General features: G+C 33.1%; 48 protein-coding genes (1 of these 48 running past the window's edge). 12 read left to right on the top strand and 36 right to left on the bottom strand.

From position 1 onward, the window contains the following. Together AAFP94_RS11815 and AAFP94_RS11810 are read left to right on the top strand one after the other, a co-directional pair. Positions 1–287, top strand: partial view of a DoxX family protein gene (locus AAFP94_RS11815; protein WP_316662944.1) — the 3' portion only. The gene continues 49 nt to the left of window position 1, outside the view; only the last 287 of its 336 coding nucleotides appear in the window; its start codon lies beyond the left edge, outside the window; its stop codon occupies positions 285–287. Between the two features lie 518 nt (positions 288–805). After that, positions 806–991 carry a hypothetical protein gene (locus AAFP94_RS11810; RefSeq protein WP_316662943.1) on the top strand — a complete coding sequence of 62 codons (186 nt, stop codon included), beginning with the start codon at positions 806–808 and terminating at the stop codon, positions 989–991. Positions 992–1301: 310 nt separating this feature from the next. Here AAFP94_RS11810 and AAFP94_RS11805 read toward each other — a convergent pair whose 3' ends face one another. From AAFP94_RS11805 to uvrA, 6 genes are all read right to left on the bottom strand, one after another. Next, positions 1302–1772, bottom strand: coding sequence for a hypothetical protein (locus AAFP94_RS11805; protein WP_316662942.1), 471 nt, complete (start codon positions 1770–1772; stop codon positions 1302–1304). Between the two features lie 25 nt (positions 1773–1797). Then, entirely contained in the window at positions 1798–4560 is a 2763-nt protein-coding gene (locus AAFP94_RS11800; protein WP_316662941.1) for a T9SS type B sorting domain-containing protein, read from the bottom strand. 86 nt (positions 4561–4646) lie between these two features. Beyond that, the gene (locus AAFP94_RS11795; protein WP_316662940.1) at positions 4647–7055 is read right to left on the bottom strand and encodes an alpha-ketoacid dehydrogenase subunit alpha/beta; all 2409 of its coding nucleotides are present in this window, start codon (positions 7053–7055) and stop codon (positions 4647–4649) included. A 166-nt stretch (positions 7056–7221) separates the two neighbouring features. After that, a complete protein-coding gene (locus AAFP94_RS11790) occupies positions 7222–10053 on the bottom strand; it encodes a gluzincin family metallopeptidase (protein ID WP_316662939.1) in 2832 nt (943 codons plus the stop codon). Positions 10054–10193: 140 nt separating this feature from the next. Further along, complete coding sequence (locus AAFP94_RS11785; RefSeq protein ID WP_316662938.1) at positions 10194–10883, bottom strand: LOG family protein; 690 nt, start codon at positions 10881–10883, stop codon at positions 10194–10196. A gap of 21 nt (positions 10884–10904) precedes the next feature. After that, positions 10905–13736 carry an excinuclease ABC subunit UvrA gene (gene uvrA, locus AAFP94_RS11780; protein ID WP_316662937.1) on the bottom strand — a complete coding sequence of 944 codons (2832 nt, stop codon included), beginning with the start codon at positions 13734–13736 and terminating at the stop codon, positions 10905–10907. Between the two features lie 113 nt (positions 13737–13849). Between uvrA and AAFP94_RS11775 the strand changes: the two genes are divergently transcribed. Further along, the gene (locus AAFP94_RS11775) at positions 13850–14374 is read left to right on the top strand and encodes a hypothetical protein (protein WP_316662936.1); all 525 of its coding nucleotides are present in this window, start codon (positions 13850–13852) and stop codon (positions 14372–14374) included. Positions 14375–14382: 8 nt separating this feature from the next. Here AAFP94_RS11775 and AAFP94_RS11770 read toward each other — a convergent pair whose 3' ends face one another. The 3 genes from AAFP94_RS11770 to AAFP94_RS11760 all read right to left on the bottom strand — a co-directional run bounded on the left by AAFP94_RS11770 (position 14383) and on the right by AAFP94_RS11760 (position 17505). Then, positions 14383–15099 carry a hypothetical protein gene (locus AAFP94_RS11770; RefSeq protein ID WP_316662935.1) on the bottom strand — a complete coding sequence of 239 codons (717 nt, stop codon included), beginning with the start codon at positions 15097–15099 and terminating at the stop codon, positions 14383–14385. 112 nt (positions 15100–15211) lie between these two features. Beyond that, positions 15212–16906: a gamma-glutamyltransferase gene (ggt, locus tag AAFP94_RS11765; protein WP_316662934.1), complete on the bottom strand. Its 1695-nt coding sequence runs from the start codon at positions 16904–16906 to the stop codon at positions 15212–15214. Continuing rightward, positions 16903–17505: an acyl carrier protein phosphodiesterase gene (locus AAFP94_RS11760; protein ID WP_316662933.1), complete on the bottom strand. Its 603-nt coding sequence runs from the start codon at positions 17503–17505 to the stop codon at positions 16903–16905. The genes ggt and AAFP94_RS11760 overlap by 4 nt, the downstream gene beginning before the upstream one ends. A gap of 40 nt (positions 17506–17545) precedes the next feature. On the opposite strand from AAFP94_RS11760, the gene AAFP94_RS11755 reads away from it, so the two are divergent. The 3 genes from AAFP94_RS11755 to AAFP94_RS11745 are packed head-to-tail and all read left to right on the top strand — an operon-like array spanning position 17546 to position 21519. Continuing rightward, positions 17546–18613, top strand: a complete 1068-nt coding sequence (locus tag AAFP94_RS11755; protein WP_316662932.1) for an acyltransferase family protein — start codon at positions 17546–17548, stop codon at positions 18611–18613. After that, entirely contained in the window at positions 18610–19998 is a 1389-nt protein-coding gene (gene glmM / locus AAFP94_RS11750) for a phosphoglucosamine mutase (protein WP_316662931.1), read from the top strand. The genes AAFP94_RS11755 and glmM overlap by 4 nt, the downstream gene beginning before the upstream one ends. An 18-nt stretch (positions 19999–20016) precedes the next feature. Beyond that, positions 20017–21519, top strand: a complete 1503-nt coding sequence (locus AAFP94_RS11745; protein WP_316662930.1) for an aminotransferase class V-fold PLP-dependent enzyme — start codon at positions 20017–20019, stop codon at positions 21517–21519. A gap of 10 nt (positions 21520–21529) precedes the next feature. Here the strand turns inward: AAFP94_RS11745 and AAFP94_RS11740 are convergent, their stop codons facing one another. Next, a complete protein-coding gene (locus AAFP94_RS11740) occupies positions 21530–22411 on the bottom strand; it encodes a lysophospholipid acyltransferase family protein (RefSeq protein ID WP_316663063.1) in 882 nt (293 codons plus the stop codon). A 62-nt stretch (positions 22412–22473) separates the two neighbouring features. Between AAFP94_RS11740 and AAFP94_RS11735 the strand changes: the two genes are divergently transcribed. Beyond that, positions 22474–23118: a rhomboid family intramembrane serine protease gene (locus tag AAFP94_RS11735; RefSeq protein ID WP_316662929.1), complete on the top strand. Its 645-nt coding sequence runs from the start codon at positions 22474–22476 to the stop codon at positions 23116–23118. Between the two features lie 35 nt (positions 23119–23153). Here AAFP94_RS11735 and AAFP94_RS11730 read toward each other — a convergent pair whose 3' ends face one another. Then, on the bottom strand, positions 23154–24272 hold the full coding sequence (locus AAFP94_RS11730) for a TlpA disulfide reductase family protein (protein ID WP_316662928.1): 1119 nt from the start codon (positions 24270–24272) through the stop codon (positions 23154–23156). A gap of 116 nt (positions 24273–24388) precedes the next feature. On the opposite strand from AAFP94_RS11730, the gene mnmE reads away from it, so the two are divergent. The 4 genes from mnmE (at position 24389) to AAFP94_RS11710 (ending at position 30649) form a co-directional block, all read left to right on the top strand. After that, positions 24389–25777, top strand: coding sequence for a tRNA uridine-5-carboxymethylaminomethyl(34) synthesis GTPase MnmE (gene mnmE / locus AAFP94_RS11725; protein WP_316662927.1), 1389 nt, complete (start codon positions 24389–24391; stop codon positions 25775–25777). Between the two features lie 205 nt (positions 25778–25982). Next, positions 25983–26837: a mechanosensitive ion channel family protein gene (locus AAFP94_RS11720; RefSeq protein WP_316662926.1), complete on the top strand. Its 855-nt coding sequence runs from the start codon at positions 25983–25985 to the stop codon at positions 26835–26837. Positions 26838–27357: 520 nt separating this feature from the next. Then, the gene (locus AAFP94_RS11715; protein ID WP_316662925.1) at positions 27358–28503 is read left to right on the top strand and encodes a N(5)-(carboxyethyl)ornithine synthase; all 1146 of its coding nucleotides are present in this window, start codon (positions 27358–27360) and stop codon (positions 28501–28503) included. Between the two features lie 355 nt (positions 28504–28858). Beyond that, on the top strand, positions 28859–30649 hold the full coding sequence (locus AAFP94_RS11710) for a coagulation factor 5/8 type domain-containing protein (RefSeq protein ID WP_316662924.1): 1791 nt from the start codon (positions 28859–28861) through the stop codon (positions 30647–30649). 329 nt (positions 30650–30978) lie between these two features. Here the strand turns inward: AAFP94_RS11710 and AAFP94_RS11705 are convergent, their stop codons facing one another. From AAFP94_RS11705 to AAFP94_RS11665, 9 genes are all read right to left on the bottom strand, one after another. Beyond that, on the bottom strand, positions 30979–31458 hold the full coding sequence (locus tag AAFP94_RS11705) for a cupin domain-containing protein (protein ID WP_316662923.1): 480 nt from the start codon (positions 31456–31458) through the stop codon (positions 30979–30981). Positions 31459–31678: 220 nt separating this feature from the next. Beyond that, positions 31679–32086: a putative quinol monooxygenase gene (locus AAFP94_RS11700; RefSeq protein WP_316662922.1), complete on the bottom strand. Its 408-nt coding sequence runs from the start codon at positions 32084–32086 to the stop codon at positions 31679–31681. 191 nt (positions 32087–32277) lie between these two features. Next, the gene (locus AAFP94_RS11695) at positions 32278–33186 is read right to left on the bottom strand and encodes a carbon-nitrogen hydrolase family protein (RefSeq protein ID WP_316662921.1); all 909 of its coding nucleotides are present in this window, start codon (positions 33184–33186) and stop codon (positions 32278–32280) included. Positions 33187–33360: 174 nt separating this feature from the next. Next, a complete protein-coding gene (locus AAFP94_RS11690) occupies positions 33361–34005 on the bottom strand; it encodes a right-handed parallel beta-helix repeat-containing protein (protein WP_316662920.1) in 645 nt (214 codons plus the stop codon). A 549-nt stretch (positions 34006–34554) separates the two neighbouring features. Next, entirely contained in the window at positions 34555–35448 is an 894-nt protein-coding gene (locus AAFP94_RS11685) for a creatininase family protein (protein ID WP_316662919.1), read from the bottom strand. A 538-nt stretch (positions 35449–35986) separates the two neighbouring features. Continuing rightward, positions 35987–36427, bottom strand: a complete 441-nt coding sequence (locus AAFP94_RS11680; RefSeq protein ID WP_316662918.1) for a VOC family protein — start codon at positions 36425–36427, stop codon at positions 35987–35989. A 174-nt stretch (positions 36428–36601) separates the two neighbouring features. Beyond that, complete coding sequence (locus AAFP94_RS11675) at positions 36602–37519, bottom strand: arginase family protein (protein ID WP_316662917.1); 918 nt, start codon at positions 37517–37519, stop codon at positions 36602–36604. Between the two features lie 481 nt (positions 37520–38000). Continuing rightward, entirely contained in the window at positions 38001–38498 is a 498-nt protein-coding gene (locus AAFP94_RS11670) for a hypothetical protein (protein WP_316662916.1), read from the bottom strand. Between the two features lie 170 nt (positions 38499–38668). Continuing rightward, positions 38669–39265 (bottom strand): TetR/AcrR family transcriptional regulator, encoded by a 597-nt coding sequence (locus AAFP94_RS11665; RefSeq protein WP_316662915.1) that lies wholly within the window; start codon positions 39263–39265, stop codon positions 38669–38671. Between the two features lie 72 nt (positions 39266–39337). On the opposite strand from AAFP94_RS11665, the gene AAFP94_RS11660 reads away from it, so the two are divergent. Further along, the gene (locus AAFP94_RS11660) at positions 39338–39772 is read left to right on the top strand and encodes a cupin domain-containing protein (protein WP_316662914.1); all 435 of its coding nucleotides are present in this window, start codon (positions 39338–39340) and stop codon (positions 39770–39772) included. Between the two features lie 220 nt (positions 39773–39992). Here AAFP94_RS11660 and AAFP94_RS11655 read toward each other — a convergent pair whose 3' ends face one another. The 16 genes from AAFP94_RS11655 to AAFP94_RS11580 all read right to left on the bottom strand — a co-directional run bounded on the left by AAFP94_RS11655 (position 39993) and on the right by AAFP94_RS11580 (position 57579). After that, positions 39993–40904, bottom strand: a complete 912-nt coding sequence (locus AAFP94_RS11655; RefSeq protein WP_316662913.1) for a hypothetical protein — start codon at positions 40902–40904, stop codon at positions 39993–39995. Positions 40905–40943: 39 nt separating this feature from the next. Then, a complete protein-coding gene (locus tag AAFP94_RS11650; RefSeq protein ID WP_316662912.1) occupies positions 40944–41936 on the bottom strand; it encodes a hypothetical protein in 993 nt (330 codons plus the stop codon). A 133-nt stretch (positions 41937–42069) separates the two neighbouring features. Next, entirely contained in the window at positions 42070–43125 is a 1056-nt protein-coding gene (locus AAFP94_RS11645) for a LuxR C-terminal-related transcriptional regulator (RefSeq protein WP_316662911.1), read from the bottom strand. Positions 43126–43477: 352 nt separating this feature from the next. Further along, positions 43478–44650: a DUF1624 domain-containing protein gene (locus tag AAFP94_RS11640; RefSeq protein WP_316662910.1), complete on the bottom strand. Its 1173-nt coding sequence runs from the start codon at positions 44648–44650 to the stop codon at positions 43478–43480. 156 nt (positions 44651–44806) lie between these two features. Next, positions 44807–45679, bottom strand: coding sequence for an amidohydrolase family protein (locus tag AAFP94_RS11635; protein ID WP_316662909.1), 873 nt, complete (start codon positions 45677–45679; stop codon positions 44807–44809). 453 nt (positions 45680–46132) lie between these two features. Beyond that, a complete protein-coding gene (locus AAFP94_RS11630; protein ID WP_316662908.1) occupies positions 46133–47026 on the bottom strand; it encodes an alpha/beta hydrolase in 894 nt (297 codons plus the stop codon). Between the two features lie 163 nt (positions 47027–47189). Then, positions 47190–48665, bottom strand: coding sequence for a serine hydrolase (locus AAFP94_RS11625; protein ID WP_316662907.1), 1476 nt, complete (start codon positions 48663–48665; stop codon positions 47190–47192). A gap of 217 nt (positions 48666–48882) precedes the next feature. After that, a complete protein-coding gene (locus AAFP94_RS11620) occupies positions 48883–50355 on the bottom strand; it encodes a DUF1254 domain-containing protein (RefSeq protein ID WP_316662906.1) in 1473 nt (490 codons plus the stop codon). 9 nt (positions 50356–50364) lie between these two features. Continuing rightward, positions 50365–51651, bottom strand: coding sequence for a DUF1254 domain-containing protein (locus AAFP94_RS11615; protein WP_316662905.1), 1287 nt, complete (start codon positions 51649–51651; stop codon positions 50365–50367). A gap of 36 nt (positions 51652–51687) precedes the next feature. Then, a complete protein-coding gene (locus tag AAFP94_RS11610) occupies positions 51688–52488 on the bottom strand; it encodes a hypothetical protein (RefSeq protein WP_316662904.1) in 801 nt (266 codons plus the stop codon). Between the two features lie 40 nt (positions 52489–52528). Then, on the bottom strand, positions 52529–53182 hold the full coding sequence (locus AAFP94_RS11605) for a hypothetical protein (protein ID WP_316662903.1): 654 nt from the start codon (positions 53180–53182) through the stop codon (positions 52529–52531). 104 nt (positions 53183–53286) lie between these two features. Further along, positions 53287–54039 carry a helix-turn-helix domain-containing protein gene (locus tag AAFP94_RS11600; protein WP_409628611.1) on the bottom strand — a complete coding sequence of 251 codons (753 nt, stop codon included), beginning with the start codon at positions 54037–54039 and terminating at the stop codon, positions 53287–53289. Between the two features lie 410 nt (positions 54040–54449). Next, positions 54450–54845, bottom strand: coding sequence for a RidA family protein (locus tag AAFP94_RS11595; RefSeq protein WP_316662901.1), 396 nt, complete (start codon positions 54843–54845; stop codon positions 54450–54452). A gap of 185 nt (positions 54846–55030) precedes the next feature. Then, positions 55031–55564, bottom strand: coding sequence for a hypothetical protein (locus tag AAFP94_RS11590; protein WP_316662900.1), 534 nt, complete (start codon positions 55562–55564; stop codon positions 55031–55033). A 42-nt stretch (positions 55565–55606) separates the two neighbouring features. Then, positions 55607–56026, bottom strand: coding sequence for a hypothetical protein (locus AAFP94_RS11585; RefSeq protein WP_316662899.1), 420 nt, complete (start codon positions 56024–56026; stop codon positions 55607–55609). 479 nt (positions 56027–56505) lie between these two features. Beyond that, positions 56506–57579, bottom strand: coding sequence for a hypothetical protein (locus AAFP94_RS11580; RefSeq protein WP_316662898.1), 1074 nt, complete (start codon positions 57577–57579; stop codon positions 56506–56508). Positions 57580–57671: the final 92 nt, after the last annotated feature.

Below are 57671 nucleotides of genomic sequence, written 5' to 3'. Positions count from 1 at the left end.
TATATGTTTGGACTTTTAGGTTTCATAATGTCTTAAAAGAATTCGAACAATTTGGACTAAGTGACTTAACACGAAATATTGTAGGAGCAACAAAAATATCTTTAGCGACATTGCTTGTTGTAGGTATTTGGTATCCCTCACTAGTTCTTATTCCATCTATTCTTATGGGTCTATTAATGATAGGTGCTCAATATTTTCATTTCAAAATAAGTAATCCATTTATTAAACATTTACCATCGCTAATTCTTCTGGTCCTAAGTAGTTTTATAGCATATTCATCATTTTAATAAATTAGCATGGTATTAATTACAATATACACTTTAATATCAAGTTTGTCCTTTTTGACTTATGCTTTTTCCTATTTTAATGCACCCAATATGAAAAACTAGTTTAAACGGTTTGGTTTAGAAAAAATAGTATTAACAACCGTTTTATTAGAAATTATTGGAGCTTTAGGTTTATTAGTAGGGCTTAAATTTAATCCAATTTTAACGATTTCATCTTTCGGTCTTGCATTACTTGTTATCTGGCCTTATAGTGAGAATAAATTAAAAGATAGCATTTGGATTTCTTTGCGGCTTTGTTTTATATGGGGCTAAATACTTATATCTTTTTGGCGTCAATAAATTAACCGACCATCAAGAGTTGCAGTTGGTAATACTTTCACAGCACGTGTTTAAAACCTAATTTGAGTTCCGTAATAAAACGATTAATTATAACGACACTAACAAGCAAAAAAAACTTGCATAACAATAAAAATGTGAAATGAAATGAGTATTTTATGCGAAAGTAAAAATAAAAAACCATGCTTAAAAAATTTACAACCACAGACAAACTGCTATTTATTGCTGCTATATTATCGTTGATATTTGCCGAAGTTCTCTATTTTCAAGGAGAAAAAGCAGACGGAACTTTTATTGGACTATGGGTTCCTTCAATATTAGCATTTGGAATTTATCTAAAACTAATTAATAATTCAAAAAATGATTGATCTAATACCATATTTCGCAGGGCTAATAACTCTTCTTTTTGGCTTAGGTTTTTACTTGGCCATTAGAGAGGCTAAAAAAATAAAATAGGTGGTATTATTTATCTTCTCGCAAGAGGATTTATAGGATGATTAGAAATAATTTGTTAACTAATTGTGCAACAAAACTACAGCTAACAAAGTGTATAGTTCATTGCGTCTGAATTTCCTCTCGGAAATTCCTTGCTACTGAACAATGTGTTTCATTCTTTTTGCTAACTTAGTGCTCAACGCAACGAAACCATACACCAAACGATAAGCGTAATACTAAATTTTATAAAGCTTCCAACTCTAAATGGTAATCGTACTGTAAATCTTCATGTAGTGTAGATACTATTTTTTGTATCAAAAGAATTTGTCTTTTGTAAATATTAGTAAGCGAAACATTATTATATATAGAAGGCGTAAAGCCTTTAAGTTTCTGGCAAAAATAGAGTAGTAGTTCTATTTCGGTTTCTTTTTTTAGCGAGTAACGCGCATACTTTTTTATATTCCTTAAAATTTTGCGTACACTCTTCTTAATATAGAAATAGCTGTTTGTATTAATAAGTTCGAATTGTTCATCAACTTCTTCTTTTACCAGTGCTATGTAGCCAGTTTCGTCGTGAGCTTCGAATAACAAATAGGTGAGAAGTTCTTTGTTTTCTTTTTTAAATTTTGATAATCGAAGACATAATGTAATAAGAACTTCTGAAGAAAGATGCTCTAACTCTTTTTTTATGGCTATAACAGATACAGCTTTCATTAAGGAGGATATATAAAGTGGTTAACTAAACTTTTAAAGAAAAATGCCCTCTATACTTTCTTCCATCTGGTAAAACGAGATAGTACCAATAGTCGTCTGGTGTAAGCAGTTTGCCATTATACTTTCCGTTCCAACCTTTAGAACGATACGGGTTAAAAGTTTTGAGCAACTTACCATAACGGTCAAAAATTTGAACGGTTACAGTTTGATATTGAAATTCTGAAGGATCCAACCCTAAAACATTCCAAGTATCGTGTGTGCCATCATCATTTGGAGTAAAGTATTTTGGAAATCCAAGTACATAGATTTCTTCAGAAATAATATTACAATTGTACACATCTTTTACAAAAACAGTATGAGTTCCTGCAGGCACATTGATAAACACATTGCTATCCTGATAAAATCCAAATTGGTCGTCAAGAGCATATTCAAACCCTTCGCTATTATCTGCTAGTTGTACGGTCACGTTGTAATCATTTATTGAAATATCCTGAACCACAGGAATATTATTCTGATTTACTGTAATTGAGACCGTATCTTCACAATTTAGTAGAGGATCTATAACTCTTACGTCATACTGACCAGCCTGACTAACAACAATTTGATCGTTGATCTCACCAGTATTCCATTCAAAATTATAATTGCTCGATTGACTAATACCTATACCTGATTCGATAGTTATGGGAAAATCAGAAAGACACACATCAATAACCTGATCTTGTAATTGAGGAAATGACCTTACATCTAAATTTAAGGTGCCAGTTCCGTAACATGCGTTATCACTTTCTGCTCGCACGTACAATACTCTATTATTGGAGCCATAAATATTAGGAAGTACATTTCTGCCAATTGCTGCATCATTTTCAGTTTCAAAAAATGAAATAGTGACATTTGATGGTAAATTAAGTGATGACGCTATTTCTAAACCTTTGGATTCTAAATCAAAATCTGCAAAACCATCTTCATCTGGATCACAAGCACCTAAAGTGGTAGCATTCAAATCAACAGCTTGGGTAGTATTGAGTCTGATGGTAGCCATACTATAACAAGCGGTATTGGCTTTGTAAATTTTGGCATGTAAAATTTCGCCTTGAGTCTGATTGGTATATACATTATTTATTGCATTGGTATTATCTATATCATTTTGGGCATCTGTTATGCTATGATAATAATAAACTTGAATAGCTTCGGATGTATTGAATGTTAAAGGAGCATTTGCCAATTGAAGATTGAAAGGAGCCCTTCCATCATTTGGGTCATTATCAATTTCATCACATTGTATAAGATCAAATGTAGTTTGCAAAACTTGAGGAGGTTCTGAAATAATAAGTTGTTTTAAGAAAGGACCACGTTCTATACCATTTAAATATAAGGTCATACTAACTGTATGTACTCCGGGTTGCGTGAAAACATGCGTTGGTTCTTCTAACGTAGAGGTCTGACCATCACCAAAATCCCAAAGAACGGTATCGTAAGGATCATCTGAAGTAATAATGAATCTCGTTTGGTCACCAAGACAAATATTTTCATAATCAAAAGTGTATAAGAATATTGATTGCACAAAAGGAGGTAAGCCTAAAGCAGCGGCCTGCCCAGCTAAATTAACACTGTTATGTGAGTAAGCACAGGAAGTTCCTAACTCATTTGGTTTATTAATCACGGATAGTTCCAGTCCAATAGATCCTGTTCTGTATCCAGCTCTGTATATTTTACCATTCATGGCTAATTGTAGAGCACCAGCAACATTATCTGAACTGCTAATATCAACTTGAGAGTTTTCAATATTGGAGCTTTCTAAATTATACTGAAATAAATGGCTGTGATTAAATGTATCGTCATCGTCAAAATAGTTTACTGTCGCATATAACAATTTAGAATTCGGTGAAAACTCTAAACCATAGGGATACCAGCCATCTAAAATTGATTGTTGATTACTCACAGCACCAGTAGAATTATTAAAATCATAAAGTAATATTTTACCTGACTTTTTGGTACCACTTCTAGGACTTCCCAATGAAGTTGAACTATGAGCTATTGCAATTTTTTTGCCATCGGGAGAAACTTTCAAATATCCTATGGCAGTTACATTTGCTCTATCTGCATTAAATAATGGTCTAACGGTTTGCTGTACTGTGGAAACAATTGGAGTTTCGTTAACTCCATTGGCATCAACCCTAAATGAATAAAACTTATTCATAAATTGCGTGATTACCCAAATAGAGCTACCATCATTTGAATTGACAGCAGTAATTTTTTCTGAACATTTATATTCACTTTGAAAAGAATCACTAGTATTATAAGTTATTAGATGTTTGTTTTTCATCGCACTTACAATATCGCCATAGCCAGAATTTAATGCCATATCAACTTCCGAATAATTAACGCCATCTACGGGTAAACCTTCCGTTAAATAATAACTTGGTTTGTCTACTGTAAAAATATAATATGAGGTAGTTGTACCTGGTTTTGGAATTATAATTGCAGATGCAGTACTGGAACTATGACCAAGTAAACCTGTGCCATTAGGCATAATATTATGTCGTCTATCCCAAACTGTTACTCCATCTGTATAAAATAACAAATTTCCGTTGGCATCAGAAATAGTGGCACAACCTTCATGTGTTTCCAGTCTACCATCAACATGTGGCACTGGAGTTCCAGAATTAAAGTCTAAACCAGCAAAACTACCAAAATACCAATTAGCAGATTCTTTTTGGGAGAATCCATAACAAAAAATAAACAGGAAAGCAATTAACAATGCTTTCTGATTGATGAATCTAAAGTCCAATACTTTAATGAATTAGTCTAAAAAATAAAATTAAGTATAAAAAAGAACCTAAAAAAGAAATATTGACGTATTAACAATTTAATCGATTAACGTAGTTTTGGAAAATTCATTGGATTTATTTCATGGAATATATCATAAATAGTTTCAAAAATATCTTCGGCAGATGGCTTTGAGAAATAATCTCCATCTGTTCCATAGGCTGGTCTATGTGCTTTGGCCGTTATAGTTTTTGGTTGACTATCTAAAAATTGATAGGCATTTTGGGTATTTAAAATTTCATTGAGCACAAATGCCGATGCTCCACCTGGAACATCTTCATCAATAATCAATAACCTATTTGTTTTTTCAATACTTTTTACGATGTCATGGTTAATATCGAAAGGTAAAAGAGATTGAACATCAATAACTTCTGCATCAATACCAACTTCTAAAAGTTCTTTTGCAACTTGCCGCACCAAACGAAGCGTGGACCCGTAAGATACTAAAGTGATATCGTTACCGGTTTTTAAAATTTCTACTTGTCCAATTGGTGTTTTAAATTCACCAAAATTGCTTGGTTTTTTTTCTTTTAGTCTATAACCATTAAGGCATTCTACAACAAGAGCTGGTTCGTCTCCTTCTAAAAGTGTATTATAAAATCCAGCAGCTTTGGTCATATTTCTCGGGACAAGGACATGGATTCCACGTACTAAATTTAAAATACCTCCTAGTTGTGATCCTGAATGCCATATGCCTTCTAATCGGTGCCCACGTGTTCTAATTATTAAAGGAGCTTTTTGTCTTCCTTTGGTTCTGTAATGAAGTGTAGCTAAATCATCGCTAATTGTAGGTAATGCGTAAAGAAGGTAATCTAAATATTGTATTTCTGCAATTGGTCTTAAACCGCGCATTGCCATACCAATGCCTTGACCTATTATAGTAGCTTCACGAATACCGGTATCTGCGACTCTCAATTCACCATATTTGTTTTGTAAACCTTCCAAACCTTGATTAACGTCACCAATATTTCCAGAATCTTCTCCAAAAACAAGAGCCTCAGGATATTTATTAAAAATATAATCGAAATTATCCCTAATTATGATTCGACCATCTACTAGTTCGTCTTTATCATAACTAGGCTTTACTTCTGAAATATTGATTGCAGAACTTTCGGACTCACTATATAAATGAGAACTAAATTTTGGTTGCATCTCTTTTGAATAAGAATTTATCCAATTAACTAGTTGCTCTTTTTCTACACAATCATCATTAATAACATAGCGAAGTACCTTTCGCGCGGCTGAAAGTACATCTTTGACTATTGGTTCATGAATAGCTGTTAGCTGATCCTGAATTTTTTTTATAAATGCCCCATTACTACTTTTTTGAGATAATTCATTTAATATAGAAACAACCTTTTTTTGCTCTTTTTTAATTGGTTTTAAAAACAATTCCCAAGATGCTTTTTTGCCATCTCTAACCTCTTTTTTTATTGTATTTTCCAGAGCGGATAATTCTTCGTTTGTTGCAATATTGTTTGCAATAATCCATTCTCGCATTTTGATATTGCAATCATGTTCTGATTCCCAGTTTAAACGTTCAACAGGTTTATATCTTTCATGTGATCCTGATGTAGAATGTCCTTGAGGTTGAGTTAATTCTTTTACATGAATTAATACAGGTACATGTTCAACTCTTGCAATTTGAGAAGCTCTTAAATAAGTATCTATTAATGCAGGATAATCCCATCCATTGACTGTGAATATCTCATATCCTTTTTCATTTTCGTTACGTTGGAAACCTTTTAAAATTTCAGATATATTCTCTTTGGTTGTTTGATGCTTCGCATGAACAGAAATTCCATATTCATCATCCCAAACACTAATTACCATTGGCACTTGAAGCACACCTGCAGCATTAAAAGTTTCAAAGAACAAACCTTCACTTGTACTAGCATTTCCAATAGTTCCCCAAGCCACCTCATTACCTTCAATAGAAAATTTAGTTGAATCAATACCTTTAACATTCCTATAAATTTTTGACGCTTGGGCCAACCCTAAAAGTCGCGGCATTTGACCAGCTGTTGGAGATATGTCTGAACTTGAATTTTTTATTATAGTTAGATCATTCCAATTCCCGTTTTCATCCAAACTATGAGTTGTAAAATGACCACCCATTTGTCTGCCTGCAGACATAGGCTCAATTTTTAAATCTGTATTGGCATACAATCCTGAAAAAAATTGCTCAATGGTAAATTCTCCAATAGCCATCATAAAGGTCTGATCTCTATAGTACCCTGAACGGAAGTCACCATTCTGAAACACTTTAGCCATTGCTAGTTGAGGTACTTCTTTGCCATCTCCAAAAATTCCAAACTTTGCTTTTCCTGTTAAGACCTCACGGCGACCAAGCAAGCTACATTCACGACTGGTAACAGCTATTCTATAATCATTTAGAATTTCTGCTTTAAAATCATCAAAAGAGATTTCTTTTTTGAGATCTGAAATAGTTTGCATATTTGTTACTTGGTCGATGCTGCAAATCTAATCAATCTTTGTGATTTTTGCAATTTATAAAGTGAATTAAATGTTATTGAATTCTCAAAAAATAAGACAAATAATGGACATTTGTTAAATTTAATTCAATAAAAATTATTTATATTATCAAATAATCAAAAATACATCAATACCAACGTCTTGTAAAGAGACCGTATAATGTTTTTGGTGAAAATGTAATTATGAATCGTATTTTCTCTTGATAATTTGGTTGGGCAATTTCCCAACCTAGATTTGAGTACACTGGAAAATATAACTCGAAATAATCTGCGACAAGGCTTATTCTTATTCCTGAATCATATACAAATTTTGGTGAGAAAGAATGGTTTTTCACAAATCCTAGATCTCCGTACATTTGGATGTATCTCCAAAGTGTTGTACTAGCATTTAGCGTTGTGATCCAATGGTTTGCATAAGGTGTCTCAAGTTTAGATTTAAATCCGCCTTCAGCGATGATTAATTGCTGACTAAAAACACCGCTATCTTCAGATCTCCCCAAATAATTGTAATCAAAAAGATAATCTGTTGGTCTGTCTAGGGCAAAGCTAAAATAATCAGATTCTTGGTAAGTTTTATTGTAAATAAAAGCACCTGCAAAAAAGCGTAAGTTTAATTGTCTGTTGCTTTCTGATAATCTTCTATACTCGTAGTTAAAAGATAATTTACCGAAATCTTTTGAAAATTGTACATCCGTAAACCAAGACGAAAAATTTATGAGATTTTCATTAGAATGCCCATAGTTTATATCAAGAACACTGTATTCGGGGTCGGTATTGACACCACTTATATTATTTTTATCAAACTCTTTATCAATTTTCAAGTAGCGAAGAGTCAAGTATTTTCTTTTATTGTTACGTAAATCATTATGGTCTCTAAAATTTAAACCAATAAATGGTGTTATTGTTGTATAAGATAAGTCTGGAGCATAATTGGCATAAGCACCATAGAGACCATATCTTACCAAATATAGATCTTGATTTTCTAATCTTTGATTATAGATTAATGATGCAGAGCCAACGAGTTGCTTACTTTTGAATGCGTAGGTTGGATTTAAGCTATATGTAAAAGATCTTGCTAAAATTGATTTGTTATACATCTTTAACCCAGCTGAAAACCCATCATAATAATTGTAACCAAATATTGGCATGAAAAACACCTGGTTGTAATATGGGTCTTCTATGTCCTTGAAAAATCTAAATTGGATTGGTTTATTGTTGAAGAAAAAACCTTTTAGTGATTCCCAATTGTCCCTAATATTGTATTCAGGAATGGTTTTGTCATAATTCAATACTAATTTATTGACATTATCATTTGGAATAGTTACTTCTTTTGATCCGTTTACATCACTTATCCAAGTTTTAGAAATAATAGAATCATCATTCATTGCAAATAATGAAATAGGCATGCTATTAGTTCTCTTATTTTTAATAGTTAAGGTAATTGAATCTTGAGTTACAAAGGTTTCCTTGATTTTAAAATCAATTTTCTTGTTTGTTGCAATATACTCATCGAAAAACCACTCTATGTCTTTTGTGGTTTTCGATTTTATAAGAGCTTCAAAATCTTTGGGTGAACTTGTTTTAAGCTTATTCTGTTCCAAATATTCTTTTACGGTTCGTTCAAATATTCCAGAATTTATGTAGTCATCTAAATATTTCAATCCAACACCTGCTTTATATTTATTGGCAATATTCTTGTTAAATTTTAATAAAGAATCTTTTTCCATATTCAATGGTTGATCTAGATTTGATCTTGCCATATGCATATATAGAAAATTATACTGGTCATTAAAATTGAGTTTAGCGGCATGCATAGAACGAATTCCCCAAGCATAGGACAGTTTTCCAAAAATCTTCATGTTTGGATAATACTCTTCTACGTATTTCATCATAAAATATGTCTGTAAACCTTCAGTTAACCATTGTTCTTTTCTTGGATTTGTAAAGAGTGTGTTTTCTAAATAATTATGAAGAGCTGTTTTTAGAATTTTTATTTCGTATTGAAAATTATCTTGAAATGGTTGAATAAAATCAGGTAAAAGATTTAAACCATATATAGGGTCTTTTCTATAATCAATTTGAGACAATAAGAGCTTTTCGTGCGGATATTCACCAAGATTTCTAATGATAAAGTGAATGATTCTATCGGTGATCATAGCTTTTTCAACTGGCACTAAACCTTTATCTTCAATATTGGAAACTACGGTTAGGAAATCAGTTTTAACAGATTGAAAATCTGGTATTTTGTGTAAAAAAAGTTTATTGTTGTTTCTGTGTTTACCTTCAAAACCAATATTTTTAATACCGTTGTTTTCGGTTCTATATACTTCATTTAGTTCTGTTGAGACAACATAATTATTTGGACAAACTAAATTGATTTTTACTTCGGATTCAGGAATATATAAATCGTCTAAATTTTTATTGCTATAATATTGCCATGAGCCATTGTAAACTGCTGGTGTTATGTACCAATATCTTAAATTGTATTCTCCAAAAGATGTTACACCATAACCTGTAAATTTGTCACTTGGAACTTGAACAATATAATTTAAATGTATTTTATAGGTTTCATTGGGCTGTAAGGTAGAATTCAATTCAACTTTTATAACATCTGGATGCTCCAGAAGGCCTTCAAATTTTAATTCTTGTTGGTCTTGTACAATAGATGTGATTACGGTAAAACCTCTGTCTTTGTTTTTAGCAAAGTGAAATTCAGTCTTATATTCTTCTGCAAAACGTTTGGCTAGAGGCGTGTTTTTTGTAGCATAAGCTTCGTTCCAGTTGTTTAAATAAATTGTTTTTAAAGTATCATTGGTTGTGTTTTGATACTCTATGGTTTGTGAAATTTTAAATTGTTTTTTTTCAGCATCAAGAGTTGCTTTAAGGTCAATTTTATTTTGCCCAAAAACCATAATATTCAGCAAACTGAATAGAAAATATGTAAATAGATTAAATTTCAATTTATCTTAACATAATTTTTTGGTTCAACATCCATGGTGGCGTTGCAATATAATAAATCCAACTGGGTTTATTATTTTAAAAATTACAAGGTGGTCTTTAGCTTTTTTTGAATAGAACGAAATAAATGGAATAGATAGTATTAAAAATTAGGACTAAATCCTGATTCTTTGTAGAAATTATCTAAAATCTCAATAACTTCTTCTTCTGAATCAACAAGATGAATTAAATCTAAATCTTTTGCGCTGATATTATGAAATCTTTCTAATAAAGTAGTCTTAATCCAATCCAGTATTCCAATCCAAAAATCTGTGCCAACCAAAATTATAGGAAACTTTTCAATTTTATTGGTTTGTATTAATGTTATAGCTTCAAATAATTCATCCAGCGTGCCAAAACCTCCAGGCATGACGACAAAACCTTGAGAATATTTTACAAACATGACTTTACGTACAAAGAAATAATCAAAATCTAAACTCTTATCTGAATCGATGTAAGGATTGTCATGTTGCTCAAAAGGAAGTTCAATATTAAGCCCAACAGAGGTTCCTCCTCCAAGGTGAGCTCCTTTATTACCTGCCTCCATGATACCAGGTCCACCACCAGTAATAACTCCGTAACCAGCTTCTACAATGCTTTTAGCAATTTTTTCTGCGAGCATATAATATTTATTTTCTGGTCTTGTGCGCGCTGACCCAAAAATAGAAACACAAGGTCCAATTTGACTCATTTTTTCAAAACCATTGACAAATTCACCCATTATTTTAAAAATGGCCCAAGAGTCATTAGTCTTTATTTCATTCCAACTTCTTGGATGTTGTTCTTTTCTCATACCTGTTAAATTTGTAACCAGCTAATTTAATTCTTTTTTAAGGAATTGAGCTGTATAACTTTTTTTATGTTTTATTACTTCTTCTGGAGTTCCTTCTACAATTATCTGTCCACCACCTTTTCCGCCTTCGTAACCAATATCAATTATATGGTCAACCATTTTAATGACATCCAGATTGTGCTCAATAATCAAAACAGTATTTCCTTTGTCTGCTAACTTGTTTAGAACCAACATTAAAACCCTAATATCTTCAAAATGCAAACCAGTTGTAGGCTCATCTAAAATATAAAATGTATTACCAGTGTCACGTTTGCTTAATTCGGTTGCTAATTTTATTCGTTGTGCTTCACCACCGGAAAGTGTGGTACTTTGTTGTCCAAGCGTAATATAACCTAGTCCAACATCTTTAATGGTTTTAAGTTTGTTATGAATTTTTGGTATATGCTCAAAAAAACTTACTGCTTCATTTATGGTCATATTTAAGACGTCACTTATACTCTTGCCCTTATAACGAATTTCTAGCGTTTCTCTATTAAATCGTTTTGCCTGACAGGTTTCGCATTCTACGTAAACATCTGGAAGAAAATTCATTTCTATAACACGTAAACCACCACCTTTACAGGTTTCACAACGTCCACCTGTAACATTAAAACTAAAACGGCCAGGCTTATAACCTCTTATCATGGCTTCTGGAATTTTAGCAAAAAGACTTCTAATCTCACTGAAGGTTCCTGTGTAAGTGGCTGGATTGCTTCGTGGTGTTCTCCCAATCGGCGATTGATTAATATCAATTACCTTATCTATATGCTTTAAACCTTCTATGCTTTTGTAAGGCATTGGCTTTTTTACGCCATTGAAAATGTAGGCATTTAAAATAGGGTAGAGTGTTTCGTTTATAAGAGTTGATTTTCCACTGCCAGAAACACCAGTAACTCCTATCATTTTTCCTAAAGGAAGTTTAACACTGACGTTTTTTAAATTATTCCCTGTACATCCTTTTAAAATAATGGATTTTCCATTTCCTTTTCTACGCTTGTCAGGAACTTCAATATGTTTGGTTCCATTTAAATAATCGGCAGTAAGTGTATGATGAGTTAATAATTCTTTTGGAGAGCCTTCACTAATGATTTCACCACCATGTTTTCCCGCCAAAGGGCCAATATCGATCACATGATCTGCATGTTGAATCATCTCTTTATCATGCTCTACAACAATCACCGAATTGCCAATGTCACGTAATGAAATCAAAGAATTAATTAACTTATTGTTGTCACGTTGGTGTAAACCGATACTTGGCTCATCCAAAATATACAACACTCCAACTAATTGCGAGCCAATTTGCGTGGCTAGCCTTATTCGCTGTGCTTCACCACCAGATAGCGATTTTGAGCTTCTGTTTAGCGACAGATAATTTAAACCAACATCCAACAGAAATTTCAATCTTGAGCTGATTTCTTTGATGACTTCTTCTGCGATTATAAATTGTTTTTCACTTAAATGATTTGGTAAGTCACTAAACCAACGTGCTAAATCGGCAATATCTAGATTTGCTAAATCAGCAATACTTTGATTATTTATTTTAAAATAGAGCGATTCTTTTTTTAATCTTGAACCATGGCATTCATTACAGACGACTTTATCCATGTACTCTTTTGCCCATCGTTTAAGAGATTTTGAATCTGCAGTCTTAAATTGATTTTCAATAAAATTGGCAACGCCTTCAAATTCTATTTTATAATCGCGAGTAACACCCAATGTTTTACTTTCTACTGAAAACTTTTCATTGCCACCATATAAAATGACATCTTTAGCTTCTTTAGGAATATTTTTATAAGGATCTGTCAACTCAAAATTAAAGCGTTGTGCGATTAATGCAAATTGCTTAAAAATCCAACTGTTCTTTTCTGGACCATGAGGTGCTAAAGCTCCGTTCTTTATTGAAATTGAATCATCAGGAATAATTTTCTTTTCATTAACTTGATATAATTGTCCTATTCCATTACATTTTGGGCAAGCACCTTTGGGCGAGTTAAAAGAGAAATTATTAGGCTCTGGATTAGGATACGAAATTCCAGATGTTGGACACATTAAACTTCGGCTAAAGTATCTGGCTTCATTGGTATCCTGTTCTATAACCATCAAGACATCATTACCATGATACATGGCTGTGTTTATGGTTTCAGTAAGGCGCTTATCATTGTCAATATTATCATCAATCTTCAAGCGATCAATAACAATTTCTATATCATGAGTTTTGTATCTGTCGAGTTTTAATCCTTTTACAAGATCTTTTACTTCACCATCAGCTCTCACTTTAACAAAACCTTGTTTTGCGATTTGCTCAAACAATTCTCTATAATGACCTTTACGCGATCTAACCACTGGAGCCAAAACATTTATACGTTTGCCTTTAAAAGATTCTATGATTAGTGATTTTATTTGCTCATCGCTGTAACTTACCATTTTTTCACCGGTATTGTAACTGTAAGCATCACCTGCTCTGGCAAATAATAAACGAAGAAAATCATAAATTTCTGTAATGGTGCCAACAGTAGAACGTGGTGACTTACTTGTTGTTTTTTGTTCTATGGCAATTACAGGAGAAAGACCATCAATTTTATCTACATCAGGACGTTCAAGACCACCAAGGAACTGTCTTGCGTACGCTGAAAATGTTTCGATATAACGACGTTGGCCTTCAGCATAAATAGTATCAAAAGCTAAAGACGATTTACCACTACCAGACAAACCAGTAATCACCACAAGTTTCTCTCTAGGTATAGTTACATCTATATTTTTCAGGTTATGTACTCGAGCACCTTTAACCTCAATATGTTCTTCAAAATTGGTCATAAAATGGCAAAGTTGCAAAGGTACGTTTTTTGCTTATAAAAAGGAAGCTTATATTTGTTAGTAATAGTTAAATTTGTTAACGTTATTAGAATATTTTTTTAAATGAATTTGATATGAAATTATTAGGTATTAGCTCCAGAATTAATCATCCGGAATATGGTAAAGGTGTTGTGACCAATGTGACTTCAAAACACTATTGGGTAACTTTTATAGAACATGGATTAGAAACCATTGATATTGATAGCGAATTTGAAGTTATTGAAGCCGCAGATGGAGATGTAGATGCTGTTAGTTTTATTGATATAGAGACTAGTCTGGTTGAAATTTTAAAACGTTGGAGTGACGTGAGCGAAATTATACCCATTGCTGATAAATGGAAAGGAGGTCAATTAATCTTGAAACCTCAAGACACAACTTTGCAAAATAAAGAAATTCCTATTGAAACATTTTTTCATAAGATCGTAATGGTTCGTGATAGATTAAGAGTTATGGAACAGAAGATTAATTCAAGCAATCTTGATGACCAGGATAAAGTAGATTTACAACAATATATTACCAGAATTTATGGAAGTTTAACCACCTTTAATGTGCTGTTTAAAGTTAAGGAGCATCAGTTTGTGGGTTCTAGAGGAAATTAGTTTATTTATTATTTAGTTCCTTTAACAAGTCCCATATCAAAACCCATAATCAAAATAGAGTGGAAGGTAGGCAGCTGCGCACCACTTTCTGTTATTATCCAATCATTCCAAGAGGCTTCCAAACCGTCTATTGGAAGAGCTGTTGTCCACATTTTAAGTTTCTTGGGTTTATTATTCTTATCAAGAATCCAAAGATAAGAATCTTGTGGATGAGAATTTTGAGTTTTATAGGTTACTAACAAAGCTTGGCCTCCATTATTTAAAGTCACTAATCTACGTTCAATATCTTTATTAAAAACATCATAAGGTGCAATAAGCCAAAAAACATCATTTTTAAAGTGCGTACTGGCTTCGTTAATTAAGGATTTTGCTTGGTTACCATCTACTTTGAAATTGTGAATGTATGCTTTATTTTGTGTAGTATCATTAAAGTTCAAATCTACTTTGTATTCTTTCCAATATACTAAACAAGTGTTTTTGTTTTTATACCATTTATAGTGTCTTTTTTTCTTAAATGTCCACTCAATATAATTTGTATTTACATAAGCATCATAGTCTAGCGCATCTAGCATTTTTTTTGCCAATACATCAGCTTTTTCACCTTGAATTCCAAACGGAATATCTTCGTTGTATTTAAAATAAACAAAACCCAAAAACAAGAAGCTTGGCAATGTAAAAAAGATCACAATGCCAGCTATTAGTTTTATGGATTTTTTATACCTCATAATAAAAAACCGTTAGTGTGTTATATGGATTTTGGGAATTTAAAGCTATTGCTTTTTTTGATAACAATGAGTCTAAATTATTAAATAGTATTGATTCTTAAAAGGAAAGTTTCTAAAAACCGACAGCCGTATCATCACCTCGATAATCTGCACCACCTTCCAACGTTTTATCGTCTAAAATCAGTATTCCATCGACCTTGCTGGTTATGATGTTTTCTATTTCAACAGTTGTATAATTAAGTTCATGAAGCTGTTTAATAAGTTTTTCATCAAATTTATGAGGTTCAAAAACGATTCGATCTGGCAACCATTGATGATGAAAACGAGGAGCATCAACGGCTTCCTGCATCGTCATATTATACTCATGTACATTTAAAATGGTTTGTAAAACAGATGTAATAATTGTAGAGCCTCCTGGAGTGCCAACTACCATGAATAACTCACCATTTTTCTCAACAATTGTTGGCGTCATTGAACTTAACATTCGTTTTTCTGGCGCAATACTATTGGCTTCAGCTCCAGTAACACCATACATGTTTGGAACTCCAGGTTTACTGCTAAAATCATCCATTTCGTTGTTTAAAAAAAAACCAAGTTCAGAACAGTATAGTTTTGAACCATAAGCACCATTAATTGTTGTGGTTACTGAAACGGCATTCCCAAATTGGTCTACAATGGAATAATGAGTAGTTTCGTCACTTTCAATTACTTGTATATTACCATGAGAAACTTCACTCGATGGAGTAGCATTTTCAAATGAAAAAGTAGACATCCTTTCTTTTAGATAGCGGTTATCAATTAAATCTTTTTGAGGAACAGTTACAAAATCAGGATCTCCAAGATAGAAACTCCTATCTGCGTATGCTCTACGCTCGGCTTCAGTTATTACCTGAATAGTTTTTAAAGAATTTTGACCAAATTTATCCAAATCATATGGCTCGATCATTTTCATTATTTGTGCTAAACATACACCACCACTTGAAGGTGGTGACATTGAAATGATGTTTAGTTCGTCATATTGAAAAGTTATTGGAGTTCTCCATTTTACACTGTATTTTGCTAAATCTTCTTCGGTTATAATGCCACCATTATCTTGAATAAACTCTACTAATTGTGTTGCGGTTAGACCGGTATAAAACTCATCTTTTCCGTTTATCATGATTCGTTTTAGAGTTTCAGCTAAAGAGGGATATTTTATGGTATCATTTTCTTTCCAATGCTTATCAAAAATGATTGAATCTTTATTGGCTTTTGGAAATAAAGGTTGATATTTTTTTATTTTTTCTTCTTGTTTTTTGGTTACAATAACACCTTGTTTTGCTAAATTGATTGAGGGCTGTATGATGTCTTCAATAGGTAAACTACCAAACTTTTCATGAACAGCAAAAATTCCTGCTACAGAGCCAGGAACGCCAACCGCCATAGCACCTAAAGTACTTTTCTCTGGAATGATATTTCCTTCTTCGTCAAGATACATGTCTTTTGTAGCTGCCAGTGGTGCTTTTTCCCTAAAATCGAGACTACCAATTTCACCATTATCTTTTCTATAGACCATAAAGCCACCACCTCCAATGTTTCCAGCATAAGGATATGCAACAGCAAGTGCCAAATGGGTTGCTGCCATAGCATCAAAAGCATTACCTCCTTTGTTGAGGATATCACTACCAATTTTTGAAGCTTCTTCCCTAGCAGAAACTACCATGGCATTTTGGGTTATTAAACCTTTTTTAATAGGGTGTACAACCTCATACTTCTTACATGTAATGAGTAGCAGAAATACCAATACCAAAATGCGATAACTTTTCATGAGTTTAGTTTATTAATCAATTCTTTTCGTTTATTGTTAGAAAACTTAATAAGGTCTTTGAAAAATATAGTGAATTCGCTTTCAAATTCATCATAAAATTCTTCTAGTTCATTTATTGCTTCGTTCATATGGGATTTGTTTTTAGTCCTCCTATTCATGCCATTCAAAACTCTAGTGATGCCTTCGATAGACGCATAACTCAACAACCAATTATCTATAATCATATATGGCATCATTTTTTGAATTCTTTGTGGTAGAATTTCAAAGTGCTCCTCTAGTGAGTCATAAAAATATTCAGCATAATTTTTTAATGGTACTTCACTATAACGGTTCCAGTTTTTGGCTAAAAAATGGTCGTAAAGAATATCAACGATAATACCAGAATAATGACTGTATTTTTTGTGTAAACGTTTGGTGCTTTGTCGCACAGTTTTGTGCTTATCTGTATAAGTGTCTATTTCTCTGTGTAATAGAATACCTATTTGTATTTCTTTTGGAAACTTTTTGTAAGCTTTACCTTTGATGCCATCGGCAATGAAATTCCCTATTGTTACTAAATCATTATTGCCAGAAAGATATATATGAGCCAGATAATTCATTATATAAAAATATGTATTTTAGTATTCTAAAATCAATCTTTTGAATAGATTACCAAATTTAGATGCTCTTCGATTCTTTTTAGCATCTTTTGTCATTTTATTTCACATTCCTCTATTAAGTAAAAATCAAGGATTACCCTATTTTGATTCTTTAGAAATATTTCATAAAGGTATTCAAGCAGTTTATATGTTTTTTGTTTTAAGTGGATTTTTAATTATTAGATTAATATATAGAGCCAAAATTAATAATACATTCTCCATTAAACAGTTTTACATGAGGCGTGTTTTAAGAATACTTCCATTGTACTATCTTATTGTATTTTTCGGATTTCTTTTTTATCATTTAATCTTGCCTATTTTGAATATTCCTTTTGAAATAAATTATGATTTAAAAGAAGGACTTCTATTAACAATTTTCTTTTTACCCAATGTATTTTCAAAATTATATTCTCCTGGAGGAATACTTGAAATTTTATGGTCAATAGGTATTGAAGAACAGTTTTATTTGTTTATAGCACCATTATTGTTTTGTATTAAGAGAAAGTATATTCTTTTTTTTCTAACAATAATTGTGAGTTTGTACTTTGTTATTTTTCATTCCAGCACATTTAATGTCTTAAGAGAGTTTAGTTTTGTATATTTTTATCTTCTCTTTGGTGGAATAGTTTCTATTTTAGAGGAGGAAAGAAAATTGGAGTTTATAAAAAGAAAAGCTTTAAGTATCATTATTGTGACATTTGCAATAATTTATTTTATTACCGATTGGTTAGTTGTTGAGATCATATGGTTAAATAATTTTCTAACATGTATTTTATTTTCATTATTTATTTTGACCATAAGTTACAATAATTTTGGTGTAGAAATTAAGAGTAGATTCATTAAATATTTAGGGAATATCTCTTATGGAATATACATGTACCATGTCATTGCTTTAAATATTGTGGTCTTTCTATTTTTGAGTATTGAAAAGTTTGATTTTTTCGGAAATTTTATGACAGTTTTATTAATTAATATTTTAACATTTGCACTAACTATATTAATATCCCATGTTTCATATAAATATTTTGAACTGTATTTTTTGAAATTGAAAAATAAATTTAGAAAATGACTCTAATAAAATCTATATCTGGTATAAGAGGAACAATAGGTGGAAGGGTTGAGGATAATTTGACACCAATAGATATTGTGAAATTTGCTTCAGCTTATGGTACTTGGATAAAACAACAACGAAATAAGGAAGATTATAGAGTTGTTGTTGGAAGAGATGCAAGAATTTCAGGAATGATGGCACAAAATTTAGTGATGAATACTTTGGTTGGTTTAGGTATTCATGTTGTAGATTTAGGTTTATCAACTACGCCAACAGTAGAAGTTGCTGTAACATTAGAGCATGCAGATGGAGGCATTATTTTAACAGCTAGTCATAATCCAAAACAATGGAATGCGCTTAAATTATTGAATTCTAAAGGAGAGTTTTTGAATGCTTCGGAAGGTGAAAATATTTTAACCATAGCAGAAAGCAATACTATGGAATTTGCTTCTGTAGATCAGTTGGGTAAAATCACCAAAAACCAGGCTTACATCGACATTCATATTGATGAGGTACTTGCATTACCATTAGTAAATCAGAAAGCCATTAAAGAAGCTAATCTTAAAGTTGTTGTAGATGGAGTAAATTCCACTGGAGGTATTGCTATTCCTTTACTATTAGAACGATTGGGTGTTCATGCAGTAAAATTATATTGTGAACCTAATGGTCATTTTCCACACAATCCTGAACCTTTGAAAGAACATTTAACGGATTTGTCTAAAGCTGTTGTAAAAGAACATGCGGATTTGGGTATTGTAGTAGATCCAGATGTAGATAGATTGGCTTTTATAGATGAAAAAGGAGAGATGTTTGGTGAAGAATATACATTGGTCGCGTGTGCAGATTATGTATTAAGTAATACCAAAGGAAATACGGTAAGCAACATGAGTTCTACAAGAGCGTTGAGAGATGTTACTGAAAAATATGGTTGTTCCTATGAGGCCAGTGCTGTAGGAGAAGTGAATGTTGTTGAATTGATGAAAAAAAACAATGCCATAATTGGAGGTGAAGGTAATGGTGGTGTAATATATCCTGAATTACATTATGGTCGTGATGCCCTTGTTGGTGTAGCTTTATTTTTAAGCCTTTTAGTCGAAAAAAATATATCAGTAAGTCAATTGAGGAAAAGTTATCCTAGCTATTTCACAAGTAAAAATAAAATCGAATTGACGCCAAGTTTAGACGTTGATGCTGTTTTAAAAGCAATGGAAAATAAATATAGTGATGAAGACATTTCTACAATAGATGGTGTGAAAATAGATTTTGCAGAAAGTTGGGCACATTTGCGTAAAAGCAATACAGAACCTATTATCAGAATTTACACAGAAGCAAAATCACAGGAAGAAGCGGATATATTGGCAAATAAAATTATAGGACAAATTAAAGATATTGTCAAAATATAATTTAATAGAAGTCTAATCATGTTAACCTCAAAAGTTAAACAAACGGAAAAAACTAACCTTGAAAAATATTTTGAATTTTTCAGAAAGAATATTGTTGGAATAGACTTAAAGTTTCAATCGCCATTCGGAAACAAGAAAATTATTTACACAGATTGGACAGCTTCAGGAAGATTGTATAAACCTATTGAAGACAAAATTCTTAATGAATTTGGGCCGTATGTTGCAAATACGCACACAGAAACGACCGAATCAGGTACGGCAATGACTTTAGCCTATCATAAAGCTAAAAAAATAATAAAAGAGCATGTTAACTGTAATAAGGACGATGTACTAATTGTTTCTGGAACGGGCATGACAGGCGTGGTTAATAAGTTTCAACGCATCCTTGGGTTAAAGGTTCCTGAAAACATAAAACAATATGCTAATCTTCCTCCTGAAATAAAGCCTGTTGTTTTTATTTCACATATGGAACATCATTCTAACCAAACTTCTTGGTTAGAGACCATCGCTAAAGTAGAAATTATTCCACCAGGTGAAGAAGGCTTGTTCGATATTGAGAATTTAAAACCTTTATTGGAAAAGTATAAGGATTACCCTTTAAAAATTGCATCAATAACTGCTGGTTCAAATGTAACAGGAATAAAAACCCCATACCAGAAGGTTTCTAAATTGATGCATAATTATGGTGGCGTTTGTTTTGTAGATTTTGCATGCGCGGCACCTTATGTAAATATTGATATGCATCCAGCAGATGAAGATGCTTATTTAGATGCTATTTTCTTTTCACCCCATAAATTTTTAGGAGGACCAGGCTCGTCAGGTGTTTTGGTGTTTAATAAAAAATTGTATCACAATATGATACCAGATTGTCCTGGTGGAGGAACGGTAAGTTGGACGAACCCTTGGGGTGAACACAAATACATTGATAATATAGAAGATAGGGAAGATGGTGGTACTCCAGGTTTTTTGCAAACTATAAAGACAGCTTTGGCAATAAGATTGAAGGAGCAAATGGCTGTTGAAAAAATTCTAGCACGAGAAGAAGAATTGCTCGATATTATTTTTGATGAACTGGATAGTATAGAGAATATCAAGATTCTTGCACCAAAACATAGGGAACGTTTAGGTGTATTTTCATTTTATATAGAAGATTTGCATTTTAATTTAGGCGTTAAATTGTTGAATGATCGTTTTGGAATTCAAACCAGAGGAGGCTGTAGTTGTGCAGGGACTTATGGACATTACCTGTTGCATGTTGATCAGGACATGTCTAATGAATTGACCAAAGAAATTTCAATTGGGGATTTAATACGAAAACCAGGCTGGATAAGAATGTCTATTCATCCAACAACTACAACAGAAGAGATTTATTTTGTTTGCGAAAGTATTAAAGCATTGGCAAAGCACCATAAAGAATGGAGTCTAGATTATAATTATGATAAAACTACAAATGAGTTTAATCATAAATCATCAAACGGGAAATTAATGAATACTCAAGTTGAAGATTGGTTTGCTTTATAAATATCAGTAGTTATTTTAGAGCTTTATCTTTATGTTTCCAACGCTTATGTGTCCACAAATAATATTCTGGAGCATCATAAATTTGTTTTTCTACTAGTTTTAGAAAGATATCCGTTATTTTGTAATTTTTAAATTGATTAGGTTCTGTAGTTATTGTTTCAAAAGTAGCTTGATAAAATCCTCTTTTTAACCTTTTGACTTTAAAGAAAACAACTGCCATGTCTAACTTCTTCGCGATCATTTCCGCACCTGTATGTACCGGAACATTAATACCCATAAAGTTGCTCCAATGGTATGCTTTTGTAACTTTTGGAGACTGATCTGCAGCAAATCCATTAATGGTTAATTCACCTTTACGTTTAGATTCTACCAAAGTTGGAATAGCTTCTTTTGTGGTAATTAAATAACTATTGTATTTTGCTCTTATGCGCTTTACTAATCTATCAAAATAGGTATTAGCTAGACGCTTGTATATAGCATAACCTTTATGATTAATATAGGTTTGAAGTATAAAAATCCATTCCCAACTTCCATAATGTCCACCCATTAACACAATGCTTTTATTTTCTTTTTCAAGCTTATGAATTTCTTCAATATTAGAAAATGTGAATCTTTTTTTCATTTCACTTTCAGAAATAGTCATAGATTTTATGGCCTCTAAAATCATATCACATAAATGATGATAAAACACTTTCATGATTCTATTTATTTCTTCTTTTGATTTTTCTGGAAAAACAAGAATTAAATTCTCTTTAACCACTTTTTTTCGGTAGCCAAATACTCTATAAATCAGTACATAAAGGAAATCTGAAAAGGCATAAAGTAATCTAAACGGAAGTATAGAAATTAACCATAAAAAGGGATAAACTAAAATGTAAACAAGAAATTGCATCAATTAATATTAGTTTTGCATGGACAAATATATGTTATATTTGATTTAAACGTTTATACCTTATGGGCAAAATAGATTTAATTACAATTATTATCATTGGAGCCAATGTTCTTATTTCTTTAAAGGGCTTTAATGACTTTTCTTTTTTTGAAAAATACAAATTTAATGTTGGTGGATTGAGACGCGGAGAACAAATAAGATTGTTTAGTGCAGGCTTCTTGCATGTAGATATGATGCATTTGTTTTTTAATATGTTTACCTTATACTTTTTTGCAGGTGTAGTTATAGATTATTTAGGAGTCTTTGGGTTTACAGTTGTTTACGTAGGCAGTTTGCTTTTAGGGAATTTGCTATCTCTTTATTTTCATAATAACGAATACCATTATAGCGCTGTTGGAGCAAGTGGAGCTGTTATGGGAGTTTTGTATTCTGCTATTTTATTAGAACCTAATATGACCCTAATCTTATTTGTTATTCCAATGCCGGCATACATATTTGGAGTAGGTTATTTGCTGTATTCTATTTATGGAATGAAAAACCGATTGGGCAACATTGGTCATGATGCACATTTTGGAGGTGCAATTGGTGGTTATGCAGTTACTTTAATTTTGGCTTCGTGGCTTATTAGTGAACACACATTAATGGTTACTTTACTAGCAATACCAATCATACTCTTATTTGTTTTAAAAAAACTAGGAAAGATATAATAAAAAAAAGCCTTCAAAACAGAAGGCTTTTTTTATTAGTTAAGTAATTCGGCTATTTTATCGTGAAGTGCTTGACCTCTTAAATTTTTGGCTATAATCTTGCCCTCTTCATCCAATATAAAGGTAGCAGGAATTGAACTTATATTGTATGCTTTTGCAATAGGATCTTGAAAATATTTCAAATTTGAAACATGATGCCAAGTTAAATTATCATCTTCAATGGCCTGTAACCAAGATGCCTTTGGATCTTGCTGTCTTCCGTTACCATCTAAAGAAACACTAATAATGTTTAAACCTTTATCTTGGTATTTGTTATAAATGTTTACCAAATTGGGGTTTTCCATTCTACAAGGCCTGCACCATTCAGCCCAAAAATCCAATATTCTTATTTTGCCTTTTACGTCTTTTAACGATAACATTTCACCTTCTGGTGTTGGACCAGTAAAATCTGGTGCAATACTACCAATAGCTGTTGCCAAAGCTGAATCTAAAACTTCTGAAATATTTTTCCCTGCACGACCCTGTTTTAAATCTTCAGGAAAACTATCAAAAAGTTCTTTTAGCTCATTGGCGTTAATATCTTTTCCTCTTACCTTACGCTCCAGAATAAATAGTCCCATTAACGAAGAGTTGTTGTCTTTTATAAACTGTGTGTCAAATTCTTCACCTTTTTTTACTAATGCTTCATATTCTCCTTTTAAAGAATTCATCCAAGCTGTATCATTGGCTTTTTGGGCTTCTACATTTTCTTTTCTCAATTCCATAATTTCTTTACCAATGGAATTTACTTTTTTAGAGTATTCTTGCAACAGATCATTTTCTTTAGTGCCTTCAATTACAGAAGCATTAATACTGTCTTTATACATAGTCAGACTGATCTTGTCATTCTCAAGAATAAATGGAAAGTTATTTCTTATTTGATCTATAGATATAAAATAAACATCTGGAGTTTCAACCGTTCCGGTAAAAGTAAATGCATTGTTAAGTACAGTAGTAGTATCTATTGCAGTTAATTTGTTTTCATCAACAATATTTAATAATACTTGTCTTCCATCTTCAACACCTTCAAGTGATGCAGAAATTGTGTAATTTTTTTCTTTATTACATGATATCGCTAGTATAGCAAAACAGACTAAAATAATTTTCTTTAACATTATGAGATTGTTTTTATTCGGTTGCAAATATAAGAGTTATTATAAATAAAAGATGTGAAGAATTTGCTAAAGATTTTAAGGACAAAAAAGATTACACAATTTACTACATTTGCGTCATGACTCATGACGACACAATTATAGCTTTAGCTACGCCTTCTGGAGCAGGTGCTATTGCTGTTGTGAGAATATCTGGTAAAGATGCTATTCATATATGTTCACGTTCATTTAAATCTGTTAGTGGTAAAGATTTAAACAAACAGAAAACCCATACTATACATTTAGGACATATTATTGATAATGATAGAACTATAGATGAGGTTCTGGTATCTGTATTTAAAACTCCAAATTCTTATACTGGAGAGAATGTTGTAGAAGTATCATCTCATGGTTCACCTTATATTCAACAGGAAATCATTCAGTTATTTCTCCGAAATGGTTGCCGAATGGCTACTGCAGGCGAGTTTACATTACGTGCTTTTTTAAACGGAAAGTTAGATTTAAGCCAAGCTGAAGCTGTAGCCGATTTAATTTCGAGTGACAATGAAGCATCACACCAAATAGCCATGCAACAAATGCGTGGTGGATTTTCGTCAGAAATCGCAAAACTTCGTGAAGAACTTTTAAATTTTGCGTCTTTAATTGAATTGGAACTAGATTTTGCTGAAGAAGATGTTGAGTTTGCTGACAGAAAGGCGTTTAAAGATTTAATTGAAAGAATAAGCTTTGTCTTAAAACGTCTAATTGATTCGTTTGCAGTTGGTAATGTTATTAAAAATGGTATTCCAGTTGCGATTGTAGGCGAGCCTAATGTTGGTAAATCTACGTTGCTTAATGCTCTGTTGAATGAAGAACGTGCTATCGTTTCTGAAATTGCAGGAACGACTCGTGATACTATAGAAGATGAAATCTCTATAGGAGGCATTGGCTTTCGGTTTATAGATACTGCAGGTATTAGAGAAACCAAAGATGTTGTAGAAAGCATTGGCATTAAAAAAACCTTTGAAAAGATTGACCAGTCACAAGTCGTCATCTATTTGTTTGATGCTTCAAAAAGTATTGACCTTTTGGATGATGTTTTACTAGAAATAGGGAAGATTAAAAATAAATATCCTCAAAAACCATTATTCATTCTTTCTAACAAGATTGATCAATTGGATAATATGCAATTGAAAACTTTACAGGCCACTATTCCAGAGGTGAAATTGCTTTCTGCTAAAACAGGTATTGGAGTAGATGAGCTGACAGATTCACTACTTAATTTAATTAATACTGGAGCTTTACGTAATAACGAAACCATTGTCACCAATGCACGCCATTATGATGCTTTGCTTAAGGCTTTTGAAGAAATACAGAAAGTAAAGCATGGACTCGAATCTGGATTGTCTGGAGACTTATTGGCCATAGATATAAGACAAGCTTTATACCACTTTGGTGAGATTACAGGAGAAATAACAAATGATGATTTATTAGGCAACATCTTTGCCAACTTCTGTATCGGAAAGTAACCACCATTATTAAAAGAATAACGAAAACGTACTAAATCATTATCGAGCAATTAATTATACACGTTGTTATCTATAGTACTATTTTACAGGTGTCTCGTGTTAATTTTGTAAAAATAGTTGGAAATCGTAATAAAGATATATTATTTAAACTACCTTATAACAAAGCACTAAATCTGATAAATAGATTGGCTAATTATAAATTAAAATGGAAACATTAAATCAAATTTTAGAAACTGAAATCTTCACTTTAGGGACTTATACGCTAAAAATTTCTCAATTAGCTAGTATTTTAATCATCATAATCGTTACTAAAGGAATATTGTGGATTATTAAAAAAGCATTTTTTCATAAAAATATATTTAGTAAAATAGATGCTGGAAGTTCTTATGCCTTATTAAAATTTATTAAATATGTGGTTTGGATAATAGCCATTGCATTAGTACTAGAATCCATTGGTGTTAAGGTTACTTTATTATTGGCAGGTTCTGCCGCATTATTGGTTGGTATTGGTCTAGGACTGCAGCAAACGTTTAACGACGTAATTTCTGGCATCATCTTACTTTCAGAAAGATCTATTGAAGTAGGAGATGTGTTGGAAATTGATGGAGATGTTGTGATAATAGAAAGTATAGGTTTAAGGACTTCCAAAGCCATGAACAGAGATGATATTTCTATAATCATTCCAAATTCTTTGATAACCACAAGTAAGGTGATTAATTGGAGTCATCAATCTCATCAAACCCGTTTTAAAATTCATGTTGGTGTAGCTTATGGAAGTGATGTAGATGTTGTTATTAAAGTGTTAGAAGAAAGTACATTTGAACATTCCGAATTCCATGACAGAAAATTAATTGAGGCTCGATTGTTAGGATTTGGTGCTTCGTCATTAGATTTTCAACTTTTATTCTTTAGTGCAAATATTTTTAGAATAGGAAAAATAAAAAGTGATATTCGGAGGAGAATTAATAAAAATTTTATTGAAAATAATATTATAATTGCGTTTCCTCAAATGGATTTACATCTTAAGTCCAATTACAGTGATAAACCTCAACATAAATAGAATCATTAACTTAGAGAATCAGTGATTTTTTCTTTTGAGATTATTCTTTATTCTAAGTTTTCTTAAATTACACACAACGGTTTGTGTATGGCTAGTTGCGGAAAATCAGTTAAGATTTTCCGACGGATCGGTAAGTTAATTAATTCAAGTGAATTTCCTACGAGGAAATTCCGTAGTAATTAATTATACACGTTGTTGGCAATAGTTATTATTTTGGTATTTTAATTTTAAAGCATAATATTTCGGTTTAAGACGTTTCAAGATATTAGTTTGGTATTATCCTTATAATCATTTATTTCAAGGTATCTTTGACATGGTGTTATTTGTCTGTTGATATTAAATCTCTTTGTACTACTTCAGCGAATTCCATAGGCTTTTTACTTTAAGTCTTTATTTTGATTAATGAAACTCTAGTGACCAACTTAATGCCTGATTGCTAGTAAGTAACTATCTAATAGTAATTTTAATATTACGCTTTGCTCATGTCATTACTCTGCAATTCGTGTTAATTTAAAAATATATGACTTTTTTAAAGATGGGAGTAATTGGTACTTCAAAGAAAGAAGATGAAAGGCGAGTACCTATTCATCCAGAACATTTAAATAGACTTCCTGACTATATTCGAAGACAACTTATTTTTGAAGAAGGTTACGGAAACCCTTTCAATATAAAAGACGAAGATATCAGCGCCTTAACTGGAGGAATTGCTTCAAGAGGTGAAATTTTAGCAGACATAGGTTGTGCTATAATTGCCAAACCTATTTTATCAGATTTTAAAGAACTAAAAGAGGGTGGTATTATTTGGGGTTATCCGCATTGTGCTCAAAACACGCAAGTTACACAAATAGCTATAGATAAAAAATTAACTTTAGTTGCTTTTGAAGATATGTATGTGTGGACTCCTAGCGGACAAAAAGGAAGACATACATTTTATAAAAACAATGAAATGGCTGGATATAGTGCAGTTATACATGCATTGCAATTAAAGGGAATAGATGGTCATTATGGAAATCAGCGGAAGGTAATTATATTTAGTTTTGGTGCTGTAAGTAGAGGTGCTATTTACGCCTTAAAGGCACATGGTTTTAGAGATATCACAATTTGTATTCAAAGACCAGATCATGAAGTAAGGGAAGAAGTTCTAAATGTACATTATGTGCGAATTAAAAAAGGAAACGAGAACGAACCACGCTTAATTGTCGTTGAACACGATGGATCTGAACAATCATTATTAGATTTAATAAGTGAATCTGAAATCATAATTAATGGTACATATCAGGATACAGATGATCCAATTGATTATGTTAAAGAGGATGAAAAAACAAAGCTTAAACCTGGTTCACTAATTATAGATGTGAGTTGTGATGAAGGCATGGGTTTTTATTTTGCAAAACCTACCACTTTTAAAAACCCAATAATTTCTATAGATAATATTGATTACTATGCAGTAGATCATACACCAAGTTATTTTTGGGAAAGTGCTTCAAGATCTATTTCTGCTGCATTAATGGTACATGTACCATCCGTTATTTCTGGTCGGGAGAGTTGGAATGAAAATAAGACCATAAAAAATGCTATAAATGTTGATAAAGGTGTAATTGTAAAAGAACATATTCTACGATTTCAGAATCGCAACAAGAATTATCCACATAATGTGAAGGAATAACGAAACGATGTGCTTGGAAAAGAATTGTTGCGAATTTTAGGCTCTAACGTTTTGTGTATGGTTAGTTGCGTGATAAGCACTAGCCAAAGTAATTTATTATACACTGTGTTGTGCTTTTGTTATTTTTTTGTCATTGATAAATCGATATGATTTTCTTTCAGTGCAAATTCATATTCTGCATCTTTAGAGTGTGCTAAATCTGATATTATTTCAAGATAAGTTTTTTCGATTTAGACCTTTCCAACGGTCAATCCATGGTCTAAATTACCGTTGTTATTTAGGTGTATTTTAAATAAAAATTGGTTTTCTTGTTGCTTTATTTGTATAATTGAAATCAGATTTTATCTAATTTATCATGCATTCTATCTCCTTTTCTAGCTACCTTTTTATCGCTTTAGCTTCAATTTTGTCATTGAGTATTACTACATCATGCTCCAATTCAAAAAAAGATAATAATGAGCTAGATACATTTCAATACGCCTCTATATTCGGAAAAAACGTCCTCGTTTTTGACGATTCTATGGATCTGGATAGTATTAAGATGGTGCTTCAAGCGCTGCACGAGCAGCAGAAGTATAACGAATTTGGCTCTGAGCGATATGCACTTTTATTCAAACCAGGAACCTATAATTTAGATGTTACTGTTGATTATTATGTTCAGGCAATAGGTTTAGGAAGATATCCCGAAGATGTAACCATCAACGGAGCGGTACAATCTATCACTACGACCAGTAGTAATAATGTACCTAATAAGGTTACAACCATGTTTTGGCGGGGAGCGGAGAATTTCAAAGTTGTGCCACAAGATGGCAAAATGATGTACTGGGCGGTATCACAAGCGGCCCCATACCGACGAATGCATGTTGTTGGTGATATTAATTTTGATAAAGGCAGTTGGGCAAGTGGTGGAGTACTTGCAAATTCTATTGTTGAAGGTCGGGCAGGATTAACATCTGGACAACAGTGGATGACAAGAAATTCTAGAATAGGTTCGTGGGAAGGTGGAAACTGGAATAGAGTATTTATTGGTGTGGAAGGCGCGCCGAATGATCGATGGCCTGATCAACCAACAACAATAATTGATAAAACACCTGTAGTTCGCGAAAAACCGTTCCTAACTTATAATGAATCAGTAGGTTATTCGGTTTTTGTCCCTGTACTACGTAGGGAAAGTTCTGGTCCTTCCTGGGTGAATCGTGATGAGAAAGGTGAACTCATACCAATAACATCATTCCATATTGCCTATCCTGATAAAGATAACGCGAGTTCTATTAACCAAGCCCTGTCTGATGGCAAGCATATTCTCTTTACACCCGGGATCTACGAGATTAATGAAACGCTTACGATAACAAAACCCAATACCGTAATCCTGGGGCTTGGATTACCAACGCTCATTCCCCTATATGGAAAGGTTGCAATTGCCACCAATGATATTTCTGGAGTGAAACTAGCAGGTTTTATGGTCGATGCGGGACCAGAGCTATCACCAACACTTATTCAAATTGGGTCAGAAGATACTCAGGCTAATTATCCTGATAATCCCATCTCGCTACATGATATCTATTGCAGAGTTGGAGGTGCAGTAGTTGGTCAATCAAAAACAACGGTGACGATTAACAGTAATTATGTCATTGGCGATCATTTTTGGTTATGGAGAGCTGATCACGGTGTTGGAACGGGATGGAAGGATGGACAAAATAAACACGGACTTGTTGTGAATGGACATCATGTGACCATATATGGATTGTTTAATGAGCACTTTCAAGGGTATCAAACCCTTTGGAACGGAGAACACGGTCGTACTTATTTTTATCAATCTGAAATCCCCTATCACCCACCCAGCATTGAAGTATGGAATGATAACGGAAAGCCTGGCTATGCTTCTTATAAGGTGGCGAATAATGTTCAAAATCATGAAGCGTATGGCCTAGGTATTTATAGTTTTTTTAGTGGTGAGCCAACGGTATCAAATAATGTTAGACTAGAAAATGCCATGGAAGTACCGAACCATACAGGGATTGACATCAGACATATCTCAACATTCGCTGGACGAAACGGAGGCATCAATCATATAATTAATGGCTTGGGTGAATCAACTAATAGTGGTGAGCTAAAACATTATGATAGATTTCAAGGGGAGAATTAATACAATTTTTCCATTTTTCGGTCAGATCTATTTACCAATGAAGAATTGATACATTATTTCAATCTTTTAAAAGTTTTTGAATACAGCCTGGTCGCTTTGTCATTTTTATACATAATGTTTAGGATTACGTAGCCTTTATTCAGGACTGGTCAATATGATGCACAACGATTTTGTGGATAGTTAGTTGCGTGCTTCAGCAACTAATTTAGTAAATACAAGCCGAATAGAAAATCCGAAAGGATTTTCGTCAGTAGGCTAGAACCAGCAATAAATTATATATGTTGCTGTAAGCAGTTGCTTTATTAATGATATTGATTTTACAAACTATCTTATTCTTTTTTTGTAACAGGAACTGCATCAAAAGGGTCGACCATAGCGACAAATAAAACACAAGGGCCATTATCTAGACATTTTGCTTTATGTGGTTTTCCTGCAGGACCATAAGCATAAGAACCAGCTTTTAATAATATAGGTTTTTCTCCTTGGTATTGCACTTCCAAATCTCCTGAAATTAAAATCATACGTTCAGGTGAATTATGTGTATGATTCACAACTTCGGTATTAGGTTCTATTTTAAAGAAAAAATCTAAATTAGGTTTAGATATATCGCCATGAAGTATTGTAAAAGAACAATCTGGAAAGAAATCTGGAGCAGGTAACCATTTCAAATCTTTGTTATCAATAGTTGTGGCAATAGAAGATTCTTTGTCAGAGAGGCCATTGCTTTGAGCGTTCAAGCCAATTGCTAAAAAAACAAAGACAAGGGTAATTATGTTTCTTTTATACTCTTTAAGTTTTGTGTTTTTCATTGTTTTGATTTTTAAGGTATTAAGTTAAGTAAAATAATTTAAATCTTAAAATATATTAATCCGTCTATTATGGGTGCAATTACTTACAACGGTATTGTGTATGGCGTGTGCCAGCTAGCACGAACTACACTTTTATATAAAAATTTATTAGGCTGAAGTTAATGAATTTTTATATATGCATGCTGCCATGCATTATACGGGTTGTTGGCAGATGGCGTAATTACTTAAAGACATTTTTAACTTTCCAAAATGTGATTTCTGGTGGTCCAGCTAAGAAGTTTATAGAATTTTCCATGAACTCTTTCAAGTGAGAGGTATTCATATGCTCGTTATTATAATAGGACAGATCTTTCCATTCTTCATACAATAAAATACTTGTATTGTCCTTTGGATCGACATGAAGTTTTATTGAAACAAAATTGGGCTCTTCTTTTACATTTTCAAGTAGTTTAATAAATTCTGAAACGGCAAAAACGCCCTTTTTAGGTTGTGCTTTGAATTTCAGCAGAACAATTACGTTTTGATTTGATTTTAAGTCCGATTTCTTTTCAGATGGATACCATCCAATTAAAACTATCGTTGATATGGTTAGTAACAAAACTACCGCTAAACTTTTAATTGATTTCATATTAGGAATTTTGATTTTTAGTTTTATTATGATATAGGGCTTGCTGCCAACGTATTTGACTATGATTTCGGCGAGGATAATTCCCCAGGAATTGTCCGCAGAGAAATCAGGTTAAATATATCTTTATTTTTTCGGTTTATTATTAATGTCACGCTGAATTATAGCCATTGTTGTAGCTAGTTTTTATTTGTCTAATTTACATTGAAATTAAAAACATCAGGTCTTGAATAATGCCCTACGACATCAAACATTCGCTTTGCTCTAATAATGTCTTGAAGATTAATATCTGTATATAATATGCCTTCTTTCGCTTCTTGTGGTCCAGCAATGAATTTGCCGTTTGGAGCAATTATACAACTATTACCCACATTAATCCATTCTCTTCCTTCAGGGTAAAGTTTTTTAAACTCATACTGATTAGGAATATCATCCATTTTTAAAACCATACAAGTGCTAATTACAAACAAACCTCCCTCTCTTGCTATATGCTGCATAGATTGTATCCAGTTTGGGCTTTTGTCCCAAGTAGGAGATGCTAATATCTGAGTTCCAAATTCGTAGATTGCATTTCTTGCTAATGGCATAAAGTTTTCCCAGCAAATCAGCCCTGCTATTTTTCCAGCTGAAGTATCATAAGAACATAAAGTACTGCCATCTCCTTGAGACCATATAAGACGTTCTCCGCCTGTTGGTATTAACTTCCTATGTTTACCTAAAATTAAACCTTTGTCGTCTATAAAAAGCAGGCTATTAAATAAACTTGCACTACTGGTTTCAGTATTACGTTCATGCATACCGATAACAACATTAACCCCAGCTTTTTTAGCCGCTTCACAAAGCTTTTTAGTGGAATCATCAGTTATAGAAACAGCATTTTCAACAAGTTTTAAGTAAAGCTCATTTAAATCAGCTCCTTTACTGTTTGGAATAAGCCATACCCAGTCTGGGTAACCAGAAATAAAAGCCTCTGGAAAAACGATTAAGTTAGCGCCGTTTTTACCTGCCTTTAAAATCGCTTTACAAGCCTTTTCAACTGTTTTTTCTCTGTTTAAGAATACAGGTGAAAGTTGTGCAGCAGCTACTTTTATATTATTTGTCATCTCGTTCATTCTTTAATTAGCTAACGTTTATTATATGGCAAGTAGAGCAGTTTAAAGCGATAAACTTTAAGGTATGCACTGAGCCAAATCAACGATTTGGTGGTGTTGGTATATAGCACTGAACTTTTGTAAACCACCGAACGACCTATTTGCTATATACAGTGTTATAAATTTTCACTTAAAAATATTGTTAGACATTTTCAATCCTTCTTTATTTTGATTCGCATTTATTTTTTCATTAGGCGGCCAAGAAGTATCTAGATACGAAAAGTAAATATTTCCTTTTGTATTATTTTCAAAAACATTTCCTTTTATTTCAATTTGAGGACCTTGGTATATGATTCCGTATTGGCTGTTTTTATGAATGAAATTATTAGACACTATTAAGTTTTTTGAATTATAAGATGCAATCCCAACTATGCCACTACCATTTAGATCACATTTTTCAATTAAAATATTAGCCCCACCTTCAATATGAATAACATTTCCAGTGCAACCAGTCGGGCCTTCTGGTTCTATGTGAGTTGCTTTAAAATTCATTAAAGTTATATTGTTACTATTTTCAATATATATAACGTCCTCTGCCATATTCCGCATAATGAGAGTAGCGCCATTTCCATCTATAGTAATGTTTTCTTTTCCCAAAATATTTATAGGATAATCTAGTTCATAAGTTTTTTTATCTAATTTAAGATTGCTTCCTGATTCAATATTGTTAGATAATATTGAATCTATTGTGTTGATTTTTATAATATTTCTCGAAGAATTACAAGAAATAATAAGTATTGAAGAGAAAATAATTAATGATATTCTTTTCATAGTTTGATTATTTATAACGACCTGCTAAACGCAGTTCTGCTTTGCGAACGAAAAGATAATAAATTTAAGCAACAATGATTTGTGAAAATGACGGATATTGGTATTTGGGTCCCAAATCATTGTTTACCGACAAGGTAGCGCAGCTACCGTTAGTTGATAAATTTATTAGATTGGGAGTTCAAGAAGCAGATCCAAATTGCTTTTAGCTACTGTTATGGCTCGTTAAGGACTTGAGTTCGTCACCTGAAGCTGTGGTTTGTATATAAGCTTTAAACAATTTGGTTTAGCAGGTCGTTAGAGTACATTTCACTTGTGGGGCGGGAGTGGGAAGCACGTAGCAACACAAGTCAGCTTCAGCTGAATGTGCTCTAACGTCTTGGCTATATGCCATTTTAATGGCATATAGCCTGTGTTATCGGTATATTTTTTCAGTTTCCTTCATTTTCTAAAATACCCCACTATTAAATATAGAAAACTGCTACTAAAATAAACTGGCGCTACTTAAGTTTGTTCGATTGGTTTTCAATTGCCTACTAGTAGTCTTCCCATTCACTCATTATTTTTTTTCAATGGTCCAATACGCAGGTTGCCAAGAGGGTAGCGTTCAACCTCTTGTAGAATGGAAACAAATTGAGTTGCTGCATGATCGATTAATTGAGCTCCTCGTTCAGCATCTGCATTGAGTGCGTTTCCAACAACACCAGCTGGGTTAAGATCTTGTGACTGCCAAGCAATTCTCGTTGGGCCAGTAAAGCTCAATTGTTGAAAATCCCCTTCAAGATCCTTCATTAGAGGTCGGAAGTTCTGAGCTTTCCTCGTATCAACCAAGTCAGGTCGTATATGCAGCATTACAGAGGTCTCTACACTTCCTCCATGAATTCCATGTTTCATCTCATCTTCAGGAAATAGATCTTGAGGATATAAGGAATACTGGTTCACTACTACAACCATCATATCTAGTCGTACTCGAAGATCACGGGCCACAATATCCATAATCTGAGGCTGACCTCCGTGACTATTAAATAGAACGAGTTTCCGAATGCCTACGCGATGGACAGACTCGGCAATCTCTGTCCACAAGCGGCATAATGTCTCTGGTTGAAGGGTCAACGTACCAGGAAAATCACTGTGTTCGTTAGACTTACCGACAGGCATCATGGGAAGTACTGTTACGGGCAATTCGCTTGGCACCAACTCCAGCATCCGTTCAATGACGGCTTTATTAGCACAAGCATCGGCGCAGACCGGGAGATGAGGTCCGTGTTGCTCAATTGCTGCAACTGGAAGGATTGCAATAACTTGTTCTGCGTCGAGAGCAGCAAAGTCCTCTGTTGTCATATCTTGCCAATAATTCCGAGGGAGTCCTTGTCCATTTACAATTAGTGAGTATCCGAAGGGCAAGAATAAACTCAATATTAATGCACGAATAATAGATGTGATCATAATATACTGCTTTTGATTCTTAAATAGTTTTATACAATTTACCGATAACGACCTGCTAAACGCAGTTCTGCTTTGCGAACGAAAAGATAATAAATTTAAGCAACAATGATTTGTGAAAATGACAGATATTGTTATTTGGGTCCCAAATCATTGTTTACCGACAAGGTAGCGCAGCTACCGTTAGTTGATAAATTTATTAGATTGGGAGTTCAAGAAGCAGATCCAAATTGCTTTTAGCTACTGTTATGGCTCGTTAAGGACTTGAGTCCGTCAGCTGGAGCTGTGGTTTGTATATAATCCTAAAACAATTTGGTTTAGCAGGTCGTTAGAGCACATTTCACTAGTGGGGCAGGAGTGCGAAGCAAGTAGCAACACAAGTCAGCTTCAGCTGAATGTGCTCTAACGGTATTGTGTATGATTTATGCTGAATCAGACGTTAGTCAGATGCAACTGCAAATCAGATGTTGAATAAAGATATAATTTTTAATTGAAGTAGGAGAGTAAGCAATGAATTATACACGTTGTTGTACGCTGGCTATTAATTAGTTTTTTGTCCAACACTATTTACTTCGATCCAATACCCATTCGGATCTTGAAAGAAAACTTGTTTTATTCCGTCTGCTCTTATATTTACTTTTTTTGAAGTCCCTGGCCAGTCCGAATAATTAATTTTCATAGAATTTAATTTTTTAACGAACAAGTCAAAGTCAGACACAGTTATTGCAAAATGCACGGCTTTGTTAATAGTAATGTCGTCTTTAAGTATTGAAATCAGATGTAATTCTTTACCCTCTCCTAAAGAGAACCATCTAATTCCATTAATTTGAGTTCTATTTGTTATTTCCTTAAGATTTAAAGTTTCCGTATAGAATTGTGCAGATTGATCGACATCCTTAACTGAAAGTGCAACGTGGTCGAAAGTCACAGAATAATCAAGTCCTTGACCAAAACATAATATTGAACTCTGGACGAAAATCATAATGATAAATATTTTTTTCATGTCTCTTGGTTTTAATTTTTATGAGTGACTTCAGCTTGCGTACAACGGTTTGGCTATGATTCCGTTGTGAGGAAAATCCGTAGGATTTTCGAAGTAGGAATCAAGCCAAGTTAAAGGTAACGATTTTTGTTTTAGCATTTTTTAAGCAATGGATTATAGCCGGTGTTGTGAACTACCCTTTTTTATTACTTTTATCAAATTTGAAACAAGCTCTTTTGTATAAACTCCATTTTTGTCTAATGTCGGATCAAGTATTGTGATATCAATTCCAATGGCCTTATCATTACTTAACAACTCACTTAACAATATATTGACTTCGCTATAATTTAACCCATCTTTTTCTCGACTGTCAACGGCTGGCATTATATCATCATTCAATACATCGACATCCAAATGAACTAGAAAGCCATCTAATCGATTTTCCTTTGCCATTTTTAAAAATTGTGAAGCACAACTCTTAAAACCATTTTTTCTTAATGATTTTAGATCAATATAATTGATTTCAGAATCTAAAATTTCATTTACGACTGTGGAATCATATTCCCTGTTTCCAACACACCAGACATTCTTTTGCTCAAAATATGGCTCTAATTTTGAAATGTTTGTTAGTTTTTCGTGGCCATAGCCGGTAATAATAGCTAGTTCCATAGCGGCTGCAGCTTTTGATTTGGAAACTTCTGGAGACACATAATCTGTATGACCGTCAAGAAAAAACAACCCGTAATCTCCTTTTTCTTTTAACGCAAGGGCGATACCAATCAAGATACTACAGTCTCCTCCAAGCATGATTGCGAAACAATCCTTGTCTAAATGATCCGAAAGCAATCTTGCCTGATCTTTTGCATATTTAATAATTTTATCAGCATTCCTTACTCCTGAATCTTGATCCAAATCCAAAGAATAAGCTGGAGGAATCAAAGTAAAGGAGCGATTTGGAGAAATGAGGTCATGAAATTTGTTAATTTTCATCCAATCCGGAAGCAGTTTAACACCAGGTTCCAAATCAATATCTTTCTTTTTGAGACCCAAATTGGAAGGAAATTCGAATATGTGAATTTTATTGTTATTCATGAGTGGTTGTGCACAACGACCTACTAAACGCAGTTCTGCTTTGCGAACGAAAAGATAATAAATTTAAGCAACAATGATTTGTGAAAATGACAGATATTGTTATTCGGGTCCCAAATCATTGTTTACCGACAAGGTAGCGCAGCTACCGTTAGTTGATAAATTTATTAGATTGTGAGTTCAAGAAGCAGATCCAAATTGCTTTTAGCTACTGTTATGGCTCGTTAAGGACTTGAGTCCGTCAGCTGGAGCTGTGGTTTGTATATAAGCCTTAAACAATTTTGTTTAGCAGGTCGTTAGAGTACATTTCACTTGTGGGGCGGGAGTGGGAAGCACGTAGCAACACAAGTCAGCTTCAGCTGAATGTGCTCTAACGGTTGGTGTAAGGATAGTTGCATGATTAAATAACCAACTTAATAAAAAAGGGGACAAACAATTAAAAACCGAAGGGTTTTCCGAGTAGACTCGAACCAAGCAATTATTTTTACACTGTGTTGGCATTTGTTTTTTCAAAATCATTTTTACTTGTCAAACTGCCTTCGACAATTAAACTGTCAATCCATTTCGAAAAATCAATCGAAAATGCTTTGCCTACGTCATTCCAAAAGTCTAAAACTCCAGGAGATTCAAGATAATTTTTGACATATCTTTTATATCCCTTCCAATGTTTTTTGGGCATTAGACCAAGTTCGTAATGATGAAAATAAGTTTCGGCGTGTAAGAAAACCATCATATGGTTCCACCAACGAAATTGGATATCACCCTCTGTTAAATTTGATGATGTCATAACCTTAGCCAATCGATCAGCATTTTCTGCTTTGTGAATTGAGAAGTCCAATGCAAATTGTGAAATAGAATGTCTTGAATTTGCACTTGAAACTTTGCTACTATGTTTAACTTGAATCCCTAAATAAATTAATGATATTAAAACAGCTATACTTGCAATTAATTCCGAAATTCTAATTATTTGGTCAAAGTCCATCTCTTTTACTTATTATTTTTTAATTAATGCCAACGTGTTTGTGTATGATTTCGTTGCGTGTTTCAGCACCTAATTTAGTAAACAAAAACGTGCCAGAGAAAATTCCGAAGGAATTTTCCAGATAAGCACTTGCCAAAGTAATTAATTATACAAGTTGTTGGCAACTGGCTTTATTTCTTTTCAGATTCAAAGTAACCTTTCAGAATTAATTGTACTCCCCAATTCATAATCTCCATTGATTGATTATTTGTTAAGCCAGAAACATCTTTAGTGACTATTAGCGGTTCTATTCCCATTAAAATGGTTAATAAATTCACTAATTTTTCTCTCTCTCTTTTATTGATGGATATATTTTCAAAAGCAAGTTGTAATGTTTTTTTGCGCCTTGCACCTCTTTTTATTTCAGATGAATTTGAAGCTAATACTGTAGATAGATATTTTCGAAATGCGCTTTCATGATCTATCGCAAGTGTGTTGAAGTAATTTTGAATCCCAAGAATTATTTCCTCTATATTTTTTTCTTTTAGATTTTCAATAATATTTTCTGGACTTTTTGTATTTATATCCAGTCCAGCTTCATTGGCTAGAATTTCAATTTTTGAATAATAACGATAAATGGTAGCTCTTGATATTCCAGATTTTTTCGCAACATCTTCAAGAGTAAATTCTAACCCCTTATTTATAAAAAATTGTGCGCTAGTTAAAATTTTATCTCTTGTTTCTAATTTTTGATTTATCCTGCCAGATTTAATATATTCTTTTTTCATGAGACAAATATCTCATAAAATTTGGTTAATTCAAAATTATATTATAAGTTTGTGAGACAAAAATCTCATAAAATGAAAAATTACAACACAAAATGGGTGTTAGGTCATAAAGTAACATCTTATAATACATCAGGTGATTATGACTTAATGATGGCAGAAACACCGCCACAGGTTCAAGGTCCACCACCACATTTACATAATAATTTCAAGGAGTCTTTTTTAATAATAGAGGGTGAAATGGAATTTTTTATAAATGGGGAGGTGAAAAATGTTAAAGCAGGAGAGTCGGTTGATATTCCACCTAAAACTTTGCATACTTTTGGGAATAAGAGTAATTCACCTTGTAAATGGGTAAATATTCATAGTCCTAAAGGATTTATGGACTTTTTTGATAAAATGGGAATACCTGCTAAAAATGAAAATGCACAACTAGAATCTATTACTCCTGAAATTATTCAAAAAGTAATTGAAACTGCAGAAGATTTTGATATGGTTATCAAAGTTTAGAAAAGAATGTGCTCTAACGATCTCGTGTATGAGTAGTAGCGGATTTTACACACTACCTTTTCGGTTAACAAGATACTTTAATTTAAGCAAAAACGGTTCAAGTTAACACTCAAACTGCTATTACTTATACATATTGTTGGCTTTAGTTTTATTCATAGTATTCAACTAACCTGACATGAGGCGCTTTCTTTTCCAATTCGTCAATAGTATGATAAATGGATTATATCGGTTTGACAGAAAAATTGAATTCTTCTTCCAGTTTTTTCAATTCACCAATTAAATAGTACCGATGCGAGTAGCCCGTCAATACAACAATTCTTTTATTGGGATTATTTTTGATTTGATTTACAATATTATTTACCATAGCCATATTTCTTGTATCCCAATAATTCATATGAAATGGTAGAAATTCTTTTAAATCATCCGATAATTCTTTAGACTTTAAAATTTCGGGAATTATATGGTAAACATATGTTTGTCTTATATTAATGATACTATCTGTTATTGGATTATTGAAGTCGTAAAGCGTTTTAGAATTTCCAAGGTTATTGTATCTCTTTCTTACTTCATGGTAATCACTCATAATTTTAGATTCTTGATTCGATAATGCCTTTTCTCGATTTAGTTTATGTGCCAATCCAATAAGTTTGCCCATATTCTTTCGATAATTATGTTTAAAGTGAAACCGATCTCTGTCTTCCCATTCATAGCCAAAAACTTTGGCTTCGGGGTGGTGTTTTAAAAATCTAATGGCCACAAAACTCTCTACTTTATTCCCTTTTTTAAAAGAACTCATGAGTTGATTGAAAAAATCAGTTCTATTGACCATTCTATTTGCAGTCTGTTTGTCGCTTTCATATAAGATAATGGATGGAGCAACTTTATTGATGTAGGTATAGAGATCATCTCTTTTAAAATTATTAGTTTCAAAATGCATGGAGCCAACCACGTATACCTCTGTTCCGTTTTTTATACTATGTTTTTGAGCTTGCACATCAGGTTCATCCTGATTGATATATTCATTCAGGTCTAAATTATACTTAATTATCGCTCCTACACAGATTATAATTGTAAGTGAGATCCACGCTATTACAAAGTTTTTTAAGATTTTTGTGAAATTTATTTTTTTCATGATTTGGTGCTTTAATTAATTCGATACACTAAGTGATTTCTACTCTTTTACTGTATATCGTAAATTTGGAGCATCTAGAATTAAGGTTTTTCCTAGGAATATCTTGTTGCCAGTCATTCCTCCTAAATCACCACCAATATTAGCTGCTTTCAATACAAAAGCTTGCATTTTATTAGGCCATTCCATGTAGGTTACTATTTTCAGAGGTATCTTAACAGAGCCAAATTGAAACTCGCCATTACTTTCAATATTGTGTCCAGGAACTTTTCTGCCCCATGATGGGATTTCGAATGATTCCTTTTTCGCATTTGGAACGGCTAATTCCCAAAAGGTACTTTCTTCAACTATCAATTCAAACATGCTAGAACCAGAGTCATACCAAAGACTGGCAGGTTCCTTATTAAGTTGTGCTGATAGAAATATTTTTCGTCCATCAAAGGTGAAAGGAAGATAATCGCTTTCTTTTGCAATATTCTGATTCAAGGAATGAACAAGTGTGATTTTATTATTTTTAAAATCCATGATCAAAGGATTGTTCTCCATAAAATCATTACCAACCGTACCTATAATATCAACGGCAGTACTGTCTGACCAATTAATTTTTTCACCCATACCTACAAAGCCTAAAGAAGCAGCCTTTACATTAACTGTACCCACTTTTATGAGTGTATTAATAGCTCTTACTTTTCCATCTATTGTATCTATTTTTATGAGGTTATCATACTTTTCATTGATGGAAAGAAAAGGGTTGTACTTTAATACAGTAGAAGGTGTCCCCGTATCAAACTGCATATAGAATGTACGATCAACTCCTGGAATACTAACAGGAATTAACATTGCTCCATAAGGATTATGTTTGTCATTATAAGTAAAACCCTCCCATTTAAAGTCAAAGGGTTGTCCAAGGTTGCTAACGGTTAGTTCATTTGGTGGTGCACTCAAGAATTTATTTTTAAAGTAAAAGAAGCTGATAGTTCCTCCTATGAGTACCAGTGCAAGTAATGCTATTAGTATTTTTTTATATAGTTTCATTTTTTGTGTTTTTATTGATCTTACGTTCTGCTATTAAAGAATTCAATTTCAAAAGCATAGGTTTGACCTTTGTTCAGAGCAAAAGTAGATGGAATCTCAAGAAGATTTGGGAAAAATTGAGGTGATTTGCGGGCTAATCCTTAGGGTGATTTTTAAACTTTTCTACAAATTCTGAGCGATTGCTCACCTCTAACTTCGCGTATAGATTACGAATATGAGTTTTTACAGTATTTAAGGATATGAAGAGCTCTGAAGCAATTTCTTTGTTGGTTTTATCAGCAATCATAAGCTCAGCTACTTTTTCTTCTTGACTGGTGAGACTAAAATCCATAGGAGTCCGTTGTATAGTTCTGGCATGTTTTAGTTTGATGCCCAGAAATACCATGCCTCCTAAAAACAGAAGACATAAAAAACCCAAAGCATAACTTAACTTTTTAAAGAAGGTCAATTCTTCTTTGTATTCAGACCTGTACAGATCATCCAAAAATCCTCTATACTGCAGCGCATAAGAGGAACTATCATAATAATTATTAAGTTGGCCAAGAAGCTGAACGTAGAATTCTGGGTCATCACTCAAATCTTTTTTAATTGCACTTTTTGGCAGGCTTCCTAGTAAAATTAAAGTTGTTAGGGAATGTGTTTCTTTCTCAAGTACAAAAGACTTTAATTCCCTTAGAAATTGATCGGTAGTTTGTTTAATGATCTTCTCATTGTTAAGATCTAAGAACTCTGTACGTAGTTTTTGAGCATATGAATCGTAGGTTCTCCATTGTTTATCAATGGGGTTTGTATTATTATAACTAGAAAACCAGAGCTTTTTATTCTTTTTGAATACGATGGTATCTGTATTGGAGAAAATAAAATTGTGAAAGTTTTTAAGGTCCTCTATGTCGTATTTTTGCACACCTTCGACATCTTCATCTAAATTGGCGTATATACGGTATAAAGCATGCTTATCTGATAGTAAACTTCCTTCAAAAGAAAAATAGCCTAGACTATCTGTCACTGTTGAAGTGAGTATTTGGTCAGGATCAAGGGCATTCACTTCATCAAATTGTAATAAACATAGATATACTCTTTTATTTTTTTCTGGCGTATCGAGATATCCAGAAATAGAGTATTGTCCAAAACAGTAATTCCCTATTAAGCATATAATGAATAGTATAATACGATTAAAGTAAATCCTCATAAAGAATAATATCGGTTTTTTCAGATGATGGTTAAAGATAATCAAATCATTTTTCGTAATCTGAGTTTCCCGCTTTTTAAGCTAGTCACAGCGACTTCTTTTTATCTTACGCATAACGCAGAGCTAAATGCATTCGCGTTTTTGGTTTTAAAAATAACGAATTCATTCACCGGGATTTAAAATCCTGATCTACAATTCAACTAATTATTGCCAACGTGTTTGTGTAAGGATAGTTAATTTGTTTAAGCACCTAATTTAGTAAATACAAACTGAATAAAAAAAACTGCGTGGATTTTCGTAAGTAGGCTTGCACTAGCAATTAATTTTATACGATGTTGGCAATAGTTTTTTATCAAAAATAACTTAACCACCACTTTTCTTTGTGGTTCAGTTTGTAATTGCTGAATTTTTTACACAATGGATAAAGCATAAACAATATAACCAACCAAACTACATATACCCAACCGAGATTTACACCAAAACCAATCAATTGCTGATTTGTTGAGACAAATCCATTTAGTACCATAGAATCGAAGCCAAAGCCTGTCAATTCAGCCAATATTGCAGCTAATAGGTGAATTGCATAGATATGAATAATGTAAAAGAAAAAAGGCACCTTCCCAAAGGTTGCACAGAAATCTACCAAACGCCCTTTTAAATTTTCTGAATTACCTAAAAATAGAAGTGAAGGTCCTAGAGTCATCAATAAATAAGTCAAAGATGGTGGGTATTTGGAAGGGTCCATAAAGGAAATGAGTGTTTGTGAAAAAGAGTCAAAGGCTATCCAGGGATTAGAATTTCCATACAAGTTAAAGCCTCTTACAATCAAAAATCCTGCAATACAGGCCAACCCTATTTTGGTAAATAGCTTTTGTCGGTATTCAAGTGTTACATCCTTATCATAAAATTTTCCAAAATAAAATCCTAATGACATCACACCTATCCATGGAATAATTGGGTAAGTCACACGTATTTTAATGCTATCAAATAGGATGAAATTACCACGCTCATGCAAGATTGACCAAAGCATATTCTGGTCAAAATGAATGTTGTCTAGCAAATTATGTCCAAAAATGATGACTACACTCAGAATCAGGATATTTTTCATTGAAAGGTGAATGATAGCAGCAAGAAAAATCATACTAATTCCTAAGGACCATATCACCAACAACCCAAAATGGTTAAAATGAATATTAAAGCTCCATCCAAAATAAACAACGAAAAGCTCTATGAATATTAACCAGATCCCTCTTTTTAAAAGGAATGAGGTCAGTTCGTGTTTTGATTTCCTTCTACCAACCAAAAAAGCGGAAATTCCAGCCAGAAAACTAAAAGCAGGTGCACAATAGTGTGTGATCCATCGGGTGAAGAACAAGGTCAGATTACTTTTTTCAGGATCAGCTGGGTCAAAGAGAAATGAGTTTATATGAAAATAGTCGCGTGTATGATCTAAGGCCATAAATATAATAACCAAACCTTTGAGTAAATCAAGGGATTCAATTCTTTTGGTTTTTAGTGGATTCATATTTTGGTTAATTATTGCCAACCGTATTGTGTATGATTCCGTATCGAGGAAAAATCAGAGATTTTTTCAGGGCAGGAATCATATAATTACCTAAATATACAAAGTTCTCCTTATAGTGCTAACCGAGCTATGGATTATACAAATTGTTGTATTGCGTTATTTTTTTTGTAATTGGTCTAGATCAAAAAATCTAACGGCATTTTCATAAAAGATTTTTCGCTTATCGTCTTCGCTCAAGAATTCAAAACTTTCCAATTTTTGTATACTTTGTTCAATACGATAGGACCAGTACATCACATCTGAACCATACATAACTCTATCTATAAAACCATATTCTTTAGCTTTGATTAGAAAATCCTTAAGATGAAAAGGCGTTAGACCTTGATCAACCCACAAAACTGCACCAAGATCACAATATACTTGAGGATATTGATCCATTAAAGCCAATGTGTTTTCATAAAAAGGTATACCAGCATGCATTAAATAAATCTTTAGTTCTGGATAATCAATTAAAACGGATTCGATTAAAATAGGATCCCCAAGTTGTAAGCGGTATTTTGGATAACGTTTATAAATATTTGGTGGTCCTCTACCTGTATGAAGTGCAATTGGGATTCCTTCTCTCTCACAAATTTTTAAATAGGGGGTAAATTTGGGATCAGCTATAGTTAATCCGTTAAACATTGGCATAAATTCTCCCCAGACTTGAATTTTGTCTTCTGATATTAACTTTTTAAGTTCCAAGGTATCAATTTTTGGATAATTGTTGGATTCATATGCATTTAACATTATCTCCTCCATATCAGGGTCAAATTGACCACCACTTTTGACTGCATAAACAATATTGAATTTCTTAAATTGTTTTCTTATTTCAGCTTTAAATTCATCGTAGGATTCTGGAGCGCCAGGCACAGGTCTATAAGTCTGCTGTGTATATCCATGAAGATGTACGTCAATAATTGGCTTGATCCCATCTTGTGCATATACAAGCGTAGGAATAACTAACAATAGAAATACAATTTTTCGCATGATTTAATTTTTAAATGCAATACAACGACCTGCTAAACGCAGTTCTGCTTTGCGAACGAAAAGATAATAAATTTAAGCAACAATGATTTGTGAAAATGACAGATATTGTTATTTGGGTCCCAAATCATTGTTTACCGACAAGGTAGCGCAGCTACCGTTAGTTGATAAATTTATTAGATTGGGAGTTCAAGAAGCAGATCCAAATTGCTTTTAGCTACTGTTATGGCTCGTTAAGGACTTGAGTCCGTCAGCTGGAGCTGTGGTTTGTATATAATCCTAAAACAATTTGGTTTAGCAGGTCGTTAGAGCACATTTCACTTGTGGGGCAGGAGTGCGAAGCAAGTAGCAACACAAGTCAGCTTCAGCTGAATGTGCTCTAACGGATTAGCCATGCGGCGTACTGGCGTTTAGCCAGCATGAAAGTCATAGCTTTTGTTGACAGCTGTTTTTTATTTATAGATTATCTAAAAAGTCGAAAATTTTAATATATGCGTTTTTCAATTCTTCTTCGGTTGGACTATGTAATGCATCTGGATGGTAATCAACGAAATCTTTGTCGTTGTTAAGCATTACTGTGAATTTTTCAAATGTTTCAGGGGGAATTTGATTGTCCTTTCCACCATGCCAAATAAATATCGGTGGGTCGTTTTTGTCAAAATATGTTATTGGTTCGTAAACTGTTATTTTTTCTTTCGATTCATAACCTTCTGAAGGAAAAAGAGCGTTGCCAGCTTTACTGTATAATTCATTATCGTGGTCTACAAAAATTTTTTCCACAATGTCAAGTCCATCGACTGGACCTGAGAAGTTGATTATGCCAGCTATCTTAATTCCGTCATTTAGTTTATTGGGATATTCAGAGTTGTTTTGAGATACACCAACATTTGTAGCCATGTGAGCTCCAGCAGAAAACCCTGTTACGATTATATTCTTTAGGTTCAAATCATAATCGCTGTTATTGGCTTTTAGAAAATTTAGAGCGTTTGTTAAATCCGTTGTTGCAATTGGAATTCCTTTTTTTAATCGGTAATTCATATTGACAACATTTAATCCTTTTTTTAAATAAGGTTCAATGTATCTCTCTTCTGCACTTTTGTCACTTAAATAGTAAGCTCCTCCGTGTAGGAAAACAATTGTGTAATTATTCTTTCCATAAGACTTTGCTTCTTTGGAAAGATAGATGTCCATATTCTGTTCGGCATCTGTTCCGTATGAAACATCTTTTTTTGTTTGATAGGTAGCAGAAATTTGTTCAGTTGTTTTATCTGGAACCGAAGTCAAATTCTTTGAGCAAGATGTCAAAATCAAAAAAGAAATAATTGTCAATTGGATTACTGATTTATTCATTTTAGTGGTTTTTTTAATTGCTGGCAACGGTTTGTGTATGATGCGTTGCGTGTTTCAGCAACTAATTTACTAAAAAAACAAAGGCAATAATTCAGCGCGAGGATTTTCCGATAAGGAAAATAAGAAGCAATGAATATACACGTTGTTGGCAACAGTTTTTACTCTACTGCTTTTTTAACAATTCATTTAATGTTTTCATTGACCCTTCACTGCCTAATTCAACTGCTTTTGTGTAACTCTTTATAGCCTCCTCTTTTTTGCCATATTTTAAGTAAGCTTCACCAAGAGAATCCCATAAATTACCATCTTCAGGAAATAGTTTCACATTAAGTTTAAACAATTCTAAAGCCCAATTGGGTTTGTCTTCTTTCTTCAATCTGCTATATCCAATATGATTTAGTATAGCATGGTCGTTAAATTCATTTTTGAGCTCTTTTTTTAAAAATACTGGCAATTTTTCTGCATTTACAGATGGATTAGTTTTCATAAACTCATGAACTAATTCATAAATGTTCTTGGAGATTGGTGTTGGGTTATAATTTGAATCAAAGACCATTTTACCTATTTCTCTGGCAACGTTTTCTGATTCTCGACCTAAAAAAGCGTTTGTTATGTATATAACAACTACATCATCATCTATAAACCTAACAAAATCTGCAAAATACAGCCCATTACTACCATTATGAGCAACGATTTTAGTGTTTCTATTACTTTGAGATATTGCCCAACCATATCCATAAAAAGATGTCTTTTTATCATTTTCTGCTACATATGGTGTTTCTTGAACTAGTCTTGTTTCTGATGCTAAAACTACATTTTTGTTTAAAGCAACATGCCATTTATATAAATCCTCAACGGTAGAATGAATATCTCCTTTACCTATACTATACCAATGTTTGTCGTTGTAAGGAAGGTGCTGTTGGGTTGTTCCCCAATCTGCCCATTGCTCATCATTTCTGTTATAGTAATAGCCATGTGCTAATCTTTCTGTGCCAAAATTGATACTCTTATATCCTGTACTTTTCATTTGAGAAGGCACAAACAAATAATCATTTATAAAAGAACCATACGTTTGTCCTGAAACAGATTCTATTATTGCAGTAAGTATAATATAGTTGGCATTTGCATATTGATACTTTGTTCCAGGTTTAGATTGTAATTCTGATTCAAAAAAATCTTTTAAAAACTGTTCTTTACTTGCTTCATTGTATCTGAATCCTCCAGTTCTATTAGAAATTCCTGAAGTATGAGTTAATAATTGATGAATACTAATATCCCTTTTGTCTATAGGTGCCTGATTAAAATATGAACCTATTTTATCCGATGTTTTAATCCTTCCTTGCTCTACGAGTTTTAAAATTGCCGATGCTGTAAATTGTTTTGTTACAGAACCAATATTAAAAACGGTTGATGGTGAATTAGGTATTTTATTTTTCCTATCAGCCCATCCATATCCTTTAGATAAAATAATTTCTCCTTTTTTAGAAACTAAAACAACTCCAGAAAAGCCATTTGTTACGCTTGACTCCAAATAAGTGTCAATTCTATTGAAGAGTTCTTTATTTGTGCTTTGAGAAAAAGAATTTAATGTTAAAAACGTTATGAAAGCGAAAATTAGTGCTTTAATAGATGAATTCATTTTATGATTTTTTGATTGATTGATGAATAAGTCTGTCTGCTTTCTATTAAGTTACAGTTTTTATTCAAATTGTTGCCAACGTTCTCGTATATGGCAAGTAGGCAATTGCGTAGTACTTCCTTATCAAACCGCTACAACTTTGAATCGGGCTACAAATGTTGGATTTACTACATTCCTGCCTATTTGCTATATACATTGTTGGCAAACGTTTTCGGTCCTAATAGATAATCTTTTTTATATCTGGCATTTTCCATGATTTGTCATAATAAGGTTCTAAAGGTCCATATAACCTCAAGTAAACGAAGAATCCTTTCTCCGGATTAGATTGTATCCAGTTATTCTCATAACCTTCCGGAGCTTTTGGACCCACAAATACTTTAGTGCTTCCATCTGCTTCCACCTTTAATCCTTCCATAACAGAGCTTAAATCCGATTTCTTTTGGTCATTTATTATCAAACACCTGGTATCGTTGTCATACACTGTAAGAGACCAGAATTGACTTGCAGGTGCATCTTTCGGTATTATTATTTGATAGGTATTCTTTCCATCCAACCATTCTTTATTTTCATCCACATATGCTCCTAAATATTTTGAGCCTTTACCTCTTGAATTTAATATCATGCCTTTAGAAGTACTCATTGCCTCATAAGTATATGAACCTATTTCTTTTACCTCATAATAATTAGGGTGCATATGATCTAAGTGCTGCATATTTAATATGTATAACCAGTTTCTATCTTTCCAGTGTCTTTCTTTATATGAAACCTTACTAAAAGTATTGACCATAGCTATAGCATTACCCATGTCTTCTGCTTTAATCAGAATCTCTTTTTGTTTCTCCGTTGGATTAAACTCTTTACCTTTTTCAATACCTGTTCCTCTAAGTTGGGTTAGTATAAACCTGTTTCTATCAACAACAGGCTCATTTTGTAATACAGCGTTTAAATATTCCCAATACGCTATACCTCGTGGCTGGCATCCAAACCAGTCTGGGTTATCAGATGCAAATACAAATTTCTGATTATCCCCTGAATCTACCACCTTATATACTTTATGTTTTTTTAGGGTTTTATCAAAAACTTCCTCACTTAGTTTTCCGATAATTCGAGTACCAAGAATATTTAAATTACTACTTGATCTAACCACGTAATCAGCACTATGATCTGCTGGTATTTCCGATTCCGGACCAACTAAAAGATATTTCCCTCCTTTACCCTGGTCTGGTCCCAGAATTCCTAAATCTGCGGCAGGTGATTGATAAATGTCAAAGATTATTCCTCCTATTACACCCTCCTCAGCAGAACTTGCTGGTATTTCTATATAGTAACTTGATTTTGCCAAATCTACCGGAGTAACCACATAAGGAGTAGTAGCATTAGCAGTAAGAATAGGTAACTTAGACTCCCTTGTTTTGTATATCACCCAATCGCCATAATCCGCTTCTGATAAAAGACCCCTTCGCCATTGTTCTACAGCTACTATAGGTAAAGAATATTCATGAGCAGAGATGGCTTTAATACGTAATTGCTCATCTCTTATATCTTCAACTATATTTTGTTTTAGATATCCATTATCTTCATATTCAACTTTAATGATTTTTTCACCATCATTTTCAATCTTTTGTGTATCTGTATTACATCCTGTTACAATAAATGTAATTGCCAGGATAGGAATAATAAGTCTTTCCATAATATCTCTTTAAAATTGTACAGTTTCAAATTTCTTTTCAAGAGGCGTTCCTCCATAAACAACGTCTTTGGCCGTATTACCATTGAGTCTTTCTGTTGGCCCATAATAACGGAATATCATGTAATAACCAGTTTCTAAAACAGGCATCCAGTATGTTCCATCTTTTGGATCTTCCATACTAAATGTAAATGTTACATTTCCATTTTCATCAGGCTTTGTATTAAAAGCATTGTAAGCTTGGATATTATTCCCACCTATATCTGCAGGGTTTAATGGTAAAAATGTCTTTGAACTATATCGGGTAACTGACCAAAATAGATCGACACCTGGTTTGAATGGTACAGTGATTACAAAGGGTCCATTTGCACCAGTATGTGGTATTCCTTTAACATTAACCGGAATATTCTGGTAGTAAGCATGACGTACCGGAAATCCAAGGTGTCCCATTAATGTACCAGCTGCTCTTACTTTATGACTTCCTCCCGCAGGATCATCCACAGCTTCGAACATACCTACATTGCCACTTACTCCTCCAGATGTTAAAAAAGCATTTATATTATCAAAAGTTTCTTTATGTAACTCAGGTGTATATTTTTCAGCTGCCTCAGCCATTAATTCTTTTGTTTGAGGATAAGATTTAGATTTTTCTATAACATACTTAATAATATCAGTAGTGCTTTCAAGATTTACTACATCCTTTTCCCCTGCAACTCCTTCAATACTAGCTTGCCTTCTAATTTTATCTGCTTTTTCTTCGCCTGTAATTTCAAATGATTGTGTGCGGAGGAAAACAAAAGGGAATAGTGAATTGGTTCTGATCACTGCTTTAGCATCAGGTAATTCGCCATCATAATCAACATGAACAATCACGTATTTTTGAGCTTCGGGCCCGGTTACCTCAGCATATATGGCATGATGTTCCATGTCAAATACTTCTAGACTTGAGTATCGATCGTCTCTTTCGGGTGTATTTACAATCACATATCCATTTCTCAGATCTGCTACCGCTTTAGAATAGAAATGATCCAATGCAGGAGTAATAACAAATGATTCCCAGTTTGCAATTCTAGGATGATCAAATACATTATATCCAAATTCGTCAATGTGCTTTAATTGAGCAGTCATATGATGCACAATTTTATAACCCACATATTGCCAATCTGGTAGATCTGCCATTGGATCTGCTTTTGCTACTTCTTTTGTAACTTCTTCTACTACTTCTTTCTCTTTAGTTTCTTTACAGCTAAAGACTAATGTTAGTATAATTAGCGGTAAAACAAATTTTAATTTATTCATGATATTATGTTTTAGTGTTTTATAGTTTGAATGTTTTTATTTTGGAAATAATAATGTGAATTGAAATCTAAATTGAGATTCTGCGCCTCCATCTGGTTTTACAACATTCACATAATAACCTGTTTGTGCATTGATTGGTAATTTTCCCCAACGAAATAATTTTCCAAATCCAGCTCCTAATGGTACTGTCCATTGATTACCTGATGATGCTTCCCAATTTGCAGTAATGATTGGAGCTGTATTTAAATACCAACCTTTTTCCAGGTTTTTTGTTGCAAATACCTGCGAATAAAAGAAGTTGACATCACCACGATCGTCTGCGCCTGCATACGACCATGTATTTTGAAGAATTGTTCCAATAGTCCATCCTGTTGGTTGAGTTAAAAACACTACTGAAGGACCAGCTGTCCATTTTTCAGTACCTAAAAAGGCATGAGAAGCTGTTGGTATACCTAGTGCTATTCCACCTCCATATATAACTTTTCCAGGTTTTGCTGGAGTTAAGAACAAGCTCAAGTTAACATCTCCCAAACCAAATTCACTATCGTCTGGTCCTGTTGGCTGTGATATAATTGGAATAATGGTTCTTGTTATTAGGTTGGTGTTTTCACTTAAAGAAAATGGCACAACCGGTTGAATATTTAATGTATTTCTTGTGCCATCAAAAGAGCCAATTCCAAAATCCATATTGTTTTGAAAAGGTATACTTATTAGGCTCGCTACCGGATTTTGAATTTTCTTCTCAAGATCACTTGATGTTGCCTGTTCTTCTTCTTGAGCGAAGCTTGCTCCAATTGCTAAATGGAATATGATTATTAAAAGTTTGATTTTATTCATTATGAATGTTTTTATTTGTTTAGAGATAATTCTGATCTAATCAATTGGTTGTATTTGTTTTTGGACTAATTCTAAATACTAGTCCGCCGCTAAATCCTGCAATAATAGTGCTGCTTGAAACACTGACACCACTTGAAAACCCTCCAGTTCCGCCACCAACATAAAAACCACCCCATTCGATCGGGAACAACATGTTGAATTGAAGATTAATGCCAACAACTTCACTTACCATAATATTGGCACCTGTTTTAAAGGAAAACGTAAACTTGGTTTGATTGTCAAATCGTCTATTGGCAACCAATAAATTTTCATTTTTTGGAGCAATGAACACAAGCCCAAGTCCACCACCTGCAAATGGCCTTACCTTACCTTCTTTAAAGTACTTGTTGGCTCCTAAAAGCACCCAATCAGCATTAAGATCAGCCAGACGTTCTTCAACAGGTCCTAATAATATATCGCGAATCTTGAGTTCTGTACTATGATGAATATAAGTGATTTCTCCTGTCAGACCAGAAGCCATTTCCATACCAAGCGTAATGCCATACTGATCGCTATCATCGATTTTTAAGTAATTGGGACCATAATTCAATTTAGTGCCAAATTGATAGCCATAATGTGGTGTGATCTCTAAATTTTGGGCAATTAGGTTAATGGCAAACAAGAAAAGTACAACTGTTATTATTACTTTTTTCATGATATTTAATTTTGTTTGAACTAGACTTAAAACTAATCAAGCACCTAATATCTAAATCGTTTTATTAGAGTTACAAGTTAATAAGATAGAACAAAAAAAAATTATCATTTTCCGCCAGATGAAGATAATTGAGAGCGAAATATTAGTGGAGAAACAGTTGTTGCATTTTTAAATGCGCGAATAAAATTTGACACATGATGGTAGCCTAAAAGTTCTGAGATGACTTCAATAGAATGGTTAGTATGTTCTAGATAAAAAAGTGCCTTATTTAATAAATAGATGTTTAATAACTCTCGAAAGTTTGTGCCTTCATTGGCCAAATGTCGACTCAATCCACGCGTGGAGATATCTGATTGCATCGCCAGTAATTCTAAGGAAGGCATGACTCCTTCCTCCATACCTCCAAATAGATGTGTGATTTTTGATCTATATGACCCATTAGGGAGTATGGGTCTTTCCAACTCTGACCTATGATTTGCTTGCGAAACATTTAGCATTTGGGTTGGAAATCCTATGGCATAGTGGTTTTCAGTGAGTATCAACTTATAGCTTCCTGCGGGAAGGTTTTCCTTTAAAACTTCATGGTGATAACCAGGGATACAGATGGAAGTAATCTGAAAAACAGGACCAACAGCAAACTTGAGGGCATTTAATACCAAGAAAAAACAAAATTCTTCAGAGGCTTTCCGTCCATTCGTGAACTTGTTTATATATTTCCAATGATAAAAGGTTTCAACTCCTTTAATTAGTAATTTGCTTTGGACATTAGAATTGATAATAGATTCGAGTTTGATTGATTCATTGATAATACTCAATACATCTGGCAGTTTCATTAAGTACTTACCGTATTCCCCCATATCGTATAGTCCAAGCTGTCCTATAAGTTGAGAATCAAGTTGCCTTATACCTTGATCCATATAGATGTTGTGTAAAAATTCCTCGAATGATTTTGCAGGAACATAAGCATTGATATTATTAATATCAAAATATTTCATGTCGCTCTTATTCTTGACTCTCTCAAGGTTTACTCCAAAATGACGAAACGATTCGAGTATTGGATTAAGGTAACTAACCTGGTTTATATGTAATTGAGAACGAATCATTCTAATTAAGTATAGTATTTTTTTTTATTTTATTCAAATGTTTGCTAACGATTGGCTATGCGATGTGCCAGCAAATTCGCGGGTGTGTCGGCTTGCAGCGAATTTGCCGCGGGATGCTACGCTGGCATGGACGAATAGCCATTGTTATGTTTAGTATTTTTCAATTACTCGTTATCTGAAATAATTGCATCTGCTTCAAATTCAACTAACCATTCTGGATTAATAAATCGTGTTACCTGCATAATCGTATCAACAGGTTTTACATCTTTAAAGTATTCAGCACGTACTTTAATTACTTCCTCCCAATCTTCAATTCTCGTAAGTATTACTCTAGTTCTAACAACATCTTTTAAGCTGGAACCAGCATCTTCTAATGCATTTTTTATAATTTCTAAACATTGTCTAGCTTGAGTCGCAGGATCGCCAATTCCAACAGTTTTGCCAAATTCATCGACAGGAGCAGTTCCTCCAACCGAAACATAAGGGCCAACCCTTACTGCACGACTGAAACCAACAATATCCTCCAACGGGTTCCCATTTGATACTAATTTTCGTTTCATAAATTGTTTTTACTAAAAGTACTTCTTTATTTTTTTTATTAAACATAACGGTCTCGGCTATGATTTCGTTGCGGAAAAATCCGCAGGATTCTTTCCGCCGTAGCCGAAAGATAGCAAATTTGCGTTGAATTCCGATAAGGAATTCAACCGCAATGAATTACAGCCATTGTTGTAACCAGTGCTTTTTATTTTATTGATATTAATATACTTAATTTACCTGAACCTTTATTTGTCTCAATTTTTAAAGTAAAAGTTTCAAAGTCCCATATTCGTCCATACCATTTGTTGGATTGAATCAAATCCTTTTCTTTTTCCCATTTAAATCTTTCTTTAAAATATTTATCCGCTCCAAAAATTTCAACCGCATTATTAACAACCAATTCGTATTCTCTTATAAATGTGAAGTTTGAATAATTATTGGTTTTTCGATAAAAATAAAGGTAGCTTTTACCATCCTCAAGAATTTTATCAATTCTATTAAAGAATCCCAAATAATTATGAACTGGCTTAATTGTATTTGTCTCTCTATTTATATCAATAGATTTATAAGAATCTACAATCAATCCATTTTTCAAATCATTCACTAAAAGTTCGGAAAAAGTATTTTGGTCTTTTTCTTCCTTTTCGACAATAAAGTCAAAAGATTGGATGAATTCATCAGCGTGAATAACTTTTGTGTCAATTCCAAGTAACTTATAAAGTACTCTGGTTTTTTTCAAAAAACCATTATCGTCTGAAACAACACAATCGCAGTAAGCTCCCTAATAACTATGAATCCCATCATTTAGCATATTATTGAATCTAACACTTTTAGATGGTTCTTTACTTATACCTAAAAGGTCAAGAGTAAAGTATGCGTTTGTAAAAAAGTCATATTTTGATATTTCCTTGTCTCCATTTGGATTTAAATTACTATTCACATATTCTATAAACGTCTTTTGAAGATGAGAATCTTTCAAGTCTTCATTGAAATCTATCTCGTCATAGTCAATAGTAAACTTTCCATTGTTAATATGCTTGTCTGTAACGTTTCTCAATCCCTTATACACAGATTTATCCTCCTGCATATTTTTAAGCATTCCCATAAAATGTTCGCTCCATTGCAATATACTCATTGGTTCTTTGCCAAAAGGAAGAAAGTTTTTTAATGGGTCAGTTATTGACGAGTCCAAGTTTTCCATTCCTGGAAAGTTGAAATCTAACTTTGTTTCGGTTAAGAGAGTTTTTGCATTTTCAAACTTTTCTTGGTCTTCTGGATTTAGGTCGCTCGTGTCAAAATCAAAGATGCTTGAGAAATCAATATCATCTGTTTCTTTTTCAACATCTGCAAATGCTTCTAAAGGTCTTACTAAATAGCAAGAGGTTTTCTTTTCAATTGCGTGCTATGATAGGTAATTATCATTCACAATTGAATCCATAAATTCTAATTCGGAATATTTAATATTTGTTTTATCGTTTTTTAAATCTCGAAGATGTGCGTGAGAGTAACAGAATAAACTTGCCTTTTGTTTCCTGATTTGATTCAATAGTTTGACATATTGAGCTTTTTCCTGTTTGAACAGGTGACTGAAGATTTGTTTGTCAAAATATATTCTTACCATTCATTTTTTCGGCATTGGTTACAACGTTCCAAATAAACGGTCTTTTTAATGCCGTTTATTTATTGTTGTGAACTTTTTAGTTCTTTTAGATAGTGATGAATGTTTTGTTCTTCTCGATAAAACGAATTTTTATAGTCTACATTATATTTTTCAAGAATCATGGAAATGTTATAGCCGATTGGATAATAATATCTGTTGTTATAAATGTTGAATAAGTTTCGGTCTTTAACAACGTCATACCCTTTAAACATATTTGTAATACCTTCTTTATCTTCTTTTGTAAAAAATACTGCTTCAGGGTTATTTTTAGATAGATATCTTTTAATTAATGATTCAAAATATCTTGCTTGTCCTTCAATTGTGATTTCGTAATCCTCAGCAGGGCGAATGTCTACATCGTATTCTCTTTTTACTCTTTCAATCCGCTCATTACGCAAGGAATCATACTTGTTGAGATTTTGAATTAAGTCAGCTCCATCAATCCAAATTGCCTTCAATAGCTCATTCTCTTGTTTAACGCTTTCTTTATACCACTCAAGATCTTTGTGGTAAGAACCAAGAAATTTATCAGGCCCTCCAGGCATATGTTTCTGCACTGTTTTGGTATATTCAAACATTTCTGGGATTGACCATTGATATGCATGAAAAAATTCGTGAATAACCATAATAGACCAATCTTGAATATCAACAAGGTCGTCTTGAAGGAATTTTTTAGTCAATTCATAACTCTGGAAGTATAAAACTGGTTGCATGTAGTGAAAGAAAGTACTGTCACTAGTGATACTATTACTAAACCGCAGACTGGTTGTATCTGTATAAGTTTCTGGTAATTTGATGACCGGAACTTTATTGAAAGTTAACTCTTGTGGTCGATCGGTAATTTTACGAATATGTTCGCTGGGGTTTAGTACGATGGTATTTTCTCTACTGTAATATACTACCGGTTGATAAAAGTCATTTTCTGCAAAGTCAGGCCAATGTTTTTGAGCTACTTCATTTTTAATATTAATCAAATAGCTAAGGTGCCTGAAATAGCTTTGATCCATTAAGGATTCATTCACTTCTTCATTCTTTGCAGTATTTGTACACGAAAATAAAGTAAGCAGTAGGAGGATAGCTAAATGTTTTTTCATATTGTTTAATTGTTCACAACGGTAAGTATAAAATGCGTTTTAATGCAGCTTATACAATGTTATAGGTTTTTAATTAGAAGTCAATTTTTCTC

Source organism: Gilvirhabdus luticola (assembly GCF_040117515.1).
Lineage (GTDB): Bacteria > Bacteroidota > Bacteroidia > Flavobacteriales > Flavobacteriaceae > Gilvirhabdus > Gilvirhabdus luticola.
The sequence above is the reverse complement of the archived record's forward strand: the minus strand, read 5'-3'. Positions and strand labels throughout refer to the sequence as shown.

Coding starts and splice junctions, on each gene's coding strand:
- AAFP94_RS11810 (WP_316662943.1), top strand. CDS start 806: ATGCTTAAAAAATTTACAACCACAGACAAACTGCTATTTATTGCTGCT.
- AAFP94_RS11805 (WP_316662942.1), bottom strand. CDS start 1,772: ATGAAAGCTGTATCTGTTATAGCCATAAAAAAAGAGTTAGAGCATCTT.
- AAFP94_RS11795 (WP_316662940.1), bottom strand. CDS start 7,055: ATGCAAACTATTTCAGATCTCAAAAAAGAAATCTCTTTTGATGATTTT.
- AAFP94_RS11785 (WP_316662938.1), bottom strand. CDS start 10,883: ATGAGAAAAGAACAACATCCAAGAAGTTGGAATGAAATAAAGACTAAT.
- uvrA (WP_316662937.1), bottom strand. CDS start 13,736: ATGACCAATTTTGAAGAACATATTGAGGTTAAAGGTGCTCGAGTACAT.
- AAFP94_RS11775 (WP_316662936.1), top strand. CDS start 13,850: ATGAAATTATTAGGTATTAGCTCCAGAATTAATCATCCGGAATATGGT.
- AAFP94_RS11770 (WP_316662935.1), bottom strand. CDS start 15,099: ATGAGGTATAAAAAATCCATAAAACTAATAGCTGGCATTGTGATCTTT.
- ggt (WP_316662934.1), bottom strand. CDS start 16,906: ATGAAAAGTTATCGCATTTTGGTATTGGTATTTCTGCTACTCATTACA.
- AAFP94_RS11760 (WP_316662933.1), bottom strand. CDS start 17,505: ATGAATTATCTGGCTCATATATATCTTTCTGGCAATAATGATTTAGTA.
- glmM (WP_316662931.1), top strand. CDS start 18,610: ATGACTCTAATAAAATCTATATCTGGTATAAGAGGAACAATAGGTGGA.
- AAFP94_RS11745 (WP_316662930.1), top strand. CDS start 20,017: ATGTTAACCTCAAAAGTTAAACAAACGGAAAAAACTAACCTTGAAAAA.
- AAFP94_RS11740 (WP_316663063.1), bottom strand. CDS start 22,411: ATGCAATTTCTTGTTTACATTTTAGTTTATCCCTTTTTATGGTTAATT.
- AAFP94_RS11735 (WP_316662929.1), top strand. CDS start 22,474: ATGGGCAAAATAGATTTAATTACAATTATTATCATTGGAGCCAATGTT.
- AAFP94_RS11730 (WP_316662928.1), bottom strand. CDS start 24,272: ATGTTAAAGAAAATTATTTTAGTCTGTTTTGCTATACTAGCGATATCA.
- mnmE (WP_316662927.1), top strand. CDS start 24,389: ATGACTCATGACGACACAATTATAGCTTTAGCTACGCCTTCTGGAGCA.
- AAFP94_RS11720 (WP_316662926.1), top strand. CDS start 25,983: ATGGAAACATTAAATCAAATTTTAGAAACTGAAATCTTCACTTTAGGG.
- AAFP94_RS11715 (WP_316662925.1), top strand. CDS start 27,358: ATGACTTTTTTAAAGATGGGAGTAATTGGTACTTCAAAGAAAGAAGAT.
- AAFP94_RS11710 (WP_316662924.1), top strand. CDS start 28,859: ATGCATTCTATCTCCTTTTCTAGCTACCTTTTTATCGCTTTAGCTTCA.
- AAFP94_RS11705 (WP_316662923.1), bottom strand. CDS start 31,458: ATGAAAAACACAAAACTTAAAGAGTATAAAAGAAACATAATTACCCTT.
- AAFP94_RS11700 (WP_316662922.1), bottom strand. CDS start 32,086: ATGAAATCAATTAAAAGTTTAGCGGTAGTTTTGTTACTAACCATATCA.
- AAFP94_RS11695 (WP_316662921.1), bottom strand. CDS start 33,186: ATGACAAATAATATAAAAGTAGCTGCTGCACAACTTTCACCTGTATTC.
- AAFP94_RS11690 (WP_316662920.1), bottom strand. CDS start 34,005: ATGAAAAGAATATCATTAATTATTTTCTCTTCAATACTTATTATTTCT.
- AAFP94_RS11685 (WP_316662919.1), bottom strand. CDS start 35,448: ATGATCACATCTATTATTCGTGCATTAATATTGAGTTTATTCTTGCCC.
- AAFP94_RS11680 (WP_316662918.1), bottom strand. CDS start 36,427: ATGATTTTCGTCCAGAGTTCAATATTATGTTTTGGTCAAGGACTTGAT.
- AAFP94_RS11675 (WP_316662917.1), bottom strand. CDS start 37,519: ATGAATAACAATAAAATTCACATATTCGAATTTCCTTCCAATTTGGGT.
- AAFP94_RS11670 (WP_316662916.1), bottom strand. CDS start 38,498: ATGGACTTTGACCAAATAATTAGAATTTCGGAATTAATTGCAAGTATA.
- AAFP94_RS11665 (WP_316662915.1), bottom strand. CDS start 39,265: ATGAAAAAAGAATATATTAAATCTGGCAGGATAAATCAAAAATTAGAA.
- AAFP94_RS11660 (WP_316662914.1), top strand. CDS start 39,338: ATGAAAAATTACAACACAAAATGGGTGTTAGGTCATAAAGTAACATCT.
- AAFP94_RS11655 (WP_316662913.1), bottom strand. CDS start 40,904: ATGAAAAAAATAAATTTCACAAAAATCTTAAAAAACTTTGTAATAGCG.
- AAFP94_RS11650 (WP_316662912.1), bottom strand. CDS start 41,936: ATGAAACTATATAAAAAAATACTAATAGCATTACTTGCACTGGTACTC.
- AAFP94_RS11645 (WP_316662911.1), bottom strand. CDS start 43,125: ATGAGGATTTACTTTAATCGTATTATACTATTCATTATATGCTTAATA.
- AAFP94_RS11640 (WP_316662910.1), bottom strand. CDS start 44,650: ATGAATCCACTAAAAACCAAAAGAATTGAATCCCTTGATTTACTCAAA.
- AAFP94_RS11635 (WP_316662909.1), bottom strand. CDS start 45,679: ATGCGAAAAATTGTATTTCTATTGTTAGTTATTCCTACGCTTGTATAT.
- AAFP94_RS11630 (WP_316662908.1), bottom strand. CDS start 47,026: ATGAATAAATCAGTAATCCAATTGACAATTATTTCTTTTTTGATTTTG.
- AAFP94_RS11625 (WP_316662907.1), bottom strand. CDS start 48,665: ATGAATTCATCTATTAAAGCACTAATTTTCGCTTTCATAACGTTTTTA.
- AAFP94_RS11620 (WP_316662906.1), bottom strand. CDS start 50,355: ATGGAAAGACTTATTATTCCTATCCTGGCAATTACATTTATTGTAACA.
- AAFP94_RS11615 (WP_316662905.1), bottom strand. CDS start 51,651: ATGAATAAATTAAAATTTGTTTTACCGCTAATTATACTAACATTAGTC.
- AAFP94_RS11610 (WP_316662904.1), bottom strand. CDS start 52,488: ATGAATAAAATCAAACTTTTAATAATCATATTCCATTTAGCAATTGGA.
- AAFP94_RS11605 (WP_316662903.1), bottom strand. CDS start 53,182: ATGAAAAAAGTAATAATAACAGTTGTACTTTTCTTGTTTGCCATTAAC.
- AAFP94_RS11600 (WP_409628611.1), bottom strand. CDS start 54,039: ATGGGGGAATACGGTAAGTACTTAATGAAACTGCCAGATGTATTGAGT.
- AAFP94_RS11595 (WP_316662901.1), bottom strand. CDS start 54,845: ATGAAACGAAAATTAGTATCAAATGGGAACCCGTTGGAGGATATTGTT.
- AAFP94_RS11585 (WP_316662899.1), bottom strand. CDS start 56,026: ATGGAAAACTTGGACTCGTCAATAACTGACCCATTAAAAAACTTTCTT.
- AAFP94_RS11580 (WP_316662898.1), bottom strand. CDS start 57,579: ATGAAAAAACATTTAGCTATCCTCCTACTGCTTACTTTATTTTCGTGT.